This is a genomic window from Parabacteroides caecihominis (genome assembly GCF_023656785.1).
GTDB classification, from domain to species: Bacteria; Bacteroidota; Bacteroidia; order Bacteroidales; family Tannerellaceae; genus Parabacteroides; species Parabacteroides segnis.
In genome coordinates, this window is sequence record NZ_JAMOKS010000040.1 from 1 (window position 1) to 57,671 (window position 57,671).

48 protein-coding genes (1 of these 48 running past the window's edge) are annotated in these 57,671 nt (G+C 42.3%); 13 read left to right on the plus strand and 35 right to left on the minus strand.

Going from position 1 to position 57,671, the window contains the following annotated elements; genetic code table 11:
- From NBH14_RS24090 to NBH14_RS24125, 8 genes are all read right to left on the minus strand, one after another.
- Positions 1-1,333: DUF3868 domain-containing protein (locus tag NBH14_RS24090; protein WP_250817811.1), on the minus strand; the 1,333-nt coding region annotated here is incomplete at its 3' end.
- Between the two features lie 13 nt (positions 1,334-1,346).
- Complete coding sequence (locus NBH14_RS24095; RefSeq protein ID WP_186962056.1) at positions 1,347-1,913, minus strand: DUF3575 domain-containing protein; 567 nt, start codon at positions 1,911-1,913, stop codon at positions 1,347-1,349.
- A gap of 523 nt (positions 1,914-2,436) precedes the next feature.
- Positions 2,437-3,675, minus strand: coding sequence for a tyrosine-type recombinase/integrase (locus NBH14_RS24100; protein ID WP_186962055.1), 1,239 nt, complete (start codon positions 3,673-3,675; stop codon positions 2,437-2,439).
- Positions 3,676-3,851: 176 nt separating this feature from the next.
- Positions 3,852-4,721, minus strand: coding sequence for an Rpn family recombination-promoting nuclease/putative transposase (locus tag NBH14_RS24105; RefSeq protein WP_186961838.1), 870 nt, complete (start codon positions 4,719-4,721; stop codon positions 3,852-3,854).
- Between the two features lie 257 nt (positions 4,722-4,978).
- A complete protein-coding gene (locus NBH14_RS24110) occupies positions 4,979-6,319 on the minus strand; it encodes a dihydroorotase (protein ID WP_186961837.1) in 1,341 nt (446 codons plus the stop codon).
- 66 nt (positions 6,320-6,385) lie between these two features.
- Positions 6,386-9,541: a glycosyl hydrolase gene (locus NBH14_RS24115; RefSeq protein ID WP_186961836.1), complete on the minus strand. Its 3,156-nt coding sequence runs from the start codon at positions 9,539-9,541 to the stop codon at positions 6,386-6,388.
- Positions 9,542-9,663: 122 nt separating this feature from the next.
- Positions 9,664-12,444 carry a polysaccharide lyase family 8 super-sandwich domain-containing protein gene (locus NBH14_RS24120; RefSeq protein WP_250817813.1) on the minus strand — a complete coding sequence of 927 codons (2,781 nt, stop codon included), beginning with the start codon at positions 12,442-12,444 and terminating at the stop codon, positions 9,664-9,666.
- Between the two features lie 267 nt (positions 12,445-12,711).
- The gene (locus NBH14_RS24125; RefSeq protein WP_186961835.1) at positions 12,712-13,449 is read right to left on the minus strand and encodes a polyprenol monophosphomannose synthase; all 738 of its coding nucleotides are present in this window, start codon (positions 13,447-13,449) and stop codon (positions 12,712-12,714) included.
- 227 nt (positions 13,450-13,676) lie between these two features.
- Here NBH14_RS24125 and mfd point away from each other — a divergent pair, with 227 nt between their 5' ends.
- The 4 genes from mfd to NBH14_RS24145 all read left to right on the plus strand — a co-directional run bounded on the left by mfd (position 13,677) and on the right by NBH14_RS24145 (position 20,816).
- Positions 13,677-17,039, plus strand: a complete 3,363-nt coding sequence (gene mfd, locus NBH14_RS24130) for a transcription-repair coupling factor (protein ID WP_186961834.1) — start codon at positions 13,677-13,679, stop codon at positions 17,037-17,039.
- 67 nt (positions 17,040-17,106) lie between these two features.
- Positions 17,107-18,303, plus strand: a complete 1,197-nt coding sequence (locus NBH14_RS24135) for an AAA family ATPase (RefSeq protein WP_186961833.1) — start codon at positions 17,107-17,109, stop codon at positions 18,301-18,303.
- On the plus strand, positions 18,300-18,902 hold the full coding sequence (locus NBH14_RS24140; protein ID WP_007656141.1) for a hypothetical protein: 603 nt from the start codon (positions 18,300-18,302) through the stop codon (positions 18,900-18,902). The genes NBH14_RS24135 and NBH14_RS24140 overlap by 4 nt, the downstream gene beginning before the upstream one ends.
- A gap of 12 nt (positions 18,903-18,914) precedes the next feature.
- Positions 18,915-20,816 (plus strand): AMP-dependent synthetase/ligase, encoded by a 1,902-nt coding sequence (locus NBH14_RS24145; protein ID WP_186961832.1) that lies wholly within the window; start codon positions 18,915-18,917, stop codon positions 20,814-20,816.
- Between the two features lie 56 nt (positions 20,817-20,872).
- Here the strand turns inward: NBH14_RS24145 and NBH14_RS24150 are convergent, their stop codons facing one another.
- Positions 20,873-21,199: a helix-turn-helix domain-containing protein gene (locus NBH14_RS24150; protein ID WP_186961831.1), complete on the minus strand. Its 327-nt coding sequence runs from the start codon at positions 21,197-21,199 to the stop codon at positions 20,873-20,875.
- Positions 21,200-21,201: 2 nt separating this feature from the next.
- Complete coding sequence (locus NBH14_RS24155; RefSeq protein ID WP_186961830.1) at positions 21,202-21,549, minus strand: type II toxin-antitoxin system RelE/ParE family toxin; 348 nt, start codon at positions 21,547-21,549, stop codon at positions 21,202-21,204.
- A 177-nt stretch (positions 21,550-21,726) separates the two neighbouring features.
- Between NBH14_RS24155 and NBH14_RS24160 the strand changes: the two genes are divergently transcribed.
- Entirely contained in the window at positions 21,727-24,318 is a 2,592-nt protein-coding gene (locus tag NBH14_RS24160; protein ID WP_186961829.1) for a DUF5686 and carboxypeptidase-like regulatory domain-containing protein, read from the plus strand.
- The gene (locus NBH14_RS24165) at positions 24,296-25,624 is read left to right on the plus strand and encodes a Na+/H+ antiporter NhaC family protein (protein ID WP_186961828.1); all 1,329 of its coding nucleotides are present in this window, start codon (positions 24,296-24,298) and stop codon (positions 25,622-25,624) included. Before NBH14_RS24160 ends, NBH14_RS24165 begins: the two co-directional genes overlap by 23 nt.
- A 294-nt stretch (positions 25,625-25,918) precedes the next feature.
- On the opposite strand, the gene NBH14_RS24170 is transcribed toward NBH14_RS24165, so the two are convergent.
- Positions 25,919-26,872: an NAD-dependent epimerase/dehydratase family protein gene (locus NBH14_RS24170; RefSeq protein ID WP_186961827.1), complete on the minus strand. Its 954-nt coding sequence runs from the start codon at positions 26,870-26,872 to the stop codon at positions 25,919-25,921.
- Between the two features lie 252 nt (positions 26,873-27,124).
- On the opposite strand from NBH14_RS24170, the gene kbl reads away from it, so the two are divergent.
- Positions 27,125-28,315 carry a glycine C-acetyltransferase gene (kbl, locus tag NBH14_RS24175; RefSeq protein ID WP_186961826.1) on the plus strand — a complete coding sequence of 397 codons (1,191 nt, stop codon included), beginning with the start codon at positions 27,125-27,127 and terminating at the stop codon, positions 28,313-28,315.
- Between the two features lie 100 nt (positions 28,316-28,415).
- On the plus strand, positions 28,416-29,066 hold the full coding sequence (locus NBH14_RS24180; protein ID WP_186961825.1) for a hypothetical protein: 651 nt from the start codon (positions 28,416-28,418) through the stop codon (positions 29,064-29,066).
- A 75-nt stretch (positions 29,067-29,141) separates the two neighbouring features.
- Here NBH14_RS24180 and NBH14_RS24185 read toward each other — a convergent pair whose 3' ends face one another.
- Complete coding sequence (locus NBH14_RS24185; protein ID WP_186961824.1) at positions 29,142-29,312, minus strand: hypothetical protein; 171 nt, start codon at positions 29,310-29,312, stop codon at positions 29,142-29,144.
- Positions 29,313-29,432: 120 nt separating this feature from the next.
- Here NBH14_RS24185 and NBH14_RS24190 point away from each other — a divergent pair, with 120 nt between their 5' ends.
- On the plus strand, positions 29,433-30,281 hold the full coding sequence (locus NBH14_RS24190; protein WP_186961823.1) for a histidinol-phosphatase: 849 nt from the start codon (positions 29,433-29,435) through the stop codon (positions 30,279-30,281).
- Between the two features lie 21 nt (positions 30,282-30,302).
- On the opposite strand, the gene NBH14_RS24195 is transcribed toward NBH14_RS24190, so the two are convergent.
- The 10 genes from NBH14_RS24195 to NBH14_RS24240 form a co-directional block, all read right to left on the minus strand.
- Positions 30,303-32,564 carry a Helicase associated domain protein gene (locus tag NBH14_RS24195; protein ID WP_186961822.1) on the minus strand — a complete coding sequence of 754 codons (2,262 nt, stop codon included), beginning with the start codon at positions 32,562-32,564 and terminating at the stop codon, positions 30,303-30,305.
- Between the two features lie 215 nt (positions 32,565-32,779).
- Positions 32,780-33,886 carry a Wzz/FepE/Etk N-terminal domain-containing protein gene (locus NBH14_RS24200; protein WP_186961821.1) on the minus strand — a complete coding sequence of 369 codons (1,107 nt, stop codon included), beginning with the start codon at positions 33,884-33,886 and terminating at the stop codon, positions 32,780-32,782.
- 42 nt (positions 33,887-33,928) lie between these two features.
- A complete protein-coding gene (locus tag NBH14_RS24205; protein WP_250817814.1) occupies positions 33,929-36,340 on the minus strand; it encodes an SLBB domain-containing protein in 2,412 nt (803 codons plus the stop codon).
- Positions 36,341-36,674: 334 nt separating this feature from the next.
- On the minus strand, positions 36,675-37,064 hold the full coding sequence (locus NBH14_RS24210; RefSeq protein ID WP_350464063.1) for a lipocalin-like domain-containing protein: 390 nt from the start codon (positions 37,062-37,064) through the stop codon (positions 36,675-36,677).
- A gap of 5 nt (positions 37,065-37,069) precedes the next feature.
- Entirely contained in the window at positions 37,070-38,530 is a 1,461-nt protein-coding gene (locus tag NBH14_RS24215; protein WP_250817816.1) for a capsule assembly Wzi family protein, read from the minus strand.
- Positions 38,531-38,861: 331 nt separating this feature from the next.
- Positions 38,862-39,125, minus strand: a complete 264-nt coding sequence (locus NBH14_RS24220) for a DUF4248 domain-containing protein (RefSeq protein ID WP_186961980.1) — start codon at positions 39,123-39,125, stop codon at positions 38,862-38,864.
- Positions 39,122-40,300, minus strand: coding sequence for a CHC2 zinc finger domain-containing protein (locus NBH14_RS24225; protein ID WP_186961981.1), 1,179 nt, complete (start codon positions 40,298-40,300; stop codon positions 39,122-39,124). Before NBH14_RS24225 ends, NBH14_RS24220 begins: the two co-directional genes overlap by 4 nt.
- A 13-nt stretch (positions 40,301-40,313) precedes the next feature.
- On the minus strand, positions 40,314-41,669 hold the full coding sequence (locus tag NBH14_RS24230; protein WP_250817817.1) for a replicative DNA helicase: 1,356 nt from the start codon (positions 41,667-41,669) through the stop codon (positions 40,314-40,316).
- Entirely contained in the window at positions 41,666-42,166 is a 501-nt protein-coding gene (locus NBH14_RS24235) for a hypothetical protein (protein WP_250817818.1), read from the minus strand. The genes NBH14_RS24230 and NBH14_RS24235 overlap by 4 nt, the downstream gene beginning before the upstream one ends.
- A gap of 324 nt (positions 42,167-42,490) precedes the next feature.
- Positions 42,491-42,913, minus strand: a complete 423-nt coding sequence (locus NBH14_RS24240; RefSeq protein ID WP_044214371.1) for a hypothetical protein — start codon at positions 42,911-42,913, stop codon at positions 42,491-42,493.
- Between the two features lie 383 nt (positions 42,914-43,296).
- Between NBH14_RS24240 and NBH14_RS24245 the strand changes: the two genes are divergently transcribed.
- From NBH14_RS24245 to NBH14_RS24260, 4 genes are all read left to right on the plus strand, one after another.
- The gene (locus NBH14_RS24245) at positions 43,297-43,755 is read left to right on the plus strand and encodes an HU family DNA-binding protein (protein WP_186961982.1); all 459 of its coding nucleotides are present in this window, start codon (positions 43,297-43,299) and stop codon (positions 43,753-43,755) included.
- 97 nt (positions 43,756-43,852) lie between these two features.
- On the plus strand, positions 43,853-44,314 hold the full coding sequence (locus tag NBH14_RS24250) for a glucosaminidase domain-containing protein (protein WP_186961983.1): 462 nt from the start codon (positions 43,853-43,855) through the stop codon (positions 44,312-44,314).
- Positions 44,315-44,634: 320 nt separating this feature from the next.
- Positions 44,635-44,949: a hypothetical protein gene (locus NBH14_RS24255; RefSeq protein WP_186961984.1), complete on the plus strand. Its 315-nt coding sequence runs from the start codon at positions 44,635-44,637 to the stop codon at positions 44,947-44,949.
- Positions 44,946-45,218 (plus strand): hypothetical protein, encoded by a 273-nt coding sequence (locus NBH14_RS24260; protein WP_186961985.1) that lies wholly within the window; start codon positions 44,946-44,948, stop codon positions 45,216-45,218. Before NBH14_RS24255 ends, NBH14_RS24260 begins: the two co-directional genes overlap by 4 nt.
- A 59-nt stretch (positions 45,219-45,277) precedes the next feature.
- Here NBH14_RS24260 and NBH14_RS24265 read toward each other — a convergent pair whose 3' ends face one another.
- From NBH14_RS24265 to NBH14_RS24325, 13 genes are all read right to left on the minus strand, one after another.
- Positions 45,278-46,657, minus strand: a complete 1,380-nt coding sequence (locus NBH14_RS24265) for an RNA-binding domain-containing protein (protein ID WP_186961986.1) — start codon at positions 46,655-46,657, stop codon at positions 45,278-45,280.
- Between the two features lie 130 nt (positions 46,658-46,787).
- Complete coding sequence (locus NBH14_RS24270) at positions 46,788-47,414, minus strand: glycosyltransferase (RefSeq protein WP_250817819.1); 627 nt, start codon at positions 47,412-47,414, stop codon at positions 46,788-46,790.
- A 29-nt stretch (positions 47,415-47,443) separates the two neighbouring features.
- On the minus strand, positions 47,444-48,496 hold the full coding sequence (locus NBH14_RS24275) for an NAD-dependent epimerase (protein WP_186961987.1): 1,053 nt from the start codon (positions 48,494-48,496) through the stop codon (positions 47,444-47,446).
- Entirely contained in the window at positions 48,493-49,620 is a 1,128-nt protein-coding gene (locus NBH14_RS24280; protein WP_186961988.1) for a glycosyltransferase family 4 protein, read from the minus strand. The genes NBH14_RS24275 and NBH14_RS24280 overlap by 4 nt, the downstream gene beginning before the upstream one ends.
- Positions 49,621-49,631: 11 nt before the next feature.
- Complete coding sequence (locus NBH14_RS24285) at positions 49,632-50,417, minus strand: methyltransferase domain-containing protein (RefSeq protein ID WP_186961989.1); 786 nt, start codon at positions 50,415-50,417, stop codon at positions 49,632-49,634.
- Between the two features lie 39 nt (positions 50,418-50,456).
- Positions 50,457-51,545 carry a glycosyltransferase gene (locus NBH14_RS24290; RefSeq protein ID WP_186961990.1) on the minus strand — a complete coding sequence of 363 codons (1,089 nt, stop codon included), beginning with the start codon at positions 51,543-51,545 and terminating at the stop codon, positions 50,457-50,459.
- 1 nt (position 51,546) lies between these two features.
- Positions 51,547-52,644, minus strand: a complete 1,098-nt coding sequence (locus NBH14_RS24295) for a glycosyltransferase family 4 protein (protein WP_186961991.1) — start codon at positions 52,642-52,644, stop codon at positions 51,547-51,549.
- A 7-nt stretch (positions 52,645-52,651) separates the two neighbouring features.
- The gene (locus NBH14_RS24300; RefSeq protein ID WP_186961992.1) at positions 52,652-53,230 is read right to left on the minus strand and encodes a class I SAM-dependent methyltransferase; all 579 of its coding nucleotides are present in this window, start codon (positions 53,228-53,230) and stop codon (positions 52,652-52,654) included.
- A gap of 246 nt (positions 53,231-53,476) precedes the next feature.
- Positions 53,477-54,508 carry an EpsG family protein gene (locus tag NBH14_RS24305; protein WP_186961993.1) on the minus strand — a complete coding sequence of 344 codons (1,032 nt, stop codon included), beginning with the start codon at positions 54,506-54,508 and terminating at the stop codon, positions 53,477-53,479.
- A 74-nt stretch (positions 54,509-54,582) separates the two neighbouring features.
- Positions 54,583-55,503, minus strand: a complete 921-nt coding sequence (locus NBH14_RS24310) for a glycosyltransferase family 8 protein (protein ID WP_186961994.1) — start codon at positions 55,501-55,503, stop codon at positions 54,583-54,585.
- Positions 55,504-55,543: 40 nt separating this feature from the next.
- Positions 55,544-56,293 (minus strand): FkbM family methyltransferase, encoded by a 750-nt coding sequence (locus NBH14_RS24315; RefSeq protein ID WP_186961995.1) that lies wholly within the window; start codon positions 56,291-56,293, stop codon positions 55,544-55,546.
- A gap of 38 nt (positions 56,294-56,331) precedes the next feature.
- Entirely contained in the window at positions 56,332-57,063 is a 732-nt protein-coding gene (locus tag NBH14_RS24320; RefSeq protein ID WP_186961996.1) for a class I SAM-dependent methyltransferase, read from the minus strand.
- On the minus strand, positions 57,056-57,671 hold the final stretch of the coding sequence (locus tag NBH14_RS24325) for a lipopolysaccharide biosynthesis protein (RefSeq protein ID WP_250817820.1). It continues 731 nt past the right edge of the window; only the last 616 of its 1,347 coding nucleotides appear in the window; its start codon lies beyond the right edge, outside the window — the gene reads right to left on this strand; it ends in the stop codon at positions 57,056-57,058. Before NBH14_RS24325 ends, NBH14_RS24320 begins: the two co-directional genes overlap by 8 nt.

The following is a 57,671-nucleotide window of genomic DNA, read 5'->3' on the forward strand; positions in this document are numbered from 1 at the left end:
CTTCACGGTATTGATCCGTCCCGGGACGGTAATAGCGTGCCACGGCATATATCTCCTCCAGGCTCAGCAGGTCAGGATGCGTATAGATCAGTTCTGCCGCTTCGTCGCCCTCCACTTTGCGGATATCGTATTGCACGACAACCTCTATGCGCCGCAGCTTCGGAAAGTAATGGCGCATCATCTCCCTGTAGGGCGTACCGCCCTCTAAATCCATCAATTGCTTTTCACGCCCGTTGAAAATGCCGTAACGGCGGATCACCCGGAGCACGGCATCCTGCCACGAAGGTTTTTCCCGCCTCATAAGATCGGACAGTCCTTCCCAGTCCTCTGCCACCGAAGAGACTTCCACCAGGTCGCGGGGAATGCCGTATGCATTCCGCAGGTAATAGGCAAAAAGCCCCGAACGCGCTTTTGCCAGCCGTTCATTGTCGCCGTAAGGGCCGTCGGGGGAAGAATAACCGCAGATACGGATACGCTCCACCGAGGTAAAGCGCTTATCCTGCAAAGGCACCATGATACGGTCGATCTTATCGATCTCTTCACGGTTGTTTTTATAATCAGGATAAATATCGTCCTTGCCGATCGGGTAATCGAAATAGAGCACGGCACTCTCGGTATGGCGTTTGCCGGACCGACCGGTTTCAGGACGCAGATAGGATACCATCGACTCGTAAGCGGTCACATCGGCGACCCGTTCCCGCACTCGATGCGGGATCGCAGGGGCAACGGCCCGATCCTTCGTATTTTTTATCATATTCGCCCGGGAAAGAGGGGGCTTCTTCTGCGATCCCGTGTCAGGCACGGGAACGGGAGCCTCACCAACCGGTTGCGGCACATGGTTTAAGCTGAGTTTACGTACCAGCGTATCCACTCCCAGCAGTTGAAGGCCACAGCAATCTTTCACCTCCTGGCAGAGTAATAAAGAAGCCTGCTGCATCCAGGAGGTGTAAGGGACGGACATCCGGTAAGTTACTTTCTTTGATCTCGTATGCCGGGTATCGCGGATGCGCAGATAAGGGGCGGAAGATTCTTTGCCGGCAGACAGGTACCGTTCGCGGCGGTCCTGACGCTCACGGAGACCTCCGCTGATAATGACAGGGGGCAAAGAGAGAAGTTGTTTGGACGGTCCAAGCAATTGAGGGGTAAAAATTACGGCTGTGCTTGCAGACACATTCACTGCCTCCAGGTCCATATCGAACTGGAGTTGCAGGCTGTCGTTACGCACAGAGACCTGCTGCGGCACGACACGGATATGCTGCGCGCCGGCAGGCAACGCAAAAAGAACCAGGCAAACGGCCCATACATATATATTATAGAAGAAGGTATGTTTCATCGGACAAGTTGTTTTAGCGTAGAAAATAGATGACTGAAAAACCGATACGTGTCGGACCGAAATAACTACGGCTGTAAGAGCCGGATGCCTCCGCGCATTCGGCACATTTATATTTGGTGTATTTCATCGAAACATAACCGCCGCCGATCATCGCCTCCAATCCCCAACGGTTGCCGACCGCCCAGTGGTAGCCATAGGTTACGCCGCCGCCGTAAAGGTCACCTCTCAGCACATGGTCTTTCAGACCGGAAATAAACGGGATCATGCCGATATTGAAATACCCGTAATGACCGTGCACCCCGAAAAAATGCCCTTCAAACTTGCGGCACGGCCAGAAGCGGACTTCCGGCTGTATCAGGTACAGGTTCAGACGCATATCATCCGGAAACTTCCAGGCGTTATAGGCACCCCAGATATCCATGGTGAATTGACGTCCCATCCCAATCTCCACTCCGGCATTCGGGGTCGTGGTCGCCCAGAACAGGAGATTCGTTTTCAATGCGGTTTGTTGTCCATACATATTTGTCGTTAGCAACAAACAACCGGTATACAGCAGCGATAAGTAAAGAACCCTATACATTATATTAATACTAGATTTGGTAACTATCAGTGGGGTTCTGTCTCTTAGGAAGAGACGGAACAGGGGTAAACAAAAGGCACAAGAATCAGGGATTTCAGACTGCTTTATACTATCATCCAGCAAGAGCGGAATGCCCCGGGGCAACATCCGGAAAACAAAAAAGGATGATATGATACGGGAACAGTTGAAAAGTGCTTGTTTTTCAAGTTATATCATTTAGCATCCCTGCCGGGAAAGAGAAAAACAGCAGGAAAACAAAACGTAAACAACAGATAATCAATAGGTAACAGACAGGAACAGAAGCAGAAAGACAGACATAAAGAGACCCGAGAGAGGCATGAATCACAGGCCTTCTTTCTTAAAAGATGTAACAATATTCAGTAAATACATGAATATTAAGGCTAGTCATGTGGAAAAACACCGTACTAAATGGTGCAAGTATAAAAAAGAGTTAGTACATTTGCCAAGTTTTAACACTGACTGTCACCGACGGCCCGTCTCTTCCTAAGAGACAGAACACACCTCACAATACAGCTTTATAAACAGGCTTTGATTTACAATTCTTCTTATGTATCACGATTTCATTGGCACGATCCACCTGCGAGGTATCCAGGAACGCCATATAGATACGGGTCGTTTTAACAGACTCATGTCCCATGCCCTGTGAGATGAGTTCTTCCGGTATCCCTTTCTGCGCGGCAACGCTGGCCCAGGTATGACGAGCAATATAGGTCGAAAGGTCGGCTCCGACCATCTTCCCCAGCTTCTTCAAACGCTTGTTCTGAACACGCAGCGCACTCTGATAGCCGATATAGTCCGGGCGGGAACCCGTAAGGACTGGAAACAGGAAAGGACCGGATACATATTGGTAACGGGCAATCAGTTTCCTCATTTCAGGAAGCAGGCGTATCTGCAACTCCTGCCCGGTCTTGCGCCGGATATAGACGATCTTATCCCCCACGATATTCTTTTGCGTCAGATGGGCAAGATCAACAAAAGCCATTCCACGGGCATAATAGGAAAACAGGAACAGGTCGCGTGCCAGCTGCAACGCAGGCGACAGAAGTTGCAGAGCGACAAGACCCAGGATCACATTTTCCTGCACCGCACGTTTGCGGGTCTTTTCGATACTGGTATGGACGTTACTGAAAAGCAGCGGGCTGGGTTCGACCAGGTTATCCCTTACCGCCCGGTTATGGATAGCCCGGAGCACGCGGAGATAGAAAGAAACGGTATTGGCACAAACTCCGGAGCTGAACAGATAAGTCTCAAACTCTTTCAGAAGCGGCGCGTCGATCTCGTCCAGCCTGAGTTCGCAGCCACCCCGGAAAAGCATAAAGGCATTCAAGGTACTCTGGTAATGCCGGGCCGTTTCATCCTTGCCCTCCCCTTGCAGCACACAGATCTGTTTCTCCACATACTTTGTCAGGTTGGCCACCGCAAAACGTTCCTTACACGCCTCCACTATTTCATCCGGAGTAAAGGAACCCTTTTTCTCCTTCAAATAGATCACAGACCGGACTGTCCGGCAATCGCGGGAAAACTGCTCACGGATGGCATACAATTCTTTTGACCGTTCGGAAGTGCTTTCACCCGGGATATTGATTTCCTCCCTGGCCCCGTCCCACTCTTCTTCGGATAGTTGGTACGGCAAAGCCATCTTCCGGACCTCACGGCGATAAATAATCTGCACATAGAGCGGCATCTGCTTCCCCGCCTCTATCGACTTACGCCTTTTTACTTTTACTGATACGTTATACATACTGGTTTCATTTTGTTACCTAATATAACAAAATGGAACTGGTTCTGGGTTGTTCATAGGGCGAACTTATAAAATGAATAAGAATGGATTGAGCTTTATGCCCCCAATAAAAATCAACCAAGTAATCCGGATGACCGGATACTTGGCTAATTCCATATAATATAAATATAAGTGATTTACAATCCTTCTATCTCTTCCGCTGACAACCCAGTACATTGGGCTATCGTTTCAATATTAATTCCCTGCTTTTTAAAATTGGCAGCAATAAGGCGCTGTTCTTCTGCTTTACCTTTAGCCTCACCTATTCTGATTCCTTTTTCCAGTCCTTTCTCCAATCCTTTCTCTTCCGCATAGTCTATCGTATTCTTATAATCGCGATAGCGTTTCAGGGCTTCATCATACAGGACACGTTCATCCTTGCTCAGATTAGCCACATCCGCCACTTCGAGCAATTTGTCGAAGACGGCTTTTCGTGCCTTAAAAGGCATTCTTTCTAATGTATCCATATGCTTTAATAAATATAACCAACGTTCAAAATCTGTTTCACAATCATCCGCTTCTTTCGTAAACCAGGGCAACTCCAGATAGACCTGGCGAATCTTGTCGCTAAACATACGCCCCGTATCACGGTCTGCCAGTATAACATCTGTGCGGAACTTGGAGTTTATCCCCATCTTATAGTTTAACAGAAATATGCCGTACACCGGACATAAACCGAACTTCCAGTCTTTCCCCTTTTCTCCTTGATTACTGATTGCCCGTGACAAGTAATAAATACCACGGTCGTAGAAATAGGGTTGGGCCCCGTTTTGCATTTCGACCACGAACAAGCCTCCTTTGTCATCCCTGCAATGAATGTCGAATATCACTCCCCGGTCCTCTATGGTTTCCGGTTGCAGGATAGGATTCTGAAAAGTGATGTCAATGATATGACGTTCACCTTTCAACAACTCATTCAGAAAATCAATTAATAACTCTTTGTGCACTTCCTGACCGAATATACGGTGAAAACCGAAGTCGGTAAAGGGATTGATAAATTTTCCCATAACTAACAAATTTTGGTTGCCTCCCAAATAGCAAGAGGTACCGCAAATATAGGGATTATTTCAATCGGCAAGCATTCGGATAAGACTTTTTTTGGACAATCCGGTGTATTACTTCTAAAGTACGTAAATGGCACGCAAATTAAACAGATCTACACAAATAAGAATTGCTTTCAGAAATATAAATCTGTCTTCATCTGTTTAATCTGTGTCATCTGTGTGCCATAGTGAGACATTAAGGAATACCCGCATCAAAAAATCTATATATACCGTACTTCCATCCCCCGGACTTCGTCGTTTATGACGCCATTGTCATACACCAACTGCCCGTTGACAAAAGTCTGGCTGACACTATGATGGAAGGTAGTCCCTTCAAAAGGTGCCCATCCGCATTTATATACTATATTTTCGGGAGCCACCGTCCAGCTCTTCTCCGGATCGACAAGGACCAGGTCGGCATAATAACCCGGACGGATATAACCGCGCCGGTCGATATGGAACAGGTCTGCCGACATATGCGCCATCTTTTCCACCACTTTTTCATACGTGAAGCAACCTTCTGCCACCATCTCCAGCATAGCAACCAGCGAATGCTGAATCAACGGACCACCCGAAGCCGCTTTCAAACAACTGCCCTCTTTCTCTGATAACAAATGCGGAGCATGGTCGGTCGCTACGATATCTATCGTATTATCGTTAACGGCATTGCGCAAAGCGATACGGTCTTCCAACGTCTTGATAGACGGATTCCATTTGATTCGGTTACCGAACTTAGCGTAATCGCCGTCATGGAACCAAAGGTGATGCACACACACCTCGCCGGTGATCTTCTTCTCGCTCAAAGGAATCTCATTACTCAGCAATGTCAGTTCTTTGGCAGTAGACAAATGCAGGATATGCAAACGTGAATTCAGGCGGGTAGCCAGTTCGACAGCTTCGGATGAAGAGGCATAACATGCTTCCTCGCTTCTGATCTTGCTATGAAAAGAGATGTCGAGATCTTCGCCGTACAACCCTGTATAATAAGCGATATTGCGTTTGATCACTTCTTCCTTTTCCGCATGGATGGCGATCAGCATATCCGCTTCACCAAAGATACGTTCCAGGCTTTCCTTCTTATCCACCAACATGTTGCCTGTGGAAGAACCGAGAAACAGCTTCAACCCCGGCACACGGCTACGGTCCAGCTTACGGATCTCGTCCATATTATCATTCGTTCCGCCGAAGAAAAAAGAGTAGTTGGCGGCAGATGTTTCCGCCCCGCGCTGCAACTTCCATTCCAAATCGGCTATCGTGGTAGTCTGAGGCTTGGTATTCGGCATATCCATAAAAGAGGTGACACCGCCAGCTACGGCCGCACGGCTTTCACTAGCGATGTCTCCTTTATGTGTCAGGCCCGGTTCACGGAAATGTACCTGATCGTCGATTGCTCCCGGTAACAGGAGCTTTCCTTCTGCATCGATAACTTGTACATTGGAGGCGGTTTCGGGAACTACTTCCTCGAACACCTCTGCTATTTTATCTCCATCAATAAGGACCGAGCCTTTAAACATACAGCCTTCATTCACAATGCGAGCGTTTTTTATCAGAATCTTATTCATATACCTTGTATTTTATTTGTTACAAATGTACATGATTCTATTCAAAAACAACGCAGGCAGGAGCGGTTATTCGTAAGAATAGGCCTGTATTTCCACCGGTCCGATCAAACCGGACGATTGCAAAGGCGAATCTGCATTCCAGGGATTCACGTTTGTCCAGGTGCCGCGTTCCTTTTCAGGCAACGAAGCGTCACCGATCAGGCGGTTCCTCCAGTTATTCACGACTTCCACTTCGATCAGGTTCTCCCCTTTACGTAGAAAGTCTCCAACCGGCAGGCGGTAAGGGGTTGTCCATACGCCGCCAACATACTGCCCGTTGATCTTTACTTTTGCCATGACCATCACCTTGCCCAGATCCAGATAAAGCGCCTTCTGAGGCAGTTCATCCAAAGTGATCCGGTTGGTATAGATTGCTTTTCCTGAGAAATAGCGGATGGACGGGTCTGTACTTTCTGTCCAGTCCTGCAATGCCGGGAAGGTTACAGCTTCTTCCGGTCCTCTTTTCCCCTTTTCAAAATCGACTTGCCAGGGAGAGCTAACGGTTGCCAGAACCTCTTTGACCGGATAATTCCGGGCAGTTGTTTTCGACGGCGTGCCTTTTTTACGGAAGATAATAAAGGAGCTTTCAAAGCCTTCGAGACGAACCGGTACGGTGGTTACTCCGTCGGCACAAGTGAACTCCGGCAAAAGGCGTATCTCTGCTGTCAGCGGATTCCACAGTTCCGGTAATTTTCCGGCTACACGGAAAGACGGGTTTATATCAACCGGGTTTTCACTTTGATTCGAGATAAAATAAATATCACCTTCATCCGTAGCACGGTGGATAAACAAAACAGGCGTACCGGAATTAACACGCATATCCGGTTTTACGTTCAAGGCTTCCAACACCGGTTGCAGGGAAGTCGCCGGCATAAACAGACGGCCTTTACCTATTGTCCGTACGGATTCTGTCTGGTCGCCCCAAAGCTCGGAAGCCAGTGCCTGCACTTTCCGGTCGGCAGCCGGATAATCACTCAGGCTCGGAGAATATTTCGGAGCAGGCCCTATCACACAGGCACCAGCCTGTAACAGCTCCTTTATCTTCTGCAAAATTTCCGGACGCATGGTTTCCAGTTGGGGTAATACCAGCAAACGATATTTCATTCCGCTAGGCAAAACAATCCGGCCGTCTTCCACCGATGCCCGCTGCAACAAAACTTCCCCATTAATATAATCGAAGGAATAGCCGGCAGGAAGTTCAGGCGTACAGATACCGGTCATCTTCGGAGCATCCTCGCCGATAAAGTAGGCCACATCTGCCACATAATCGCCGCGTTGCAACATGAAGTTACATCTTTTCAGATAGCCGGTAAAGACATCCATCTGGCTGAACCAGGTATTCTTCCGGTTAAATTCATTACCGAACCAGGCATCCAGTCCCGGTTCGCGATCTTCAAACGGCTGGTGGATATATACATGCAGTAAAGAACTGTTTATTCCTTCCGTAAAGAAACGATCCCCACGCTGCTTCATCTGATACGGATAGCGACCGAAAGCAGGTCCGCCGCTTGTAAACGACTCGGCCCAGACACGTCTCTTGCCATAAATATGCCCGCAGGAAGAAGCCGCCCTGTTTTCGATATCCCCCAGGGAACCTTCGCTCCAGAACTCGCCGGCTATCTCGTCGGACTGGCCGCCATATTGCAGGAACTCGCCGGGGAATCCCCAATGACCGTAATTTTCCAGCCAGGTCGTCAATCCGTGCTGATGACAAACATCACGCAAGCCACCTACATAATCGTAAGAAACACGGTCGGCTATCAAACGGCGCAAATCCCACAGGAAGCGGTCTGAAATATCAGGATTGCCGACCACTGTACCTTCCAGAACCGGAAGATACGGAACGGGGTCATATCCGTAACGTTCCTTAAATACGCTGATCATATCGTCGGTCCAGTTCTGTCCTCCGGTTTCATAGCTATCCTGGACAACCACCTTAAATGTTTTACGGTCTGCCTCCGGAATACGTTTCAGTATATCACCGATAAAGGCATCAAAATGGAAAGCAACATGTTTCTTGCTCATCTTATCGATCTCAGGTCCTGTAGCTTCGGGAGCAGCCGGCGAGTTGGTTACACCTGTCGGCAACATCGCCATCCGGCGGATCACCCACTTACCTTCGGGCACTTCCCAATCCAACACACCGTTCTTTGAAAATTCAGTCACGTTCTTTATCGCATCCGGCGAAACCATCAGAGAGGCATCACTAACGGCAGGCTGCTTTTCCCAGAGATAGTCATCCCACATAGGGAGCGGGGTCTGGAACATCTTAGCCAGCGATTTCTCCGGGTAGCGTTCCATCATGGGAGAAGATGTAAAAGTTACATTTCCGGCAGCCTCTCCTTCTTCAGACATTTCCAGGCGGAACTGTGAAGCGGAAGTCTCCGGAAGGGAAATAACGACCGGCGCATAAGGAACAAAGCCTACATTCAATGCCGGGTTACTACGGTCGATCACGAATTGTCTCAGCAATTCTTCTTTTCCTCCTTTTTTCACCCACAACTTGGCGGTCGTTTTAAAAGGTGTATTTACCCGGTAGATCAGTGTGCGGACAGTTGCTTCCTTATCAAAGACCAGAACGGAAGAGGACGATTGCCCTGACTTCTTATTTATCGTCCAGCTTTTTTCCGCCACCGGCTTATCAGATGCCGGATAGGCAATAACGCAGACGTCCTGTTCATCTTTTCCAACGGAAGGCAGCGTCAGTTGCATACGTCCCGGTCCGGCGACAATCGTATCTGAAGAGGCCAGATAACGCATAGCCTGCGAGCTTTTCACCCACGGACCGCCGGACTGGCTCCATCCCGGACTGTTGAATATTCCGATTTCTATATTCAGTTCCGTGGCTTTCTTCAAAGCGGCATGCAGCACTTCCCACCATTCGGAACTCAGCAGTTTATGATCGCCGTAAGGGATGCCATCGATACCGATATTCCCAATAAACGCACGATTAATACCAGCCACTTTCATGGCTTCCAGGTCACGTTCCACCCCTTCTTTCGATATATTATCAGAAATCCAGTACCAATAAACACCGGTCTGTACACTATCGGGTATTGAACGGAAGCCTTGCTCGATACTGGCAAAGGATGGATGATTTGCAGACGTCTCTGTCTTATTACATGACAAAAGACCTAAACAAACAAGAATACATAAAGAGAATAAGTGTGTTATTTTCGCCATAATACATGAATTAAGCTATTACATTGATCTTACATGCAAGCAAAAATACTGTTTATATTCTCCTCTATTACTTACAATAATGACAATATACTTCTCAATTCTGATAAATTCCGAACCACCTCTTACCTCAATTTCAATACTCCTAAAGAAGACGGTATATGGAAGTCCGGATTGGCGGCATCGGGGATGATCCAGGACGACCAGATCACCTGTTCCTCTTGCGACCCGTAATAATCGGCACGGTATACACCGAAACGTATCTCGCCGTCCGGTGAGATCACACCCATTTCTTCCAGGCTCTTCAAGGGGATGGAGCCTTCCACGATATAGGTGTCTTTGCCGGTATGTGTTCCCAGTTTCAGCCCTTTAAAGTTCCAGTCGAAATCGAACTGGCGATAGAACTTTGCATGATAGTCCATGACCTTTCCGCACGGATCGATCTCCGCACAATAATAATCGCTCATAGCCGGGTCTTTACTGAAGAAAAACTCAATACGGTCACTGCTCCCAACCGAAGCCTCGGTCTTTTCATTATTATATATAATGGTAGTATCGGCTACTTCATACAGGAAATAGAAGTTCTTTTTGTCGTGGCAGACAGAGAACCGGGTCCGGTCTTTAGCAGCCCCGTTCCAGGGAGCGATCAGGCCCGACACGGCAACAGGTATCTGCTGCCAGTCGTCTTTTTTGCCATCTACGGAAATCGACTTTACCAACGGCGCGCTGATAACCGGGGTAACGGAAACAGACTGACCGGGAGCCTGGTTGGCAGGAACCATTATCTTCAAATCGTAGTCATTGATCGTTAAAGACAAGGACGATTGTGTATGTGTCGGATCGCTTGCCTCTATACGGAGTTTCCCGTTTCCCGGAGAAAGCATATAGATACCCGGTGTCTGTACCGCCAGTGTTATATCATCCGACAGGCGGATGGTTCCTTCCTGATATGCGGCGACATAGAAACGGTTACCGGCTGCTACGGCCTGCATGGCCTCGTCATTGCGAAGCACCCGGATATCATCCGTACGGAAAGTGGCCGTACGGTCCGCCGAAGAGGCGGGCAGTATCAGGTATTGGTAAGTGGCGGGTACCTCTTTCGGATGGCGGATATATAAAGAGACCACCTCCCCTTCCACCGTTTGCGGTATATATGAACCCATAAAGTCGGACCAACGGCCGGAACGTTTTTCTGAGATCGCCACACTGTTTTCAGGTTGCATCAGGATATAACCGGTACTATCATGATAGAAACGCGGTGCCTTCCCGGTGATCGTAACGGTTCCGTTGACAGGATTCCAACGGTTATTTTCCCAATAAGCCAGCTCCCCCTGCTTCATACGCTGGTCGATCGATGTCGCCAGGTTCAGCGTACTGTCGGTCTGAATTCCTGCCCCGAGGCATAACACAAAATCATCCGTGATAACCCACGACTTGCGGGCGTGTGCTCCGTCACGGTTCAGGATCATGGCGGTCATGCCTGTACTGCCATCCGTTACACCACCGACAAAAGTCGTTTCATTACGGACATGCGCCCCGTAAGTACGGGGAGAAGGGATAGGCGCATCGCTTTCATACGAAGTAATACCCGGGACCTTGCGCCAATCCCAGAACGGGAACACATTCAGATATTCATCGCCGTTACGGTATATATAAGTAGCACCGTCACCCATATAAAAGCCTTTCAGGTTATCTTCATTTACTAACTCAGTACCGATCACCCGCTTGGAAGCCATCTTGACAGAGGCCATCCACCCCGGTGCGCGATGGATAGTCTGGTCTGAATCCCAGAAATGTTTCTGTCCGGAAAAGGCTGTCCCCTGCGCAGGTTGGGGAGGGAAATTGTCATTCAGGAAATCATCCATCTTCTGCACATCGGCCGGTGTGCTGCCCTTCTTCAGTGAGCTGGCAGCATATCCTATCGCCAGCGCTTTATGAATAGGGGCATTATGGAACAATTGCCGGTCGAGGGCATTCACATCCATATAGCCGCGCCAGATAATCCAGCGATAGCCTTCCGTTAATAAATTATTCAGGATAGATTGCTGTTCGGCATTCAATGCAAAGGAAGTCCCGGCAAACAATCCCGAATAGAAACTCATCTCACCGAGATAAGCCAGCCCGTAGTTGCCGAACTGCTGTTGCGGCCCGTGCTGGTGGAAGCTCCAGTCGCTTTTAATACCTTCCTCACGTCCGGTGGTTATTTCAGAGATGATTGTATCGCGGGCAGCCTTTACCAAGGCATAATCGTCTGTCAGCAAGCCTTTGACAAGTACGTTTCCTGCCAGCCAGACTTTATTCTGCCCCGTCATACCGAAACGGGCGTTATCCATTACTTTCACTGCTTCTTTGAGTTCGTCGGGTGTCATCTGCATACGGAGCAGCAGGAAAGCCGGTCCGAACGTTTTCGGGATACCGATCTCGTTATACCACCAGTTCTTGCAAACAGGTTTCGTGCGGAACCAATAACCGAGCGCCTGATGAATAACCGTAGAGAAACGGGGCGACCAGGTGCACGAAGGTCCTTCGGCATGATAGAGTTTTGCCAGCTCCAGTATACGGTCGGCATGCTTCTTGGCATCCCATCCGGAGCGTTTGGTATCTGTATAGTTGATATCCGGCCAGGAACCGTCTTCACTTATACTCTCCATATATCCTTTGATCTTCTCCATATTGAAAGGATACCGTTGATGCAGTTCCACAACGACCTGGTCAGACATTTCCGTCTCAGGCGGGATACCGGACAATATACGGTTGAGTAAATCCGATTCATCATTGGAACTGATCAAGGTCCCGATATAGTTCTGACGGATCTGCTCCAGTTCGTCCTGCTGTGTTTGCGAGAACACGCGCACGGGTAAAAACAAGAATGCGGCTAACAAGAATGTGTTTGTAAGAAGCTTCATGATATTGAATTTAGTACTGAAAGCAACAAATTTACCATAATTAATCCTGACAAGTATAATAATGGCGAAAAAAAATTGTAACGAATCCGTCTTCTATTACCAGTGACCTAATTCAATACACCCGGGAGATTGCTTTGTTTATGCGGTAGAGATTGCGATCAGGCAGGCAACAAAAAAACAGGCATGTAACCGGAATTACATGCCCTATAAATAAAACTACCTTTAATGTCCTGATAAATAAGAAGCGGATAACACCAACTATCCCCTTTATTTCTTCTGCGGATACTTGCGGAACAAACTCCACCACTTCAGTTTAAGCACGCCGAACAATGCTTCCCCGAATATGGAAGAGTTCATCTTGGATGTTCCCAATACGCGGTTGATAAAGATAATAGGCACTTCCACCAGTTTGAAACCACATTTATACGCCGTAAACTTCATCTCTATCTGGAAAGCATATCCTTTGAAATGAATATGATCGAGATCGATCGTCTCAAGCACCTCGCGACGGTAGCATTTGAAACCGGCAGTCGTATCCTGTACCTTCATCCCGGTAACGAAACGGACATAGACAGATGCGTAGTACGACATCAATACACGTCCCAGCGGCCAGTTTACCACATTCACGCCATTGCTGTAACGCGAACCGATAGCCACATCTCCCCCCTGCTCCGTGCAGGCGGCATATAACTTCGGAAGATCATTCGGATTATGACTGAAATCGGCATCCATTTCAAAGACAAAGTCGTACTTATGTTCGATCGCCCATTTGAAACCGCAAATGTAGGCAGTTCCCAACCCTAACTTGCCTTTCCTTTCTACCATGAAAAGACGTTCAGGAAATTCACTCTGTAATCGCTTTACAATATCCGCTGTTCCATCAGGCGAGCCATCATCTATAATCAAAATATGAAACTCCTTTTCCAACCCAAATACCGCACGGATAATATTCTCAATATTCTCTTTCTCGTTGTAGGTCGGAATAATAACAATACTGTCTGACATATACTTCTTTTATTAATTGACAGTTGACAAGTGACAGTTGACAGATTTACTGCAACTATCCCGCAGAACTGTCGGCAATCGGTTATCAACCCGAATGCGAAGGTACATATTTTAGTTGATTTAAACTTATTACTCTATATTATTTTGAACAAAAAAGCTACCTTTGCCAAACATTTCAGTAACATTTGTTGCTGTCATTTGTTACTTGTCAACAGACAACAATTTTAATGGAGGTACAAGAATTACTTAAAATATTCGCCGCCCACCCGCAAGTTTCCGCATTGGATACCCTTTTGAACGGTAATACGTCAAATAACATTTTCCTGAAAGGGTTGAACGGTTCGGGCGCAGCAATGACAATCGCTTCTCTTTTTTTAAAAAGAAGGGGCAACTATGTGTGCATACTCAACGACCAGGAAGAAGCCGGCTACTTCTATCACGACCTAATGCAGCTGACCGGAAGCAATGAGATTTACTTTTTCCCGTCCGCTTACCGCCGTGCCATCAAATACGGACATATCGACCCGGCAAATGAAATACTACGGACCGAAGTGCTCAGTGTCCTCCAGGACCCCGAAGCACCCTTCGTGATCGTTTCCTATCCTGATGCACTGGCTGAAAAGGTCATATCGCGCGACGACCTGAAAAAGAACACTCTGAAGATCAGTGTCGGCGAGAAGCTGGATAATATGTTCGTGTCCGACGTGCTCGAAGAATATGGATTCGAACAGGTGGACTATGTCTACGAACCGGGGCAATATGCCCTGCGCGGCAGTATCCTGGACGTATTCTCTTTCTCCTACGAATTTCCCTACCGTATCGACTTCTTCGGAAAGGAAGTGGAGACAATCCGTACATTCGATGTGGAAACCCAGCTTTCCAAAGAGAAACTGGAGAGTATCTATATCGTGCCGGAAATGAATAAAAGCGACCGTACCAACACCCTGCTGCTGGATTCACTGCCTGCACAAACAATCCTGGCGGCCAGAGACCTGGCATGGACGAAGGAACGCATCGGCAGCCTGTGGAACGAAGAGCCGGTTGTCGGTGACGAAGAATCGTTTGCCGACATCAGCCGAATGCGTGCCAGACTGGTGACTGGAGAAGATTTCCTCCGGGCAGCCCTCAACTTCCGCCGGATACATTTCGGTACACGCCCGGCAGGAGTAGCGGATGCCACCCTTACATTCAGTACACAGACACAGCCTATTTACCATAAGAATTTCGATATGGTGAGCGACTCTTTCCGTAACTATCTGGAGAGTGGCTATACATTATATATATTGAGTGACGTCGAAAAACAGGCAACCCGTATCCGGGCGATCTTCGAGGATCGGGGAGAAAATATCCCTTTCACTTCGGTCAACAAGACCATCCATGAAGGATTTACCGATGACGCGCTGCGTATCTGTCTCTTTACGGATCATCAGCTGTTCGACCGTTTCCACAAGTTCAACCTGAAAAGCGAAAAGGCCCGCAGCGGAAAACTCACGTTGTCACTGAAAGAACTGAACCAGTTCACGACCGGCGACTATATCGTGCATATCGACCATGGCGTCGGGCAGTTCGGCGGCCTGGTACGCACCGAAGTAAACGGCAAGATACAGGAAGCTATCAAACTGATCTACCAAAACAACGACATCATCTTCGTCAGCATACATTCCCTGCATAAGCTATCCAAATATAAAGGAAAAGACAGCGGTGAACCGCCCAAACTGAACAAGCTGGGAACCGGTGCCTGGGAGAAGATGAAGGAAAAGACAAAGAAGAAGGTCAAGGACATTGCCCGCGACCTGATCCTTCTTTACTCCCAACGCAAACAGGAGACAGGTTTCTCCTACTCGCCGGACAGCTTCATGCAGCACGAACTGGAAGCAAGCTTCATTTATGAAGACACGCCTGACCAGATGAAAGCGACAAGCGAAGTAAAAGAAGACATGGAAAGTTTACGTCCGATGGATCGCCTGATCTGTGGTGACGTAGGTTTCGGCAAGACAGAGGTAGCGATCCGCGCTGCCTTCAAGGCTGTTTCCGATAACAAGCAGGTAGCCGTACTGGTTCCTACAACAGTTCTTGCTTTCCAGCATTTCCAGACTTTTTCAGAGCGTTTGAAAGATTTCCCCTGCCGGATCGATTATATCAGCCGGGCAAGGACTACGGCACAGATCAAAAGGACACTGATGGATGTCGCCGACGGTCAGGTGAACATCCTGATCGGCACGCATCGTATTGTCAGCAAAGATGTCAAGTTCAAAGACCTGGGATTGCTTATCATCGATGAAGAGCAAAAGTTCGGCGTATCCGTTAAGGAAAAACTTCGTCAGATGAAAGTGAATGTGGATACGCTGACAATGACAGCGACACCGATCCCCCGAACTTTGCAGTTCTCGTTGATGGGTGCCCGCGACCTGAGCAGCATCACCACTCCCCCGCCCAACCGGTATCCGGTACAGACGGAAGTGGAGCGTTTCAACCCCGATATTATCCGTGAAGCGATTAATTTCGAGATGAGCCGTAACGGACAGGTTTTCTTCATCAATAACCGTGTTCAGAACATCTACGAAATAGAACATCTGGTACGCAGGGAAGTGCCAGACGCCCGCATAGCCGTAGGACACGGCCAGATGGAACCGGACAAACTGGAGAAGATCATTCTCGACTTCGTAAACTATGAATATGATGTACTGATCGCCACCAGCATTGTGGAAAGCGGTATCGATGTACCGAATGCCAATACCATCATCATCAATAACGCACAACAATTCGGTCTGTCCGACCTGCACCAGTTGCGCGGACGTGTAGGACGAAGCAACCGCAAGGCCTTCTGTTATCTACTCTCGCCGCCCCTCTCCTCACTTACGCAGGAGGCACGCCGCCGTTTGCAAGCGATCGAAAACTTCTCCGAACTGGGAAGCGGAATTCATATCGCCATGCAAGACTTGGATATCCGTGGCGCCGGTAACATGTTGGGTGCCGAGCAAAGTGGTTTCATCGCCGACCTCGGCTACGAAACCTATCAGAAAATCCTGGAAGAAGCTGTCGATGAACTGAAAAGCGATGAGTTTGCCGACCTGTATGCCGATTCCGATGACGGCAAACGAGATTCCGGCAGCGAATACGTTCGCGAAACGTATATCGAAAGCGACCTCGAACTGATGTTCCCGCCAACCTATATTCCCAACGATTCGGAACGTGTTTCCCTCTACCGTGAACTGGATAAGATGGAAGAAGAACGCGATATTCTGGCCTTCACGGAACGTCTGAAAGACCGCTTCGGCAAAATTCCGAAGGAAGGAAAAGAACTGATCCGTATCGTCCGCCTCCGCCGTATGGCCAAGAAGCTGGGAATGGAAAAAGTGGTATTAAAGAAGGGGCAGATGAACATCATCCTCATATCCAACTCCGAAAGCCCATACTATCAGAGCGAGGCTTTCGACAAATTGCTGGCCTTTATACAAAAACATCCCCGCGAATGTAATCTCCGGGACCAGAACGGTAAGCGCAGTATCGTAATAAAAAATGTCCGTACAGTAGAAACCGCCTGCATGCTGCTTGAAGAAATAGAGAAGACAAAGACTTCTCACGAATAAACCATTGTAAGCAACTCGGTTCAAATATATTTCTTTACATTTGCGAGAATTAATATAAGAATATAATATGCCACATTTAAGAATTAAAAATATAGGTCCGATAAAATATGCAGACATTGAACTAAACAAAGTCAATGTAATCATGGGCCCCCAGAGTTCGGGGAAAAGTACTATCAATAAAATTGCATGTTACTGTTCTTGGGTGGAAAAGAAAATATCATTAGATCAATCTTTTGATTACTTCCTCAAAGAAGGTGTATTTATTGAAGAATTAGCTCGTTTCCACAAACTCACCGGCTATTTTAAGGAAACTTCAGAAATAGAATATCATTCAGAAACAATTAATTTGAAATATATATATAAAGATAAAGAACCTGTCATAAATTGGAAGAACCAGTTTGGATATAAAAGGATAAAACTGTCATATATTCCTGCCGAAAGAAATATTGTTTCGATGATTTCCGACTGGAAAGAAGTCAGCCTGCCCAACAACAACATAAGGAATTTTATGGCAGACTGGAACAAAGCCCGCAAAATATTCACTCCTGAGAAACATATTCATCTGCCCTTTTTAGAGATAGACTATTACTATGACGAAAAGAGCGATATGGATTATATTCAAAATCAGGACGGTACCGTTATTCAACTAATGGATGCATCCAGTGGTTTACAATCTATGATCCCTTTAGTCGTATTGCGATCCTATTTTGCAGAGTGGATATATACAAATGAAGAACCAAGAAGTATAGCTTCTAAGGAGAGGGATTCCAGATTTCTAAATATTTTGATAAGTACTTTAAGTAAGCAGGATGGCGGCATACAATTTACAGAACTAGAGCCATATATTATTCCATATATCGCAACAGCAGGTACCGGATTCTTTATTGAGGAACCGGAACTTAATCTATTTCCGTCTACCCAACGAGATATACTATACAATCTCATCAGCAGTGTTCAGCAACGTGAAGACGACTCATTAATTCTCACCACCCATAGCCCCTACATCCTTTACGCCTTGAATAACTGCATGTTAGGTTTTCAGGTAAAAGAGACAATGCCGAAAACGGAACAGGAAAGTCTGGCTAGCCGACAATCATGGATAGATCCGTCGCTGGTATCCGCATGGGAAATAAAAGATGGTAAGTTAGTAGATATTAAGAATAGCAGACTGAATACAATCGGAGATCATTATTTCAACACAATAATGAATGAAGTAATGGATGAATATTATGCAATGCTCAAGTATATCAAAAGAACAAAATGAAAACACGGATAAATGATTCTATACAACAACATCAGGTTTATCCATGTTCATATACAAGCATCCATATCGTTGATTGGAAAAAGTTCACGAGCGAAAATCTGAAAGTACATGATCGTGTTCCGGTTAACCCGAATACAGGAAAACTAATCCACTCTGTTTGCTTAAGGAATGATTCGGCCATGTCCATTCTTGTGGATGCATTCGGCGAAAACGCATTACAATACAGCAAAAAGAAAAAGGCCCGTCAATGCGAATGTGTTATTTACCCCGATAATTATAAAGATACAGATTGGGTTCTTTTTGTAGAAATGAAATATGCAGAAAACGAGATCGCTGCTTTCAGGAAAGAAAACGATTATCCGAATAATATGATTGAGCAAATAAAGCAGACCGTTCAATTCTTTAAAGATAAATGCATTTTACCTCAGGAAAAAGAAGTATACGCTATCGTTTCATTTCCCAATTTACTATCTGCATTCAATAGTACGATATTCAGTATCGATGCCATAAACGATTTTTATCTGGACTATGGCATTATTATAAGAGGCACAAACAACGCGGAGATTATCAGTTCCGACAATATAAAGCTAATTGGATAAAATGAAGATGTCATGAAAAGAACATTGGTAGACCTTTTTGAAAACTCGGTGAAACAATATCCCGACAACCCGTTCTTATGGGAAAAGACAACAAACAAATTTGAGCCTACCACCTACACACAGGTTAGGGAACAGGTTTACACGCTGGGCGCCGGACTGGTTGCCCTGGGAGTAATGAAAGGCGACAACATGGCCCTGCTCAGTGAAGGCCGCAACGCCTGGATCATCGGCGAACTGGCGATGTTCTACGCCGGAGCTACCAACGTCCCCCTCTCTATCAAACTGGAAGAGGCAAACGACCTGTTGTTCCGTCTGACACATGCCGATGTAAAATATATTATGGTATCCGGCAACCAGTTGAAGAAAATACGTTCTATCGTCGATAAACTGCCGTTGCTTCAACAAATCATCGTCTTCGACGACCAAAAGGAATATCAGGAAAAAGAAATTCCCCTCTCTAAAGTAATAGAAATGGGGAAAGAATATCTCAGTGCGCACCCGTTGGAAGAGTTTCTGGCAATCGGCCAATCGCTTACCAACGATGATTATGCCACAATCACTTACACCTCCGGAACAACCGCCGACCCGAAAGGCGTTATCCTCACTCATCGCAATTACACGGCTAACGTGGAGCAATCACTTACTTGCGTAGATATCGACGATACCTGGCGCACGCTGGTTATCCTTCCGCTCGACCATTGCTTTGCCCATGTGGTAGGCTTCTATATATTTATGTATAAAGGAGCTTCGGTAGCTACCGTACAGGTGGGAAGAACCGGTATGGAGACGTTAAAGAATATCCCTGTAAACATCAAGGAATTTAAGCCGTACTTAATATTGAGTGTCCCGGCCCTTGCCAAGAACTTCAAAAAGAATATCGAACAAGGCATCCGGGCGCAGGGTAACATGGTCAACCGTCTGTTCCACATGGGGCTGAACGTAGCATATACCTATAACGGGGATGGCGGCGATGACAAAGGCCGGGGATGGCGGTTCCTGCTGAAGCCGGTTGTAAGCCTGTTCGATAGTATCATCTTTTCTAAGGTCCGTGAGAACTTTGGCGGCGAACTGAAATTCTTCATCGGTGGCGGTGCCCTGCTGGACAAGGATTTACAAAAGTTCTATTATGCCATCGGCCTGCCGATGTACCAGGGATACGGGCTTAGCGAAGCAACCCCTGTCATCTCGACCAACGGCCCGCGCCACCACAGGTTTGGAAGCAGCGGTATACTGGTTCAACCGCTTGACCTGAAAATATGCGACCAGGAAGGCAAAGAACTTCCCCTCGGAGAAAAAGGCGAAATTGTTATCCGTGGAGAAAATGTCATGGCCGGATACTGGAAAAATCCGGTCTCTACGACTGAAACCATTAAAGACGGCTGGCTTTACACCGGGGATATGGGATATATGGGCAAAGATGGCTTATTATATGTATTAGGCCGTTTCAAAAGCCTGCTGATCGGTAGCGATGGCGAAAAATACAGTCCGGAAGGTATCGAAGAAGCATTGGTTGAACATTCTTCCTGCATCGACCAACTGTTGCTTTACAACAACCAGAATCCTTATACGGTTGCACTCCTTGTCCCGAACAAAGATCATTTGAAAAGACATCTGGCGCACCAGCAACTCGACCTGAGCACAGAACAAGGGAAAGAAGAAGCCATCCGTATCATCCAGAAACAGATCGACCGTTTCCGTAAAGGGGGCGACTTGTCATCTATGTTCCCCGATCGCTGGCTACCCACCACATTTGCCGTCTTGCCCGAACCGTTCACCGAACAAAACGGCATGGTTAACAGCACAATGAAAATCGTCCGTGGAAAAGTAGAGAAAGCATACGCTTCCCGCATCGATCATTTATATACACCGGAAGGGAAGAATCCGGTAAATGCGAAGAACACCAAATCAATCTAACTCAATAAAAATAAGGGTTCCGACATCTTTCGATCGAAACCCTTATTTTTTTTATTTTACAAGACAGTTATACTTATCTGCTTTCCTAATCCGCGAAATATCTTGTATAGAGTCGGTAAACGTACATCACATTTCCCATTCTCTATCCTGGAAATATAGCTTTTCTTTGTGCCGATTCTTTCAGCCAATTGTTCCTGAGTAAGACCGGCTTTCAGACGTTCCTCTTTCAGACGTTCGGCAAGTAAGAAAGCTTCAGCTTCCTCTTCAAACTGATCACGTTCGGGAGTTCCTGCAGGACCATATTTCACATCCAGCAGTTCACTAAAAGTACGACAGTTTTTAATCTCCTGTTTTTTCTCTTCAGACAAATATCTCTCTTCCATAATTATTCACCTTTCTTTTCCTTAAAATACTCATTCATTATTTTCCGGGCCTGCTTAATTTGTCTCAACGGAGTCCTTTGCGTCTTCTTTTGAAAACCGTTGAATAAAACGACAATTTGCCCTTCATCCAAACAACAGAAAATACAATAGATATTCCCTGCATTCTCTATTCGTATTTCATACAGGTCCTTTATTCCTTCTATATGCCTGAAATATTTGATTGGAATTCTATCTTCCGTCATTATTATCTGCAAAACATAGTCTGTTTTCTTTGCAACTTCTGATGACAATGCACTATAGAAGTCATTAAAATAATCCTTATACAGGATAAGATTTCGTTTATATTTCATAGTCAAGATTTTTTATATTCCCCCACAAAGTTAACTAATTAATTAACTCGCCCAACTATTCCCCCTTTATTTTCATCCTCCTTGATTAAATATTATTAATAAGACTGACTCAGCTCCTACCGGGAAAAAGCTTACCTTTGCCAACTGCATTATCCGAGAAGGAATAACGTTAGTTTCATGGTAAAAAGAATTCACTTAATAGTACTGTTGGTTCTGTTGCAGGCAGCGACCGGTATTTCCGTTTTATATGCACAAAGCATGACCTCTGCATCCGGTATCGTAAAGGATTCAATAACCGGAGAACCTTTGGCTTTTGTTTCCGTCTATTTTGACGGTTCAACCATTGGAGCAATGACCGACGACAACGGGGCTTTCGCCTTACAGAACGATAAAGGTTATAACAAGCTGGCTGTCGCATCACTAGGATACGACACTAAAATACTGGACCTGAAAACCGGACAGAAGAACGACGGGCTTACCATTGACCTCCGCCCTACCGCCTTCGAAATATCCGAAGTCATCGTCAAACCTAAAAGAGAAAAATATTCCCGTAAAGACAATCCGGCCGTCGAACTGATTAAGAAAGTAATCGAACATAAGAACGACAACCGTATCGAAGCCAAGGACGAATATCAAACCGAGGTATACGAAAAATTATCTCTCTCCCTGGACGACTTCAACCCGGATTTCGAGAAAAACAAGTTCATGAAGAAATTCAAATTCATCAAGAACTACCTGGACAGTTCCGAATTTAACGGCAAACCTATCCTGACCCTTTCCGTTCGTGAAACAATTGCAGATAGATACTACCGGAAACATCCGAAAACAGAAAAAACGATTGTCAAAGGTAAACGTATGCAAGGCGTCGACCAGACTCTGGATGACGGCGGGGGCATCACCTCCAACCTGGAAGAGATATTTCAGGGCATCAACATCTTCGATAATAATATCAATATCCTGTTGAACCGTTTCGTCAGCCCCTTGTCCTCCACCCTGGCTACCAGCTATTATAAATACTATATCATGGATACCCTCGATATAGGAGGCGATAAATGTGTCGACCTGGCTTTCGTCCCGGTCAACAGCCAGAGTTACGGTTTTACCGGAAGGTTATACATCACTCTTGACGGTAATTATGCCTTAAAAAAATTCCTGCTGAACACCCCCGCCAATATCAACCTGAACTGGGTGGACAAACTCCGCATCGAACAGGAATTCGAACGGATGCCGGACAGCACCTGGGTGGTAAAGAACGAAAACACCTATGTCAATTTCTACCTGGTAAAAGGTGCCCAGCAGCTCTATGCGCACCAACTCAGGAATTACGACAAATACAATTTCAACATAGAACAGGCGAAAGCAGACTCCGTATTCAACCTGTTGGGTTCACTCCATACATTACCTGTGGCAATCGAACAGCCTGATACCTTCTGGATAAACAACCGGCATGTGCCTCTGAAAGAAAAAGAAAATGCCTTGGACGACCTGCTGGCCCAACTCCGGAAAGTCCCGGCATTCAATGTAATTATCAAAACAGCAGAAATACTTATATCCGGATATATCCCGACAGCCGGCGATAAGAAATCCACCAAATTCGACTTCGGTCCGATGAACACGACAATCAGCGGTAACAGTCTGGAAGGTGTCCGTTTACGTATCGGCGGTATGACGACAGCCAACTTGAATCCTTACTGGTTCGCCAGCGGATATCTCGCCTACGGAACAAACGACCGTAAGCTGAAATACAACGTAAAACTGACACATAGCTTCAATAAAAAACTATACCACGAAGGAGAAAGCCCGGTCAATAATTTATCCTTTATCCAGGAATATGACGTATATACCCCCGGACAGGATTTCCTTTTCACCAGCAAGGATAACATCTTTGTTGCCTGGAAAGTAGGTGAACCTGTAACTAAAATGCAGTATATCCGCAAATCCATGTTCCAGTACGAAAAGGAATGGCTGAACGGCCTTACGTGGAGGTCATGGGTATATAACCAGAATAACCAGGCTGCCGGAACGCTCAAATATATCGAGAAAGAAGCAGACGGCACATTGATTCAAAAAAAGGATATTACAACCTCTGAAATCGGAACACAACTCCGTTTCGCTCCCGGTGAACGCTCTTACGACGGACGCTCCGGAAAAGAATCGGTCTTCAACCTGTCGAAGGATGCTCCTATCTTCAAGCTGTCACATCAGTTGGGTCTCAAAGGGGTACTGGGTGGAGAATATAACTACAATCATACGGAAGTCAGTGCGGAAAAACGTATCTGGTTATCCTCGTTCGGGCATATCGATACGCAGTTGAAAGCCGGAAAAGTATGGAACAAAGTACCTTTCCCGTTGCTGATCCTTCCGAATACCAACCAGTCTATTACTATCCAGCCGGAAGCATTCCACATGATGAATGCCTTGGAGTTTGTGACAGACCAATATGTTTCATTCAATGCAACTTATTATTTAAAAGGTTGGATATTAAACCGTATCCCAGGTATCAAATGGCTAAGGTTACGCGAAGTAATCTCTTTCAACGGTATCTACGGAGGACTGACGGATAAGAACAATCCGGCCTTGACACCGAATCTGTTCCTCCTACCCGACGGAACACGTCCTTTGGGCAAAACACCCTATATGGAAGCAAGCGTCGGTCTGGAAAACATCTTCAAGATTCTCCGTATAGATTATTACCGACGGCTTACCTATCTGGATGAACCGAATATAAAGAAAGGAGGGGTGCGTATTGCGTTGCGATTCTCCTTCTAACTCTCCTTTAAATCATGCGCCTAATGCCTGGGCACTCATACCTTTACTGGTATTCCTGCTCACCTACTTGGTCGTATCCATATTGGCAGGCGATTTTTATAAGATGCCTATCACCGTAGCGTTTGTTATATCATCTGTCGTTGCTATCGCCATATCCAAGGGAGGGAAATTATCCAACCGTATCGAACAGTTCTGCCGCGGAGCTGCCAACAGCAATATCATGCTGATGGTACTGATCTTTATTCTCGCCGGGGCGTTTGCCCAGACAGCCAAAGCGATGGGGGCCGTAGATGCGACCGTCAATCTGGCGATGTCGATCCTGCCCGGAAACCTGTTGGCTGCCGGTATATTCCTGGCTGCCTGTTTTATATCTATTTCAGTCGGGACTTCCGTTGGTACAATCGTAGCCCTCGCCCCTGTAGCAGTAGGTATTGCCGATAAGACGGGAATGCCCGATGCCCTGATGCTCGGAGTGGTTGTAAGCGGGGCCATGTTCGGCGACAATCTGTCTTTTATATCCGACACCACGATCGTTGCCACCCGAACACAGGGATGTAACATGAATGATAAGTTTAAAGTGAACATCCGTATCGCTCTCCCCATCGCTATTATTACAGGTATTATATATGTATTGGTTGGAAGCGGTATCGACAGCAATTACACAGCCGGAGCGATCGAATGGACAAAGGTGATCCCTTACCTGGTAGTCCTTGTCGCCGCCATTTGCGGAGTCAATGTAATGCTGGTCTTATTTATCGGTATCCTGCTCTCCGGCATTGTCGGATTACTGACGGGAGGTTTCGACATATGGGGCTGGACAGCTTCGATGGGACTCGGTATAACCAATATGGGTGAACTGATTATCGTCACTTTACTGGCAGGAGGCATGTTGGAAATGATTCGTTACAATGGAGGTATCGACTGGATCATCCTCAAACTGACTTCCCGTATCCATTCCTCCAAAGGAGCGGAAATGAGTATCGCCGCATTGGTCAGCTTTGCCAATCTCTGTACGGCAAACAATACGATTGCCCTGATCATGGCGGGACCGATCGCAAAAGATATTGCAGACCGTTTCAAAGTCGACCCGCGCCGCAGCGCAAGTATTCTGGATATTTTCTCTTGTTTCATTCAGGGAATCATCCCCTACGGGGCACAGTTGCTAATGGCTTCAGGATTAGGCCAGGTCTCCCCTCTCGAGATTATGCAGTACCTATACTATCCTTATTTATTGGGATTCGGCGCTTTACTGGCAATCCTCTCAGGATACCCGAAAAAATACAGTAACATGGTTTCTACGAAATAGCAAATCCAGACACATATAAACAAAAAAAAGGCTATTCTCACGAACAGCCAATCTTCATTGTTAACCTTAAATCTAATACCATGAAAAACACAGTGCAAATATAGGGGTTTTATGTTATTCAGCATAATATTTGCAAGAAAAACACCTCGCATTAACATTATTTAGCCAAAACATGCTCTAAAACATATAAAATGAAGCATCCTTTACAGGAAACTTTCTTACTCACCCTACTCAAAAATAAAGGGGACACCCTAAACCGGATATCCCCTCCCATCAACAAACCTCTTATATTTGTTATTTACCGAAACGTTCTTTCAGTTTAGCGATCATATCGCGGGTCATTGTATCCAGATCGTAAGTCGGTTTCCAATCCCACTCTTCACGGGCACAAGTATCGTCCAGCGAGTTAGGCCATGATTCGGCGATTGCCTGGCGTAACGGATCGACTTTATATTCCATCTGTAATTCAGGAATATATTTACGGATATTGTTTGCAATAATTTCCGGATCGAAACTCATAGAAGCAATATTGAATGAGTTGCGGTGTTGCAGACGCGTAGGATCAGCTTCCATAATCTGGATAGCAGCATGCAATGCATCCGGCATATACATCATATCCATAAATGTACCGGCAGCGATCGGACATTCAAACTTCTCACCCTTTACGGCTGAATAATAAATATCCACTGCATAGTCAGTTGTACCACCACCCGGAGGAGTTACGTAAGAAATCAATCCCGGGAAGCGAACCGAACGTGTATCCACACCGAAACGGATGTTATAATAGTCGCTCAACAACTCACCGGAAACTTTAGTCACACCATACATCGTACGCGGGTTACGGATCGTATCCTGCGGAGTCTTGTCTTTCGGAGTGTTGTTACCGAATACACCGATAGAACTCGGAGTAAATACGGCACATTTCATTTCACGTGCTACTTCCAGTACGTTGAATAATCCACCCATACCGATCTTCCAGGCTAACTGAGGCTTTGCTTCAGCTACGGCAGACAACAATGCAGCCAGATTATAGATTGTGTCAATCTTATATTTAGACACTGTCTCGGCGATCTGCTGTTCATTTGTTATGTCAACAAGTGCAGAAGGTCCTGATTCCAATAGTTCACCTTTGGGTTCTGCTCCGGATATATAACCTGCTACGATGTCGCCATCGTAACGTTTTCTCAACTCCATGGTTAACTCTGAGCCGATCTGACCGGTAGAACCGATAATTAATACATTCTTCATTGCGTTTTTATTGTTCTTTTAAGTTTTTTCTGCGGCAAAGGTATAGAGAATAAAATTGTTCCCGCACGATTTTCTTGTGTTTTTTCATGCTAATATTCAAAAAAAAATATGACCTTTGCTTCACCAGTTGAGAGTTGACTATTAACTGTTGACAGCCCTTTGTAACAAAAACGAACTAACTGTTACTTTTCAACTATCAATTGTTAACTAAATAGTCTACTTGATTCAAAAATACTAACAAAAAACAAAGTTATGTACGGTAAACTGAAAGATTTCCTTACACAGGAACTGGCTAACATTAAAGCAGCCGGATTGTACAAAAACGAGCGTATTATCACTACGCCACAAAGAGCCGACATTAAAGTAAATGCCGGAAGTAATGTTTTAAACTTCTGTGCCAACAATTACCTTGGTCTGTCAGACAACCAACGTCTGATTAAAGCAGCTAAAGATGCCATGGATTCTCACGGATACGGTATGTCATCCGTTCGTTTCATCTGCGGAACACAGGATTTGCACAAAGAATTGGAAGCCGCTATTTCCGATTATTTCAAAACAGAAGATACGATTCTGTATGCCGCCTGTTTCGATGCAAACGGCGGTTTGTTCGAACCGTTGTTCGGTGAAGAAGATGCCATCATCTCCGATGCGTTGAACCACGCCTCCATCATTGACGGTGTACGTTTGTGTAAAGCAAAACGTTATCGCTACGCCAACGCAGATATGGCTGACCTGGAACGTTGCTTGCAGGAAGCTCAGGCACAGCGTCATCGCATCATCGCCACAGACGGTGTCTTCTCTATGGACGGTAACGTTGCCCCGATGGACAAGATCTGCGAACTGGCAGAAAAATACGATGCACTGGTCATGGTCGACGAATCTCACTCAGCCGGTGTAGCCGGTCCGACAGGTCACGGTGTGGCAGAACAATATAATGTATATGGAAAAATAGATATTTTCACAGGTACATTAGGTAAAGCATTCGGTGGCGCTATGGGTGGTTTCACTACAGGTAAAAAAGAAATTATCGACATGCTCCGCCAGCGTTCACGTCCTTATCTGTTCTCTAACTCAGTAGCACCGGCTATCGTCGGAGCCAGTCTGGAAATGTTCAAGATCCTGAAAGAAAGCGACGCACTGCATACTAAGCTGATGAACAACGTTTCTTACTTCCGCGATAAGATGCTGGCTGCCGGTTTCGATATCAAACCGACACAGTCTGCAATCTGCGCCGTGATGTTGTATGATGCCAAGTTGTCTCAGGACTTTGCTGCAAAAATGCAGGAAGAAGGCATTTATGTAACAGGATTCTACTATCCGGTAGTTCCGAAAGACCAGGCCCGTATCCGCGTTCAGTTGTCTGCCGGCCACGAAAAAGAACATCTGGATAAAGCCATTGCAGCATTTATCAAAGTTGGTAAAGAGCTGAATGTCATCAAATAAGCATTCTTCTATTTTATAGAAGTCTATAACAGCGGAAAGCATATCTCGTTTTCCGCTGTTTTTAACAACAGCCAGTCAAAACATTTAAAATCAAACCACAATGAAGTCATTACCACTAATATGCCTTATTTTTTGCTGTTGTTTCAACCTGAAAGCACAGGAAACAACACCCTCTAATAAAGAGTATCTGTTCGATTCATTTACAGACGGTAAAGCGTTATTAAAAAACAAACGTTTCAATCAAACAAAATTCAATTATAATTGTGTCTACCAGGAACTCCATTTCCTGAACAACGGAGAAGACATGACGATGGATAATAACAGCAACATAGACACCATTTACATCGACAACCGCAAATTCATTCCGCATTTAAACCGTTTCCTGGAATATATTCCGGTCAATAATACCGTCCTGCTGGTCGACTATAAAACCAAAGCAGTTCCTTTCGCGAAAAAAGGAGCATTCGGTATTGCGACACAAGGCTCGGTCCAGGCCATCGATGCCAACCAGACCCGGCAACAGAAGATGGGCAGCACCGACAATTACGTCTATAAATATAATCCGGAAAACACCTATTATCTTTTACAAAATCAAAAGAGGAAGAAATTCACAAATGCAAAATCATTCCTGAAACTCTTCCCCAAAGAACAGTCCGAATCAATTTCATCTTTCATAAAAGACCAGAAAATCAGCCTGAACCAAGTAAATGATATCGTAAAACTGATTGAGTTTGCCACTCAAGCACAATAAAAAAAGAAGCGGAACATCCCGATGTTGCCGCTTCTTTTCTTCCTAAAACAATCTATTAACCTATAAATATGCCTATCAGTAATTATTATCTTCCTCGCCATCGACAAGGTTGTTCAACTCAAACTCCAGACTGACTATATCTTTCCTCCACGAATCTAAAATATGGGAAGGAATATCTTTCGGAGCATTATCTATCTTCGACTGGATATTCGAAACCTCCAGTTCCAATCTTTCTCGTCTGTTCATATCTCTTATAAATTATCACCTGTTTAACATTCTCTCAACTATTAAACAACAGTCCCGGTCAATATGTTCAGAAAGATTTTCTATCTTTGTATTCCTAAAACAATCGACAATAGAATATTTATGCAACTTAGTAATTATCACAGTCATTGTACATTCTGTGACGGGCGCAGTACGCCTGAAGACTTTGTAAAGTTCGCTATATCCCATGGCTTCCGGGCGTATGGATTTTCATCACACTCCCCCCTGCCCTTCGAGACCTTCTGGAACATGTCGAAAGACGACATGCCCGAATACCTGGCTGAAATAGACCGGCTGAAAAAGAAATACAGCGACCGGTTAGAAATATATACAGCCCTGGAAATTGATTATCTGGATGAAACCTACAACCCATCCGTCCCCTATTTCCAGGAACTTCCGCTGGACTACCGCATCGGCTCCATCCATTTCCTTCCTATCTCCGAACATCTGAGTGAAGAGAATATGGTCTGTATCGACGGTTCCTTCGCTGATTATAAAGCATCGGTGGAACGTTATTTTGAAGGAGATATCCGCAAGTTGGTAACCCGTTATTATGATTCGACACTAAAAATGATAGAAGCCGGCGGTATCGATATTGTCGGCCATATGGATAAAATATATATGAACGGGCACAAATGCGAAGGTTTCTCTTTTGACACAGCCTGGTATCAGGAACCGTTCAGAGCAACCCTCGACCTGATAGCCGAAAAAGGATTGATGGTTGAAATAAACACCAAAAATCTGGAAAAGAAGCAACAGCTATTTCCCCGGAAAGAGTACCTCGGATTACTGAAAGAGATGAACATCCCCGTGATGGTTAATTCCGACTGCCATTATCCTGATCTGGTAAACGACGGACGGGAAAAGGCATTCAAATTGCTGAAAGAGATTGGGTTTAAATCTACCCGTGAATTGGTGAAAGGGGAATGGCAGGATGTCGCCATTGACTAATAGGAAAGTATTATTGGAAATTTACCTCAAACTCCAGGGGAAAGAAATCTTATCCAGAAGATTCTTACGATCAGAAGAGAGTTCGCCTTTTTTCAAGGCTCTGCGCTGTACGAAACACCAACTGCCTAGCTTGTTCTCACGGGCGGTTGGCCAGCGGTTGCTTTCAGAGAAGAATTGTTGTAGTTTTTCATAGTTTTCCATCCAGACATCATCGATAGTCCAGATAAAACCTTCGGCATCCATCCGGGCGATGCGTTCAGCCGAAAGTAAACCTTGTTTCCGGTTCTTACGCTGGGTGTTACACCAGCTGCCGGCTTTGCCTTCGTTGCTTTTGGGCCAGCGGTTGTGTTTTTTGTAGTAGGCAAGTACCTGCTGCCAGTTCTCCGTCCAGAGCGAATCCAGATCCTGCTCCCACCAGAATCCGATCGAATCGAGCAACCGGATTCTTTCCTTGGAAAGGATACCTTTCTTTCGTGCCTGGCGTTGGGTGTTGCACCAGGTATTCAGTTTGTTTTCGCCGCGTTTGGGACAGCGGTGTTCAACAGCCATAAATGTTTTCAGTTCTTCAAAGCAGTTCATCCAACGGCTGTCCTGTACTTCCCATTCGAAACCGATCCGGTCCAACTGCAAGATATAATCTTCCGACAACGTCCCTTTCTTCCGGGCAATCCGCTGGGTGTTACACCAGTTTCCCAGTTTCCCTTCGGCTGCCTGCGGCCAGCATCCTTCACGTTCCTTATATTCGATCAGACGTTCATACATGACCGGCCATGCATCCAACTCTGCCAGCATATCATCCACACGGGCACGGATATCAGACAGGAACCCCGTGACCTCAAACTCCATAAAGCCTTTAAAGTTCTTTGGGGCACGGATCGCCGGATGATAAGCCAACCCCCTTGACATAGCCTCATAAACAGAACGCCCCGAAAGGTTATTGACAAAATCAAGTACTACCGGATGACGGTCCGAACCGGCTTTCAGGCAACGGCCCAGCTGCTGCAAGGCAACCACATACGACTCCGTACGTCGCAGGAACATGGCTGCATCTACTCCTTCCACATGCAATCCTTCGATCAACATATTTATAGAGAAAAGTACATGCAGTTTTCCCGTTTCCCTACGGAAACGACGCAACGTCTTTTCATTCTCCCGATTGCTGAGTCCGTTATGGATCTCGAATGTTTCCGTTTCAAAGCCAGCCTGCCCGAGCCAGTTCGATACTTCGGGAATCATATGCTGAAGATCTTCCTTGTCTTTACAGAAGACAAGCATTTTTTTTACTTCTTTCGGAAGATAACGTCGGATTAGTTCTGATGCACTCAGTGAACCGCGAAAATCGAGACGGGCAAAGTCTATTTTGTCCTGAATATGCTTGCGCCTTTCTAAAGTACAGTCACTCCTGTTCAGCATTCGCTGTACTTTATCCAGCTGGTTATTCAGATCGAATATGCTCTGCACCAGAACAGGTACAGGCAGAATCTTATAATACCAAGCCATAGACAAAGACAGTTCATGGAACAGGTTCCCCTTAAAATAGACCTCTACCGTATCGAGCATCTCTTCGGGACGTATCGGAGTGGCCGACATTCCCAGTACACGGGCTTCCGGATTGTTATCTATTACTTCCTGTACGGCTTTTCCCCATACCTCGGCTCCGAAATGATGGAACTCATCAATAATAATATGATTCGCTTTAAGTTCACCGACTGTTCCGCGATTCAGGACTAATGCCTGGAAAGTCCGGTAGGCGACATGCGGCATTGTCCTGCCGATTGCTTTTTTGATCTCGGCAATGATCGTAACGTTGGGAGCGATAACCACTATATCATCTTCCGAATGGTTGACGATATAGCGGGCAATCAGATAGGATTTCCCGGTTCCGGTCGCCTGTACAACCGCTCCGATCCTGTTCGTTTTGAATCCTTCCTCAATAACCCGGTAAGCCGCTTCATTATGTGAAAAGAGTTCAATATGCTTTCCCGTCTCCAGACTTCTCAGATAACTTTCATCCGAAACAGTCAGTCCATGCAGTTCAAAGGAAAGTGCCTCCGGCAGATAACCGCCATGAGCCAGAATCCGGAACTGGTTGCAGCCGCACATTTCCCCGATTCGCTGCATTTCAGTATACAGCCTGTCCACTTCCGGCAAGCCGACAGGTTCCTTATTCCATACCTCTTTCACAATGAAAGTAACGGAATCCTCCCTGAATCCTACCAGCAGACAGCCGGATTCTTCAGTGACAAAATAATGATAAGAATGATAAAGATCGCAGAGTGACATTGAGAAAATATGTCAATACTAGAAAAAGGTGAGTCTTCATCCTATCATAGCGGCCCTCTTTCTGTCATGGCGGGCTTGACCCGCCACCTCATCATACTGGTTGATTCTTAGTCAAGTATGAGGTCCCGGGTCAAGCCCGCCATGACAGAGCTGACGCTCCGATATAAAAAAGATAGGTTCATATCTGACAAAAGTTGAACTCTATAATAACCCAATTATTCAACCTCTAAAACCTCAGTTTCCTCTTTGGGTTTGAAAAGGTCTTTGATAAACAGATAACCGATTCCGCCAAATATGGCAAGGAATACAAATCCGATCAGAATCAGCGGCTTCTTGGGAGAGGATGCTTTTAAAGGAACTGTGGCAGGTTGTATTATTGTATACACCGGTGTCTGTTCCTGTACACGGAGTTTATCCTGTTCCAGTTTCTGGGCCAATGTATTGTATACATTGAAGGTCAATGTCATTTCATTCTTTAAACGCTCCTGTTCCGTACGGTAGCTGGCTGAGATGATGTTCTTGTTGGCATCCTCAAAGGCCGCGTAGGCACGTTGTGCTTTGTAGTAAGATTCACGCGCCTCACCGAATACTTTCTCTGTGAATTCAAGATCTTGCTTTACCTTCTGGGTACGGTAATTAGTTATGTATCCCTGAAGTTTTTCTAAAACAATTTGAGTGATATTCGCCGAGATCAACGGGTCCTGCATCTGGACAGAGACAGTGATCACCGATGTCTTTTTATCCACAGAGGCAGAAATGCGCTCCTGCAAATCCTCTATCACATCAGACTGCTCTTTTGTTAGATGAAAAGAGGATAATTCCGTACTGTTCTTTTCCTCTTCCTTTGAGAATAAATCTTTCACTACACCCAACAGTTTGAACGGAGCCTGCATTACATAACTCCACCACGCACTTTTCTGATCCTCATTCATATATTCGTACAATGTCGATGAGTAATCTCCTTTTTCACTCTCAACCTGTACCGGAAACAACTCCAACAGAAAAGGAATACTCTGCACCACATCCGGATACAAATCCGGAGAAATAGCATCCGCTCCCGAAGAGCTGTTCAGGTTAATCCCTGCCATGGCGGCCAATCCACCCAGATTCCCCATCTTTTTGGATGGATCAGACGTTTCGGGTGCCAACTTTACCGTTGTACTATATTCTTTTGGTATGCTAAAAGCGACCACCAATCCTACAACTATCGCGATTCCGCAGCATTTGAACAGGAACTTACGTTCCCCCCATAGCCGTTTAGCCAACTCTACCAGGTCTATCTCCTGCACATTGTCTGTCTCAGGGGTATTCATTTGATTCATATCCACTTTGTTAATTGAAAATTAAAGATTGAAAATTGAAAATTATTTCAGCGTGTTGATGATAGAGGTGACCATGGCTGCCATCGAAGTGGTTGAACTGGCTATACTCAGTACCTCTGCCAGGCTGGTCTTACGATCGCGCTGTGTCTTGGTCGGAACGACGATTTCGCATCCCAGTTCTACTTTCGGATAACGTTTGAAGAAGATAAAGCATTTCTTCGTTGTTGCAACTTTACCGTTCATATAGATTACGATCGGATATTTGCGGGCAATATCGTTATATCCACCGGCCTGTGAAAGGCAATCTCCCACAGACATCCCTTTCGTATAGGTCACGCTGTTTGGATAAGTTACGGCGCCGTTTATCTTAACCGTACTTTGTAATTGTGGGATATAAAGCGCATCCCCATCACGTAGCACCACATCGTGCGCACTCCCCGGATTTGCCAGGGCCTTTTCCAAATCGATACCCACCGAGTAGTCTTTAATGTTTTCCAGTGACAGGGCAACCGAATCGCGGCTCTGTTTATTGGAACTCAGTTGCAGCAGAGTTTCCAGGCGGCGCATCTCATCTTCTGTCAGCTGGCGTTTCAGGCTGGCCCCTTTTACATAGGCATCAGGAGTTATTCCTCCGGCTTTGGAGATGATATCACTTAGACGGGAGTTCTTTTCTGCCAGTACGTAATCACCGGAGAAAGTGATTTCACCATTTACCTTTACCACCTGTTGTTCCTGATAACCCGGTGAGAAACGCACATACACTTCATCGAACGGTTCCAACGTAAAGATCGTATCGCTTTTCTTTCCATCCGTAGAGATCAAGCCTAAATTATCGTTCAATGCGAAATTGAATACTTCGGCTGTACGGTTAGTGTTTTCGTAAGTCTTTGTATCCTTAATCCTTCGGGCTACTTCCACATTGACCGTTGCCGCCGATTCTTTTAATCCGCCGGCCATCATAATGGCATCTTCCACTGTCAGGTTGTTCCGGTAAGGAAGGACAGTGTCTATGTAATTCACCGCCCCGCTTACTTTGATCGTATAAGGTTCGCGAAGGTCAAACAGGGATGGAATGTTCAGTTGGTCTTCCGGTTTAAGTTCCATATCCGGAGATGTGCCACTGAGAATGCCACGAATGTCTACGGCTATAACAGTCGTTGTGAAATCCGGATTCAAACGGGTAATCTGGGCACGGCCGGTAAACTCATCTCCTTTCAAACCGGCTGCCTGATCAACCAGTTGACGGACCGTATGAACCGTACCATTCAATTCATATTCTCCCGGACGCCAGACTGCTCCTGTCACTGTCAGACGGTTTTCGTAGAAGGGGATCACAGAATCCACCAACAAAGAATCGCCATCCATTATCGCAAAAGTAGGATATTTATCTTCCGTAACAGTAGCTATCTGATAACGGCTTCCGGCTTTTCGTTTGATACGGACATCTTTCTTGTACGCATCTCCGGTAAAGCCTCCGGCCATGTTCAATAGTTGCTGCAAAGTTTCTCCTTTTTTCATTTCGAAAATGCGGTTACGTTTTACTTTTCCACGAACCACAGCCAGCTGGTCGTAAGGAGAAACGATCACCATATCATTTTCTTCCAGACGGATATTTGTATTGTATTTGCCATTCAGGAGATAATCATACACGTCCAATTTTGCCACTTCCTTACTGTTACGGTACACTTTTATTCCGCGAAGCGAACCAATCTCATTTACACCCCCTGCTGCATACAGAGCATTAAACAAGGTAGCAAACGAAGGTAAAGTGTAGGTTCCCGGAGCAACGACTTCACCTACAATATTGACTTTGATGCTGCGTATCTGGCTCAGACTAACGGATACGAACGTATTAGCCCCGTCCGTACTTCCTGACTCTGTATTTCCGGACAAAGTAGACATGATCCGCCCCAGTTCCTGACGGATACGATTTTCGGCTGTTTCAATAGTCAGTCCGCTCACAGAGACCGGGCCCAGGTTAGGGATAAGAATTGTTCCTTCGGGAGAAACCTTCAGTTTCAGATTCAGTTCAGAATCTCCCCATACATTGATCAGCAATTCGTCTCCGGCAGATAAAACATATCCTTTGGGAGTCGGTACATTCAGATCCGGCTCAAAGGACAGGTTCTTGTTTGAGAATATTTCACGACCGAACACGGTTCCACTTAAATCTCCCGCCGGACGATTGGCTTCCCGCTGAGCATCCAAAGGAGGTATCCCCTTTCCATCCGGAACGGTGACCGTACGGTCTGTTACCACAGCATCCGATGCCGTACGTGCAGTCTGTTCTGCTCCGGACTGTCCCATCCGTTTATTCATCTCCTGACGGATCTGGTCATCCGTCATACCCGCGGCTTTCGCCTTGTCAATCAAATCCTGGGATACCTGTGCCGCAAGCGGAACCGACAGGCACAGTAATCCCCCTAATAATACATTTCTGATTAAGTTATTCATATTGTTATTTGTTTTTGTTGTTATTTCGATTTTAGAAATAAATGAGTTATTTACGCTATTAAACGAGGCTCGCCTCGTGCCGCAGGCTCTCTTTTGCCGTTGGTTTCAACCAACGGTTTTAAATATAGGAGGCAAAGCCTCTTCCTCTGTGGGATTTATCCCCTTTCATATTCTTATAAATATCTGGAAAAGGGGTTGAAACCCACAGAGGAATCCGGCAAAACCGGAAGGTTTATCTATCCGTCAGTTGAAACTGACGGCAAAAAAGAGCCTGCGGCATGGGGCAAGCCCCATTAAAAAGACACAAATAACTCATATTATGGCAAATTATGAATCAAAACTTCCTGAACTCCAATCGGGCATAATCCGATTGGAGGACCAAATGCTTTGATGTTAATTCTTTGATGCCGAAACGTTGCTCCGTTCCGTTCATTCCAAATGGCAATAAATCTTCAACATGACTGACCGGCATGACTACAAACAAGGAATCTCCGGTATATTCCATATTGCCGGTCTGACTGGTTACATCAACCTTCATCAAATTGATGGTATGCAAAGCAACACTGTAATATGCCCGTTCCGGCGTCTCTTCCTCTCCTGATGCATATTCTATTTTCATGATCTGCCAGCGACCATCCAGGTCTCCGTTGATCGGCATTTTTCCGCAGGAGCTGACTATCAGGGTCAGCAACACCACTATTATGTATCTTTTCATTGTATTCATTGAACTCATCGTATCCATCCTGTTTTTCTGATTGTTAACATGCCACCGGCACTTTTACCCAACATCCCGCCTCTGTCAACACCTAGCGATCCTGTAAAATCCCAGCCTTTTAACTGATGGGGCGTATAAGTTAATTCTATCAATGCATTTCCATTCTTTTTGATCTCATAAAATGGCAAACCATAAGTTCCCCAGTTACGGGTAAACGATAAAAGTATCCGGTATTGCAAATCGTTGACAGGATTACCCATGATCCCGAAATGATGTCCTTGCAGACGCGAACTTTTAAAACTGATATCACCATCTACATTATAGATCGGAGACATGACTAGCGGATTCCCAATTCCCATTCCCCAATGCTGCCAACCGGTATAAATTCCATGGTTATAATAACTATCCGCACCACTCACCTGTTCAGGTATCTCAGGGGTATGGTCCCAATAAACAGGACCGGACTGGTCTTTCGTTGAGATATATTCGTAAACAAAACTACCGATCACCGGATTCTTAGGAAACGTTATTTCCACTCCCGCCAGACAGTCTTTCCAGCCATATTCTCCGAACATCTGCGAATGATCTTCAAAATAATGTTCGTAATAAGGACGAATTGTCCAATTTTTAGAAGCATACCACGTTAAAGAGAAATTCCAACTTCCTAAATGATTTCCATAAATATTCATCTGTTCCCCAAGCGGAGTATCACTGCTCCCTCCGCTCGGAATAAACACTTTAAAGAAATCCTTTATCCCATTTGGCATATCGGTCTTTTCATTGCCGACAAAAGCATTTCCCCCGAATTGAGCAGCCATCTCAAGACCTCCTTCAAAGATCAAAGGAAACTTCTCCTGGTTACCAATCTTCACATACAAATCTTTGGAATGATACAGCACATGTTCCGTATGTTTACCTCCTGGAACCACAAAGTCTTTTTGCCAGCTATCATCTGTAAACATACCATAAGCGATATGACCTTTGAAAGCCAACCAACCTTTTGTCCCCGGAACAAACGTATATTCAGGAATACCGATACGAACCTGCGGAACCGGACGCGCATTTCCCGAAAATGTCAGTCCGCCACTACTAAGGAACGGATTATTGAACTCGCTATGTCGCTTACTTCCAATGCTCAATCCCAGGCAACGGTATTTCAAATCCGCATACAATTGTTGCACCACGCAAGTCGATGTAAAATTATATGCCACAGCCAAATCCGCCCCGAAAGCATACGAGAAACGTTTATCGTTTTCCAACTCCCGGAAGACCCCGGCACGCAGATAGCCGTTATTCTTTTCGATAGAGGACAATCCCTGCTTGTTTGCCGTCAGCCAGAAAGGAGTATGCTCCCCGCCGCTAAAACTCACGCCGGTTTCCGCACGGTAACTCAACCCTTTCGTTAACTGAGCATAAGAGTTTAGGGGAAGCACTAAAATACCTCCCAAAAGAAGTAAGTTTGATATTAATTTCATTTGTTTTTGATTAGAAATAATTGAACTATCCAACCATCAAAGTGACTCATCTGTTACAGGTTCATTTGCCGTCTGCTTTAGCTGACGGTTTATAAGCTGGTTCTTTTTTTTGGCTTTAGCCACATTTCTCTCAGATAGAAAGCTTTAAGAAATGGGACTAAAGTCCAAAGAGATAGATTCTTTACTAGTCCGTCAGCTAAAGCAGACGGCAAATAAACCTGTAATAGTCAAGTGAGGTTGATGACAGGATAGCTCAAACCTGATAAATAATGAATCTATTACTATCTCCATTGGCATATTGACACATTACCATATTGGCATATTACTATCATTAAGGTCTTCCCAATATTTCTACTATACATTCCACCTGTTTCGGTGTCATGACACGTTGCTTACGATTCCAACCGGCGGCTTTCAGAAGAGAGACCAGGACCTTGTTTGCCAATACCCAGGCTTTCAAACGGCGGGAAGCTGCCGCCGGTGTTATCATCGGACTGTACAGGATACCCAGTTCAAGCCAACCGAAACTACGGTTCTTCCATTTCTCTTCCTCTTCTTCCCTATCCGGCTTCTTATTTTTCTGATCCTCTTTCATAGCCACCTCCAATCTAATGTAGCCGGATGGCCGTCACGAAGCGACAAGCCTGTCCGATAAGCAAACATCTTTGTCAAATCACTGAGCAAAACTTTTCGTTCCCAGGCATTATGCTTTTGCAGCAGTAATTGCACCTGTCTACTTATCCGGTTAAATAAGGCGACCTCTTCCGATGACAGTAATTGTTTCCGTAACCCGCGGATAAAAGAGACAAAAGCTTCCTTTCCCCAAAGGCGAAAGAGCGAATCCGGATCTTCACCCGCAGGCAATTCTCCCTTGACAGCCCAGAGACCTTCCCGGCGAAGAATCGCTACAGCTTCAGTCGAACCCTTCTCACCCGCCCGATCCCCGTCCAGCAAGACAGTCACCTGTGAAGTATATTTTTTCAGCAACGCGACATGTCCGTCACACATAGCCGTCCCGCACAAAGCTACTGTATTCCTGAAACCCGCCGCATGCATGGCTATGGCATCCTTATACCCCTCCACTACAAATGCAAAACCATCCTGCCGGATCGCCTCTTTCGCCAGATTCAAGGCATACAGGTTCTCACTTTTCCGATACCCCTCTTCCACTGACGTATTTCTATATTTCGGTTCATCCGGATCCCCGTCCGGTTGTTTCCGCGCGGCAAAACCTATCAACCCTCCCATCTCATCACGGAGCGGGAAAATGACACGGTTCCGCATCTTATACCATTCCTTCGGCACCATACCCGGCGAAACACCCACCTCAAAATCCAGATAAGCAGGCGTCAAGTCCGAATCACCGCAAGCATAAGGAAGAAGGGAGGAAAAAAACTTGCAGTTTTTTTCAATTGAAAATTGAGAATTGAAAATTGAAAATTTGTTTTCGTCACTCTTTTCTTTGACTGGCTTCGCCTTCGTCTTATTAATTTTCAATTTTCCATTTTCAATTTTCAATTTCTCCGTCGCTTCCGCAAAACTGCAACGCTCCATCTTCTGCACGAAAGCAATCACATCCCCATGTTCGCCGCAGGCATAACAAGTGAACGTCTGTTTCTGCGGATCGACGATCAACGACGGATGATGGTCGTCGTGGAATGGGCAAAGCCCCTTAAACAATTTGCCGCAGCGCAACAGGTTGACATAACCCCCTGCCACATCCTCTATGCGGACCGAACTTTTTATTTGATCGATATTATAAGATGTCATATCGTTTCTGCCATTAATAATCCGTTATTTTAGTGTACGAAGCATTATAACGGAAACGGGCAATACCGGTCGCACCGTTTCGGTTTTTAACGATATAGAGTTTGCCTACCCCTTTAAGGTCTTCTCCTGTACGTTCGTCCTTGACGATACCGTAACGCTCCGGGCGATAGACAAAAAATACACAATCAGCCACCTGTTCGATAGTTCCCGAATCACGCAGGTCGCTCATCACCGGGATATGCGCCTTGTCGACACGCTGGTCGCTGGCACGGTTCACCTGCGAAACGACAAGCACCGGGCAGTCGGCATCCAAAGCCAGTTGCTTCAGCGCCGTGATGTTACGGCCAACCACCTGTTCCTGCGTTTCATTTTTCTGACGGATACTGCTCAGCAGATGCAGATAGTCGAGGATCACGAAATCACATTCCCCTTTCTTGCTTTTCAGCATGACCTTCGAACGGATATCCGACAACGTGTTACACGCCTTGTAATCAATATACAACGGCAGATGCTCCAACTGCTTTCCGGTCTTTTCGAGCACCTCCAGTTCGTGGACCGTCAGTCCCGAAATACGCAGATGATCCGGATCGACATCCGTGAGGCCCGCCAGGATGCGGTTCAGCATTTGCAAGTTCGACATCTCCAGACTGAAAAGGCAGACATGTTTCCCGGCACGGGCCGCCTGGACAGCGATATGCAGGGCGACTGCTGTCTTGCCATCGCTCGAATGGCCCGCCAGTACGGACAATTCCCCTTTATGAAAACCACCGGTGACATAATCGAACTCAGCCAACCCGCTCCGTATGCGATTCCGGTCGTACGAACCATCCAACCGCTCCCGGTGCCAGGCAACCGCTTCGGTAGCCAGGACACCCACCGGACGTATCGGTTCACTACCGGCCACTTCCCCCCGCAGTTTCAGCAACGAATCTTCCGCTTCCGAAATAACGGCCTCCGGGTCAGCATCAAAACAACTGCTCTTAATATTCAGCAGGACAAACAACTGTGCCAGGCAACGTAACATATACTGGCGCTTTATCTCCTGAGCATAATGCTGCACATTTCCGCCATGGCGCACATTCAGCATCGCCGTCAGCAGGAACGACAATCCGTTCAGCTCCTTCCAGCGAGCTTCATCCATCCGCCGCATCTCCGTTTCGACCGACACCATATCCGGTTGCACACCCTGTTCATACAAATTCATTACCGCCTGGAAAACAAATCCCAGCGCTGCATCCGAAAACATTTCCTTATGCAGCAATGTCGAAACCAGGCCCGGAGCATCCACACTGGTCAGCAGGCAGCACACCAACGTGCTCTCCACCTCCGCTAAAGTCAGATCTTTCTGTTCGTCAACATCTTCTTTCATGCTTCGCCTCCCTTTCCTTTGGGTGAAAATTGTTTACTACGACCTCCCATCGCCCGTTCGGCAGCAGCCATTGCCTGAGCGGCAGAAATATCGTTCCCGTTGTTATCCGTATTCTCCGTTATCTGTCCCGAAAAATAATTATAATTACAAATCTTGATTTTTGTGCCTCCCGCCACAGGACCATATTCGATCAATCGTTCACGAGCCAACTTTCTCAGATAATAACCCACCGAACCGACACTGATATCAGTACGATCAGCCAGGAACTGATAAGTACAAAAATATTCCCCTACATGGCAAACGTACTGGATACGCCCCAACTTCATAAATCCGGGTTTAAAATAACTCATCGTTGCTAATGCCATGTAGATACGGGCAAGGTGACGTTCTTTCTTTCTGGCACTGACCGACAGCACCAACACTTTTCGAGGCATCTTCATAAAAGACTTTCCCATCCACAATACCTCCGGGTTTTCTTTCGTTTGTTTTGCGTTCATAATAATTACATTTAAAGAAAATTAATATTTGCCCTGTTATGAGATTACTATTTGCGCTAAAACTTGATAGTCATTATCCCGAAGCACTACCGTATGTAAACTCTATACGTATCCGGATGCCTCTCTTTTAATATAGTTAGAACTATCTTTCTTATCTAGAATTTATAAATCGTAATTTCCATCATTTTTTTCGCAAATGAAATAATACCCTAACGTTCTGATGCAAATTTAGCCATTACTACTCGCCTTGAAAAATATATCTTGAGGGCATTTCTCAATTGTAAATTCCTCGATTACAATCGTTTAAACAATATTCCTGTCACTTCAATTTTTCTTGTACTTCTTTTTCGTCTCTCTAACCGCTTCACAAATGTCAAAATACACATCATCCGCTTCGCTCAGATGGTTGCAAATGGTACTGATTTCCCTGCCGGTACGAAAAACAAGGTCGATACGGTCAGCTGTCTTTTCATACGTTCCGTCTATTATTTTGCAACGGAGCATGGCCGAGATATAAGCAATAAATAAATCCGGATCGTTCACCACGATACGTTCGATCAACAAACGGCAGGCATCAATTTCGCAATATTCCAGAATATCATCCCGATGATGTTTATTAAAACGTTTTCTTAACACCTCCCAGGTTGTATGTTGCTTTATAGCTGGTTCCCCCAGGAGCCACGCCAACAACATCACATAGCGTCCTTTATCCGGCTGCGTTTCAAGCCAATTTGACAAAGACTCCAACGACAAATGATTTCCAGTTATCGCCCTGATTGTTTTTTTAAAACTTCAATTAAATTATTCACTATACGATTTATTTTATTTGTATTCATAATTTTCTGATTTTAAATCGTAATTCCGGTCTCTATTCTTGTGAAATACCCTCTTTTTCCTTTTACAAAACATATATGTTTCGTTCGCAAATCATATATGTTTTGCCGTTAAAACACCTATCTTTCAACGGCGGTTATCAGCTCTTTTTCCGATAAATAATAACCTTCTTTATTCTCATCCAACTACCGCTATCTGCTTCTATCCGGCAGCCACTTTTCCGCAGCAATTACCTTTGTAATGTTATCGATAACCAACAATTTTCAATTATTAATTTTCAATTTTCAATTACCATTATGCCATTAAAATTCAGACTTGTCAAAAGAAGAGACATGAGTAAGGATGCGGCCGAAGGGGCCGAACTTTACTATGCACAGACCAGCATCACCAAAAAGGTCGATCTGAACCGTATTTGCAGCCGTATCAGCAAATACAGCACTGCCAGCCGCGGTGATATCCTGCTGGTACTCGACGGACTCTTGTCCGTCATGAATGAATCGCTGGCCGACGGAGAATCGATCCATCTGGGCGACTTCGGCAGTTTCCGGATGGTTGCCGGCAGCAAAGGATCTTCTACGGAAAAGGATTTCAATACCTCTCTGTTCCACCGAGCACATATCGTTTTCTATCCGGGTACAATGCTGACGGACACGATCCGTAATGCCAGTTTCGAAAAATACAATATCCCCGGTACAGAAAGCAAACCGGAAGAAGGCCAGGGCAGCGGTGGCAGTGACCGTCCGGAAATCGAGTAAAATAATTTGCCAATGTGCTAATTTGCCAATCTGCCAATTCAGATAGCAACAGTTGGTATTCCCATTGGCATATTGGCACATTAAACAATCATTCACTATGGTAAAACAGGAATACATTAAACAGTATCTTTTCCCCGCTCAAAAGGCGGGGGAATGTTTCGGAATCAATCCGATCATCATCCTTGCCCAATCGGCCATCGAAACCGGCTGGGGAGAAAGTACGCTGGCAAAGGAGCATCATAACTTCTTCGGCATCACCGCCTACGGACGTCCAAACGCTTTCTGGAAAGGCGAAAAGACCGATCTTTCTGAAAACAGCGGCCATACTTCCTTATGGTTCCGCACCTACAATTCGGCGGAAGACAGTTTCATGGACTTCGCCCGCCTGATCCACACCGCTTATCCGGTAGCCGCCTCACTCAGTGCCCACCCTTCGGCTTATGCCAAAGAGATCGCTTACAGCAAATACATCAGCGAAGTGAATGGTGACAACCGTGCTGCCTATCAGAGGATGCTGGTGTCGATTTGCCGGACGATCGAAAGATATACTGTTTGCTGAGTTCACCTTTTATCAGAAAAGAACTATTAGTGTCTCTTTAATGGGGCTTGCCCCATGCCATAGGCTCTCTTTTGCCGTCAGTTTCAACTGACGGATAGATAAATCTTCCGGTTTTACCGGATTCCTCTGTGGGTTTCAACCCCTTTATCTGGTATCATATTATGAAAGGGGATAAATCCCACAGAGGAAGAGGCTTTGCCTCCTGTATTTAAAACCGTTGGTTGAAACCAACGGCAAAAGAGAGCCTGCGGCACGAGGCAAACCTCGTTTAAAAGACACCATAAATAACTCAATTATTTCTAAATTTTAATTTATACAAAATGAAAACCCTTGAAACAATTCTTGCCTTCCTCACCAGCCTTGCCCGGATCATCTTTCCCCGCAGGCAAAAGTCGGCAGCCGGTGACTGCCCTTGTCCCCATCCCTATCCTCGTCCTCTTCCTGATGGCGATCACCCTGTTGTCTCTACTGATGGAGCAGACGGAAGTGACGCTGACAACTATCGGAGCGATACTCTCGCTCTCCACCAGGGCGACTGGGGAACCAAACAACGTGTCGAACCCATAGACATTGCCGGTTACAGCCTGATGGCTGCGGGACTGATCAGCGGTCTATACAAATTATTCACCGCATGAGTTACAAAGAAAATTACCAACGTATGATCCGCCGCAACAAAGCGACCGGATATGCTATCTATGACTGTTTGTTGAAGGCTTACCAAAAACATGCCGAAAGCATGGATGTCTCCGGGATTACCGACCGGGACATCTCCCGGATCAGTAAGAAGCTATTGGTCAGCGAACGCTGGATACGCCATATCTTATGTAAATATCATCTGTTTTTCGTTATCATCGACCAGTATTATCCGGAAGAGGAATGGGAAGATGAAGAGACGGATGTTTGATCGTTTAAAGTCTGTTATCTTCTCTGATATGGAGGGGTAACAGGCTTTTTGTGTATTAGTTAATCCAAAACCTCCCAATGACCGGACTTAGCATTTCCGATTCGCACAATTTTACTTCTTTCCCTCAAAGTCCGAATATTCTCTTCTATCTTTCTCTTTGAAATACCTATTTCTTCTGACAAACTTTGAGCCGATACGGACGGATTTTGTTGCATTAAGTTCAATATTCTTTTCTGCGTTTCAGACAATTTATCACCGACCCTATCACCGACCTTATCACCGACCCTATCACCGACCCGACCTATGACCTTATCACTATCCCCTCCTTCAAAAGTCTTTGAATATACTGTCACATTCAATCCTCCTGAAATCTGCTCAAACTTCGGTAAAGGTAATCCGGCCTCTTTAAATAAGGTAATAACCCGACGAATTCCCGAACCATATTTCTCTATCAACCCTAAATCTTTACAGAAATCAGCAACCATTTTATTCCGTGGTGTCGATTTGTAGCGATTATTCATTAAATCATCAACCGTAATATCATCTGGAAGCATACCTGGATTGAAAAATTCAATTTTATTATCGTACACTTTCACAATCGAATCCGAAGCTGAGCGATAATCACGATGAATGATCATGTTCAAAACAATTTCTCTTATTGCTTCAAGGGGATATTGCCAACGTTCGGTGTTATAAGCACTACCGGTAATAATTATTTCTTTGTTAATATGCTTCCGTACAAAATCCAAAACCTCATTGATTTGGGTTAGTACATCCGACTTCGAACGAGCAGAATCTTTAATAATAATGTCCGTTTGAAAACGTCCCAGCTCTACTGTTGAGATAATATTATCATCTTTATGAAAGAGTAAAAAAGCTGCATTTGTTATTTTGTCCTCTCTTAGCATATTATATTTCAACAAAAAGGACAAAGGATCTTCAGTGATACTGTGACCTTTGTTTTCCAAAAGATCAATAGCTTTCTGAACTTTCTCTAGCGATATATCATCAATTGTATGTAACGCATCGACATAAGTATCCCAGCTGGAGTTGATTGTATGCAAATATAAATTTACTACTTCACCGACAGTCAACTGGTGATTCGAATTATTAACCCGTTTATAATACCGACCTTGAACTGCCACCGGTTTAATCGGATATTCCTGAATCTGAAAAGCTACAATCTGTTTGCCGTCAACCTCTATCACATTGACATCGGGTATTAATACCGGAGCCGTCTTGCTTTTAATCTCATTTACAAAATTCTGAACGCTTTCTTTTGCAAGTTGTATCCCCAGAAGTTTACCACTATCATCGACACCCACGTATACAGTCCCTCCACCTGCATTTGCAAATGCAACCAAAGATTCAATGACTCCCGTATTAAACGAGACTTTAAATTCTGTATTCTGATCTTCTATGACTGGGATATTGTGCATACTTTTTTTACAAACTTACACAAAAAACAAATATAGACTATCTTTCTCCTCAAAATAATCATGTTGTGACTGCGCATGATCCACCGCAGCAAAACAACCAAGACATTTCCGGAACATTCACCCTTATATATCATAATTCCTCTACCGACTCTACCGACCGTATCATCTGATCTAATAATACATCAGGATGAAAATGCTGTTCGGCAAAGGTTTTGTTACACAATCCGATTGCGTTCTTTTGACTTTCTGAAAGTTCTGCAAAAGCTAAAAGTTTTTCCGCCAACAGTTCCGATTCTTCATGACAGACAGCCATGTTTCCTTTACAGACATTCAGGATATCACTGATATGCGACTTCTCCGGACCGATATAGAGAATCGGTTTGCCGATAAACATAGCCCCATAGACCTTATTCGGATGCGTATATCCGACACATCCCTCTCCCAACGAAACAACCTGGATATCGGCCGAACCCAACGACAAATGAATCCGTTCACGCGACTGGTAAGGAAGGATCATGACATTATCCAATCCATACTCTTCCTTATATTCGCGGACTTCCTGCAAACGTACTCCGCCACCGATATGAACAAACAGGAAACGCTTGTCATCACTCAGCCGGACAGCAGTCTCCAACAGCGTCGTCAACGGATGCATCACCGAATGATTACCGGAATACATGATCACGATACGGTCACCGAAACCATTCTCCTGACGGAATGGGTTATCCTCCCGCTTCCCTTCATACACCGACTCCATCACCGGCCAGATTGGTCAGAAAGTATAGATCATAAATTATAATAACCACAATACCACTCTACAGTCTCTTTTACTCCTTCTGTTAAAGTTTTATGAGGTTTGAATCCTAAATCAGCTTGCAAACGACTTATATCAGCACTTGTCTGATAGACATCTCCAGGCTGCATTGGCAAATAAATTTTCTTAGCCTTTTTACCAATAACATCTTCAATAGTCTGAATAAAGTCCATTAATTTTATTGGATGAGAATTCCCTATATTATAAATTCTATATGGAGCAGAAGAAGTTCCGGGATCAGGATTTTGTGGGTCCCAATCCTTATTGGGTAAAGGAACATGATCTATCACCTTAATAACACCTTCTACTATATCATCAATATTAGTAAAATCACGTAACATGTTCCCATTATTAAATACTTTTATTGGCTGATTATGCAGCATAGCATCTAAAAAAAGGAAAGGCGACATATCTGGACGTCCCCAAGGACCATACACGGTAAAAAATCTTAATCCCGTAGTTGGGATGCTATATAAATGGCTATAGGCATGTGCCATCAATTCATTCGATTTCTTTGATGCAGCATAAAGGCTAACCGGATGAACTGTACTTTCTCCTTCAGAAAATGGAAGATTCGCATTTAAGCCATATATACTACTTGAACTAGCATATATTAAATGCTTCACTTTACTCCAGCGACAACCTTCAAGGATATTTAAGAATCCCTCCACATTGCTATGGATATAAGTATCTGGATTCTCTATAGAATATCGAACCCCTGCTTGTGCAGCCAAATTACAGACCACATCAAACTTTTCATTACTAAAAAGCATTTGCATAGCCTGTTTATCTTCTAAATTCATACGAATAAAACGGTAATTGGGATATTTTAAACTTTCAACATATTTATACCATACAATTGCATCCTTTGAAATACCGACTTCCTGTAAACGAGCATATTTCAGTTCCGTATCATAATAGTTATTTATGTTATCTAATCCAATTATTTCACAACCTTTCTTCAATAAGGCAAGCACTATTTGAGAAGCAATAAAGCCAGCAGAACCAGTAATCAGAATTTTCATTTAGCCTCTAAATTATTATAAATTTTTAAATGTTTAGTAAGTACGTCATTTATTGAAAAGTAACGTTCAGCTATTTTACGAGAATTCATTCCCATTACATTTCTCAATTCGGCGTTGTCAATTAGTATTCTCAATTTCTCGGCTAATGCTTTACTATCTTTAATCGGTATTAAAAAACCATTAATACCATCCTCTACCGTATCCCTACAGCCAATCGAATTTGTTGTAATAATGGGTCGTCCAATTGCAACTGCTTCAATTAATGATTTAGGAACTCCTTCACGATAGTAACTTGGATAAACAACAATATGAGATCTAATCAGTAATGTTTTTATATCTTCCCGATATCCTAGCCATTGAATATAATTTCCATCACAATGACATAGAAGATCTTTTTCTTTTATAGCTTTAGGATTTTTTGATAATCCACCACAAAGCAGAAATTGAACTCGATCTTTATATTCATTCTGAAGCAGTAAAGCAGCCTCTATAAGAACCAGTGGACCTTTTTCTCGGAGCATACGACCTGAGAATATCACTTTTATAATGCTGTCTGATAACTCCGGTTGATAAACAAATTGATTTAAATCAACTCCAGAACCTTTTATAAATATAACATTTTCATTTTTTACAATATGATATTTCAGAAATAATGATTCATCCTCATGATTTTGAAAAATAACTTTTACATTTTTACGGTTGTGAGAGAAACGTAAGATGGATAAAACCAAACGAGATAATAATGATATATTCTCTTGTGAAAATAAAATACCCAATCCACTAACTGCATTTACAACACCTTTTACACCTGTCAATTTTGCGGCTAACCCTCCCCACAAAATATTCTTCAATCCAACATGATGAACAATAGATGTACAATTTCGTTTGTATAGCTTAAATAGAAAGATAAATGTCAATAATTCCTGCAAGATATTCTTTCCCGTTGGATTAATAGGAAAATCTATCATCTTCAAACCCAAAGATTCTATTTCTCTCTTCTTCCCTGTATCTTTTGAAACTATAGTTACATCATAACCGGCTTTCATAGCAATAAGAGCAACCTCCTTACGATGTGAGAGAAAGAAAGTATCTTCGTTTACAACTATATATAACTTACTTTGCATCAAATACAATCCTATTTTTTATGACATATATATAAATCTTCCATTGGATTCAGTCCATATTTCATATTCTCTACAGAAATATTACGTACTTCTACCTCAAATCCAATATCTTTCAAGTTTTTTATATAATCACATTGTGCGTAAAGTCTATAATGATCTTTTTGTCCAAACAATTTATAGCGTATTTTAGGATCTTGAATTGTAATATCCTCTAATGTTTTATTTAATAATTTAGATAAAGGTACTTGAATAATAGCAAAACCATTAGGTTTAAGGACCCGAAATATTTCACTCATAGCTTTTTTATCATCAGGAATATGTTCTAATACATGAGCACAAATAACGATGTCATAGATATTATCCGTAAGCTGCAAATCTAACAAATCCATATATTGTACATAATTAGGGTAAGTATAACCCTCTGCAAACAGATCACCACATGTATATGTGATATTTTTACAACGCAATATTTGATTAGACAAATGAAACTCAGGTGCAATATGTAAAATAGACTTTTGGGATCCATCAAAAATTTTCGCATAATCACGTAAATAAATATACAATAATTTTTCCTTATCCGATGCCTGACAATTCCAACAACTTCCTCTTCTACGACCAGCACCTATAGCCTCATATTTCTTTAACACATCAGCCTTACCACCAATCAAAATCAAATCATTTGACAAAAATCCACAAAAAGGACAAATATATTTTTTTCCTCTATGGAATAATTGACCAGAAACTTTTAAAAAGAAATTATAAAATGGTCGAATTTTTTCCTTTAAAATAACATTCATAGAAATTACTTATATATCAATATTCATTATATTCTACTATTATCCTCTATTCAATAAAGAATAATAAACATTTTCGTACAAATCGACAGTTTTGCCCAAATCAAAGCATTTTGCACGCGCAAAACATTTTGCTGCTACTTCATTATAATATTTAGAATTTGAAGTTAATTTTAGTACCTCTTCTGCCAACTTATCAGAATCACCTCTTGGAAATAAGACTCCAGCTCCAAATACAATTTCATGTAGTCCATGAACATCACTAGCCACAAATGGTTTTCCAACACACATTCCTTCAATTGAAGATAAAGATAATCCTTCATAATAGGAAGACATGATAACTATATCGACTGTTTTCAAAATTTGAGGAATATCATTACGAACACCCAACATATGAACCCTTTGAGAAAGATTCAAGCTTGCAATTAAAGACTCACTAATCTTCCTTCTTTCACCATCACCTACTAATATTAAATGATAATTATCTGGTAGTTTATTCATCGCATATATTATAGTATTCTGGTCTTTTGCTTTTCTAAATCCAGCGACCATTAGTAATAATACTGTTGCTGAGTCAAGATTAAACATTGATCTCTTATCAGAAGATAGTGCTGATAAATAAGTTTTTATATTTATCCCATTATATATACATTCCATTTTAAATTCGGTTCCCAAATATTTCACTAACTGTACTGTAGCTTCATCAGAAACTGTCACTATTTTATCAAATTGTCTATACACAAACTTATCAACACACTTAAAAAAACAAAAAAAACGCCTTCTATTCTCAGTATTATGTTCTGTATAAATAAATACTGGAGCTTTTTTTATAAATATTTTTGCCAATCCAACCCAATATAAAGAAGGAAAAAGATGTACATGTACAATATCATAGTTATTTAGCAGTTTTAATATTTTAAAAATCAATAATGGATTATATACTGTATTTGAATATAATTTATACAATTTAACATTGTATTTTTCTAATATTTTAAAAAAAGGGGAATCTATATTTTCTAATAAAATGATATCAACTACATGATTTCTATTTAAAAGTTCTGGAATATAATCTAATACAAACTTTTGAGCTCCCCCTACAGACATATTATTAATTACTTGTAAAATTTTCATATTATATTGATTTCAATAATTTCAATGCAGCAGCTTCCCACTTCATTTCTTTTTGAGAAAATTTTTTTGCACAAACTGACATAGACAAAATGCGTTGTCTATCCATAGTTAATGCAATAATGGCACTAGCCAAATGTTCGACATTACCAGGTTCAACTAATATACCTGTATCTAGAGTCACTTGTTCTGATATCGCTCCAACATCTGATGCTATTACTGGTTTTCCAAAACTATATGCTAATGGAATAACGCCTGATTGTGAAGCTTCTATATACGGTAAAACAAGATAATCAACATGACCAAATAAGCTTGCTATTTCATCATTAGGTATCTCATAAAGTTTTAGCTCTAAATTATCTCTTAACTCATTGAATAAAGATGTATATGGAGAAGTATCACCTGCTCCAGCAATCACAATCTTTAATGAAGGTATAGTTTTCACAACAATCTTCAATGCTGATAATAATATATCCAAACCTTTATATTTAACAATCCGACCAAAAAACATAATTCTATTATGAAAAGTATTATGGCATTGAAAACTGTTACTTACATAATAATTAAGATTAGGATGCGGAATTACTATTATATTATTACTATCTATTCCTTTTTTATTCAAATCAGAAACAAATTTTCTTGATAAGACAACTATTTTTTCACAAAAAAAGAAAGAAAATTTATGATTAACTCTCAACAATAAAGAATCTTCTCCCTTATGCCGAACTAAATCATGTATAGTCCTTACACGAATAATACCTTTTGGTATAAATAAAGAAAAAATCAAATTTTGCCATAAATCTGACATAGGAGAATAAATACAATCTGGAGATATTGTTTTTAACTCATTTCTTATTTTAAAAAAAACACCAATATTAAACGTTTTTTTTAAATAATCATTTTTTGATGTATATGTATCTAATTTTAACAATTTTACATTTCGATTTTTAGCAAAATAATCCCATTCTTCTAAATTATCTATCCACTGAGAAATAATCACCAAAGAACAAGAGTTATATTCCGATAAAGCTCGAAACATTTCAAAAGCTAGTATAGTACCAACCCCTTTAATACCAAGATAAATTAAAGATATTTTTTTCATCTCAATATTACAATTTATCTATTTCCCATAAATACATTGTCTTATCAATCTCATTTCCTGCAATACGCAATGGCTCTTTAATTTTATCTATATGCTTAGGAAAGTAAAATGGTTTTCTATGTAAGTTCATAGAATAACAATCACCAGTATTTATATCACAATTTCTTATTGTTAAAGGATATGAAGTGGTAAGTAAATATTTTGATTTACTTCTTTTAATATTTTCTATTGCCAAAAAAATATTTTGATATGATAAATGCTGCAAACAATCTTTACAAAATATCAAATCAACTTGAGGCAATTCATCTTTTGTTAAATCAATTACGCGAAAATCAATACCTGGGTATTTCGTTTTATTAATTTCTATCAATTCTTCAACAATATCAGCTCCTATATATTTTAGATTCCCCTTATCAACATATTTCATCCAATTGTAATCACCACAAGGTATATCCAGAATTGAATCAATATGGTACTTTTCAAATATTGCAGGCAAATATTTTCTTAGAGAAGTTGTTGAAACAAATGTAGATCCCCATCCAGATACAGATTCTTTACATTCCCAAAGATTTTCTTTATATATCATTGAGAAAGGATTTTTATTTTTCAACTTACAACCGCTTCTATTATAAGTAATACTGCGATAATACCGTATAACAAAAACATACAAGTAAGAATTACATTTCAAATAATTTTTAATTTGATTAAAATAGATCTTCATTTTCATTTTTTTATCAATTAATACAACATATCAAACAAAATATTTTCTAATATAAAAAAATCACTATAAGTTAAAGATAAAAAACAACAAAACCCTTCAATTAAAATATTACTACTTATAAAATATAGATTTATAAGGAGAATAAAGCGTTGGATGCCTATTATAACCACTAATAAAACGAATAGAACAATAAGAAATAACAAATATAAGCATCAATAATTTAATCCGTTTTGATGTCAATGTTCTAAATAGATATGGAATAATAAGGATAATAAATATTTCATAGTAATTAACCACTCTAGCAAATGCAATACCCAAAGGAGCTAAAGAAAAATAACAGAAGCATCCAAAAATATAAAAGTTACTAATACCATTAAGCAATTTGTTATTCATCCTAAGAGTATTCAGTAAACCTAAAATAGCAATTAGAATAACAAATCTAGAAATCATTCCTTTTATCAATAAATCAATTAATGTAACTCCATCATTTGCACCAGTTTTAGCAGGATCTTCTGCTAATGCAATATATCTTGCTATTTTAAATGATACTATGGAATCAAAAGAATTAGAAAAATAAATCAACAAAGGTTCAATAAAAAAAATTGAACCTATAAAACAAATAAATAAAACAAACAAACTTTTCCTTGACAACCTTAAATAGTATATTGGATAAGCCAATATAAAAATTATTGATGTGACATGTATAGAAGAAGCTAGTAGAACAAATAAAATAAAAACAAGAATTCTTTTTTTATAAATATAATTAAATGAAAAAAAAGTAATAGCAATAGCCACATTTTGTCTTACAAAATAAATATCAGCAAATATGATTGAAAAAAAAATCAACAAAGAAAAAACTGGATTTAGACTAAAATTTCTTATTGTAATAAGAAATGAAAAATATATAATTAAGGATTGTACAAATAAAAGGATTGTATAATTATTGAATACATTACGTATAAAACAAGATAAGTATTGATATCCAAATTCAAAAAACATTCCTTCATCAGGTTTAGTAAAATTCAAGAAGTAATCATAATAACTCATCCAATCAGCGCCTCTATCCCAACGAAGAAATGACAAAAGAAAAAAAATCATTATCCATACATAAAACAAATATAAGTTTAATTTTGTACATCTCATATCAGTATATGTAACTATCAAATATGACAATAATAATAAAATAAAAATAAACACCAAATACATTCAATATAAAATCAAATATTTCTAATATAATTATAAGACTCTCGTTTTAATAAATCAATTTTAAATAAAAACAAAGAAACAATCCATTTAATATCACTAATCATAACTCTTTTATTAATTGTTTTCAATTTCGAAATTTTTAAATATTTATAATATTCATTTCTCAGAGGATGTAAACAATATATTTTCCAAGGTTTTCTTTGAGAGAAATGTAATATTATTGGATTCTTTATAGAATCATTAATTTCACAAAAATCAGCCTTATCATAGATTGGATCAACTCTATATAATGGATCCAAAACATTATACTTATAGGATATTATCAATTTAGAATCTCTCAAAATATAATTTAAAGCATCTTGGTCAACAATTTTTATTTTTTCAGGATTTTTTCTAATAAAGCTTAATGTTTCATTTTGCAAATCATATTTTCTCCAATAATCTAAATTCATCAACATCACACCTGCGTTAAAGTATTTCAAATCTTTTGAATATTCTAATCGATCAAATATTTCATCTATTGATTGAGCCAAACTGTCGATAACAACACCACATGAAAAATTTCTTATATCTATATTCCATAGCTCATCTATTCTACCCCGAATTATTATATCAGAATCTAAATACAAGACCTTAGATATATCATTTGAGAGTAAACTAGGCAATAAGATTCTATAATAAGTAGAAAGTGTATATCTACCCTCCACAACAGGACAATAGTGAATAATATCAGAATCTATTCCATAAAACTTAATCGATTGTCCATATCTTGATACAATTTTAACAAGATTATTCTTGTTAAAATTACTTATAGTATCAACAACTATATGAACTGTTACATTTTCATCTTTATTATTTTCAAATAATGATGTCAACATCACACCACAATAAAGCGCAAAATTATCATCTATACAAGAAACTATATTCATCATATTATATAATAACAATCAACAAAAACGATTAAATAAAAATTCATTTTTCAAAATATAAACATACACTTTCCCCTTTAATATACATTTTATATTTATATGACACCAATGCATCAAAAACGGCTTTTGCACATCCAGGAACAAATCTATCATGTAATTCAATTATTAAAACTTTAACAAGAGGCAACCAAGTTTCATACCCTCCTGAAAATATTCTTTTCTCAGAACCCTCAATATCTATTTTCAATATATCAATTTTATCCAAATTGTAATCCTTTACTATGTCACCAATTGTAACCGCCTGTATACCTAATGATCCAGGGAATTCACAAACAACAAACGAGTTATCTAATACACTTTTATCAACTATATTCAAATTACATTTTTTATTCCAAACACCATTTTTCAAACACAAAACATTTTCATAGTATTTCATATTTTCTATCAACATTTGATAATTATTATCTTCTGGTTCTATTGAAATCAGATGTACACCTGGATATTTATTCCTATAATAAACAGATGTAAGGCCTATATTTGCTCCGCAATCAATAATAACAGATGGATTCAACGTATTTAAAATATCAAACTCATAATCTTTTTTCAAAAAAACCTGAGAATATGTAATATAATCGGCCATATTACATCTTAATGAAATAGGATACCTATACCCATTCAATTTAACTGTCACTTTTCTTTTCCCTAAAATTGGATAAAACTCCAATTTAAAAGCATCTATCCCTATAATTCTATAATCTCTGATAAAATTAGCTATTTTTCTCACAAAGTTCATTTTACTATTATTTAAGCATATTAAAACCGATAATACATTCATTTTTTTCCGACAAAGACATGATTAATTGTAATATAATCCGTATCCTTAAATATTTCATCCAAAAAACAAAATACAATATTCAATATAGTAATAATAACACGATTGAACAAAGAGAGTAATTTTCGAATAAAAAAATATTTAGATTTAGATGGAGATAAAACATGAGCAAAGATCAATCCCAACACAGCCCATTTTCCTCCATTTGCACACTGATATTCAATTTTAAATTCTGAATTTAATAGTAATTTTTTTAATCCAAAATAAGTAAAACGAAAAAAATCATATGGAATTTCATGATGTGGCCACACTAACGGAGCACTAACAATTAATACTCCCTCTGGTTTTAGCAAACGATATGCCTCTAAAATAACGTTTTCAAAATCATATACATGTTCTAATACCTGAGTACAAATTACTATATTAAAACTTTCTGATTCCAATGGTATTTTTGTAGCATCGCATAAAAAATCTACTCGGAAATCTGAAGATTGAGCAACATCACACCCCACATATCCTTTACCATCAGCTCTTTTAGTCAAACTTCTAATATATCTCTCGTATGGCTTATTACCACAACCTATATCCAAAACTATATCATCTTTTTGAACATATGTAGATAAAATATTTTTCAAATCTTTATGAAAATATTTATAATGGAGATAATTTCGATCTAAGACATTCGTTGTACAAAAAGAATTTATACGATACTCAATTAAAGATCTATTCATTTATTGCTTCGTTTTTATGTAAATTAAAATATATAATGATTATAAAAAGTAATATCAACAATGACTTCAATAAAAAAGAAATAATAAGTCTATAATTAGAAGTATACATATCCAAAACACATAAAATTATAGAAATGAAAATAGATGACAATATAGGTTTATATAATTGCTTAATAAAACAGCTGTATTTTCCTTTCAAAACTTTTACATTTAGAAACCAATATGTATTAATTAGATTAAGAATACGAGATATAACCCATGCCCATGCTAAAGATTCAACAGAAGAATAAAAAATAACAGAAACAACCAAAGATATTATTATTATTATAGAATTATAAATACCTGCTACAAAAAGGTATTTAGTAGAATTAGCAGCTTGAAAGAAAGCATTACAAGATGACATAATTGTTTGCCATCCTATAGACAATGATAATATTTTGAATACAGGAATTGCCTCTATCCATTGATATCCAAATAATAATATTATTATCTCTCTTGATGAAAAATAAAAAAAGACAGATAGAGTAAATCCTATGAAAGCTAAAACTTTTACAATTTGATCATTATAATGTAATACTTTTTCATTATCATGCTGATAATTACTTAAA

What these genes read in the sequence shown, in the direction of transcription:
- NBH14_RS24095 (WP_186962056.1), bottom strand. Translation starts at nt 1,913, where the DNA reads ATGTATAGGGTTCTTTACTTATCGCTGCTGTATACCGGTTGTTTGTTG.
- NBH14_RS24100 (WP_186962055.1), bottom strand. Translation starts at nt 3,675, where the DNA reads ATGTATAACGTATCAGTAAAAGTAAAAAGGCGTAAGTCGATAGAGGCG.
- NBH14_RS24105 (WP_186961838.1), bottom strand. Translation starts at nt 4,721, where the DNA reads ATGGGAAAATTTATCAATCCCTTTACCGACTTCGGTTTTCACCGTATA.
- NBH14_RS24110 (WP_186961837.1), bottom strand. Translation starts at nt 6,319, where the DNA reads ATGAATAAGATTCTGATAAAAAACGCTCGCATTGTGAATGAAGGCTGT.
- NBH14_RS24115 (WP_186961836.1), bottom strand. Translation starts at nt 9,541, where the DNA reads ATGGCGAAAATAACACACTTATTCTCTTTATGTATTCTTGTTTGTTTA.
- NBH14_RS24120 (WP_250817813.1), bottom strand. Translation starts at nt 12,444, where the DNA reads ATGAAGCTTCTTACAAACACATTCTTGTTAGCCGCATTCTTGTTTTTA.
- NBH14_RS24125 (WP_186961835.1), bottom strand. Translation starts at nt 13,449, where the DNA reads ATGTCAGACAGTATTGTTATTATTCCGACCTACAACGAGAAAGAGAAT.
- mfd (WP_186961834.1), top strand. Translation starts at nt 13,677, where the DNA reads ATGGAGGTACAAGAATTACTTAAAATATTCGCCGCCCACCCGCAAGTT.
- NBH14_RS24135 (WP_186961833.1), top strand. Translation starts at nt 17,107, where the DNA reads ATGCCACATTTAAGAATTAAAAATATAGGTCCGATAAAATATGCAGAC.
- NBH14_RS24140 (WP_007656141.1), top strand. Translation starts at nt 18,300, where the DNA reads ATGAAAACACGGATAAATGATTCTATACAACAACATCAGGTTTATCCA.
- NBH14_RS24145 (WP_186961832.1), top strand. Translation starts at nt 18,915, where the DNA reads ATGAAAAGAACATTGGTAGACCTTTTTGAAAACTCGGTGAAACAATAT.
- NBH14_RS24150 (WP_186961831.1), bottom strand. Translation starts at nt 21,199, where the DNA reads ATGGAAGAGAGATATTTGTCTGAAGAGAAAAAACAGGAGATTAAAAAC.
- NBH14_RS24155 (WP_186961830.1), bottom strand. Translation starts at nt 21,549, where the DNA reads ATGAAATATAAACGAAATCTTATCCTGTATAAGGATTATTTTAATGAC.
- NBH14_RS24160 (WP_186961829.1), top strand. Translation starts at nt 21,727, where the DNA reads ATGGTAAAAAGAATTCACTTAATAGTACTGTTGGTTCTGTTGCAGGCA.
- NBH14_RS24170 (WP_186961827.1), bottom strand. Translation starts at nt 26,872, where the DNA reads ATGAAGAATGTATTAATTATCGGTTCTACCGGTCAGATCGGCTCAGAG.
- kbl (WP_186961826.1), top strand. Translation starts at nt 27,125, where the DNA reads ATGTACGGTAAACTGAAAGATTTCCTTACACAGGAACTGGCTAACATT.
- NBH14_RS24180 (WP_186961825.1), top strand. Translation starts at nt 28,416, where the DNA reads ATGAAGTCATTACCACTAATATGCCTTATTTTTTGCTGTTGTTTCAAC.
- NBH14_RS24185 (WP_186961824.1), bottom strand. Translation starts at nt 29,312, where the DNA reads ATGAACAGACGAGAAAGATTGGAACTGGAGGTTTCGAATATCCAGTCG.
- NBH14_RS24190 (WP_186961823.1), top strand. Translation starts at nt 29,433, where the DNA reads ATGCAACTTAGTAATTATCACAGTCATTGTACATTCTGTGACGGGCGC.
- NBH14_RS24195 (WP_186961822.1), bottom strand. Translation starts at nt 32,564, where the DNA reads ATGTCACTCTGCGATCTTTATCATTCTTATCATTATTTTGTCACTGAA.
- NBH14_RS24200 (WP_186961821.1), bottom strand. Translation starts at nt 33,886, where the DNA reads ATGAATCAAATGAATACCCCTGAGACAGACAATGTGCAGGAGATAGAC.
- NBH14_RS24205 (WP_250817814.1), bottom strand. Translation starts at nt 36,340, where the DNA reads ATGAATAACTTAATCAGAAATGTATTATTAGGGGGATTACTGTGCCTG.
- NBH14_RS24210 (WP_350464063.1), bottom strand. Translation starts at nt 37,064, where the DNA reads ATGAATACAATGAAAAGATACATAATAGTGGTGTTGCTGACCCTGATA.
- NBH14_RS24215 (WP_250817816.1), bottom strand. Translation starts at nt 38,530, where the DNA reads ATGAAATTAATATCAAACTTACTTCTTTTGGGAGGTATTTTAGTGCTT.
- NBH14_RS24220 (WP_186961980.1), bottom strand. Translation starts at nt 39,125, where the DNA reads ATGAAAGAGGATCAGAAAAATAAGAAGCCGGATAGGGAAGAAGAGGAA.
- NBH14_RS24225 (WP_186961981.1), bottom strand. Translation starts at nt 40,300, where the DNA reads ATGACATCTTATAATATCGATCAAATAAAAAGTTCGGTCCGCATAGAG.
- NBH14_RS24230 (WP_250817817.1), bottom strand. Translation starts at nt 41,669, where the DNA reads ATGAAAGAAGATGTTGACGAACAGAAAGATCTGACTTTAGCGGAGGTG.
- NBH14_RS24235 (WP_250817818.1), bottom strand. Translation starts at nt 42,166, where the DNA reads ATGAACGCAAAACAAACGAAAGAAAACCCGGAGGTATTGTGGATGGGA.
- NBH14_RS24245 (WP_186961982.1), top strand. Translation starts at nt 43,297, where the DNA reads ATGCCATTAAAATTCAGACTTGTCAAAAGAAGAGACATGAGTAAGGAT.
- NBH14_RS24250 (WP_186961983.1), top strand. Translation starts at nt 43,853, where the DNA reads ATGGTAAAACAGGAATACATTAAACAGTATCTTTTCCCCGCTCAAAAG.
- NBH14_RS24255 (WP_186961984.1), top strand. Translation starts at nt 44,635, where the DNA reads ATGAAAACCCTTGAAACAATTCTTGCCTTCCTCACCAGCCTTGCCCGG.
- NBH14_RS24260 (WP_186961985.1), top strand. Translation starts at nt 44,946, where the DNA reads ATGAGTTACAAAGAAAATTACCAACGTATGATCCGCCGCAACAAAGCG.
- NBH14_RS24265 (WP_186961986.1), bottom strand. Translation starts at nt 46,657, where the DNA reads ATGCACAATATCCCAGTCATAGAAGATCAGAATACAGAATTTAAAGTC.
- NBH14_RS24270 (WP_250817819.1), bottom strand. Translation starts at nt 47,414, where the DNA reads ATGGAGTCGGTGTATGAAGGGAAGCGGGAGGATAACCCATTCCGTCAG.
- NBH14_RS24275 (WP_186961987.1), bottom strand. Translation starts at nt 48,496, where the DNA reads ATGAAAATTCTGATTACTGGTTCTGCTGGCTTTATTGCTTCTCAAATA.
- NBH14_RS24280 (WP_186961988.1), bottom strand. Translation starts at nt 49,620, where the DNA reads ATGCAAAGTAAGTTATATATAGTTGTAAACGAAGATACTTTCTTTCTC.
- NBH14_RS24285 (WP_186961989.1), bottom strand. Translation starts at nt 50,417, where the DNA reads ATGAATGTTATTTTAAAGGAAAAAATTCGACCATTTTATAATTTCTTT.
- NBH14_RS24290 (WP_186961990.1), bottom strand. Translation starts at nt 51,545, where the DNA reads ATGAAAATTTTACAAGTAATTAATAATATGTCTGTAGGGGGAGCTCAA.
- NBH14_RS24295 (WP_186961991.1), bottom strand. Translation starts at nt 52,644, where the DNA reads ATGAAAAAAATATCTTTAATTTATCTTGGTATTAAAGGGGTTGGTACT.
- NBH14_RS24300 (WP_186961992.1), bottom strand. Translation starts at nt 53,230, where the DNA reads ATGATATATAAAGAAAATCTTTGGGAATGTAAAGAATCTGTATCTGGA.
- NBH14_RS24305 (WP_186961993.1), bottom strand. Translation starts at nt 54,508, where the DNA reads ATGAGATGTACAAAATTAAACTTATATTTGTTTTATGTATGGATAATG.
- NBH14_RS24310 (WP_186961994.1), bottom strand. Translation starts at nt 55,503, where the DNA reads ATGATGAATATAGTTTCTTGTATAGATGATAATTTTGCGCTTTATTGT.
- NBH14_RS24315 (WP_186961995.1), bottom strand. Translation starts at nt 56,293, where the DNA reads ATGAACTTTGTGAGAAAAATAGCTAATTTTATCAGAGATTATAGAATT.
- NBH14_RS24320 (WP_186961996.1), bottom strand. Translation starts at nt 57,063, where the DNA reads ATGAATAGATCTTTAATTGAGTATCGTATAAATTCTTTTTGTACAACG.